The sequence below is a fragment of the Zunongwangia atlantica 22II14-10F7 genome (assembly GCF_002094855.1).
GTDB classification, from domain to species: Bacteria; Bacteroidota; Bacteroidia; order Flavobacteriales; family Flavobacteriaceae; genus Zunongwangia; species Zunongwangia atlantica.
In genome coordinates, this window is record NZ_ARYN01000001.1 from 461,372 (window position 1) to 519,042 (window position 57,671).

The window sequence follows — 57,671 nt, forward strand, 5'->3', positions numbered from 1 at the left end:
TAAGCAAGGATTTAACTCGGTATTCATGATGCTTGATTCTGGAGCTCGTGGATCTAAAGAGCAGATTCGTCAGCTTACTGGTATGCGTGGTCTTATGGCGAAACCTAAGAAATCGAACTCTGGTGGAGGTGAAATTATCGAAAACCCAATTCTTTCTAACTTTAAAGAAGGTCTTTCGATTCTTGAATACTTTATCTCTACTCACGGTGCTCGTAAAGGTCTTGCGGATACCGCACTTAAAACTGCCGATGCGGGTTACTTAACTCGTCGTTTGGTAGATGTTTCTCAGGATGTGATCGTAAACGAAGAAGACTGTGGAACATTAAGAGGTGTAGAAGTTAGACCACTTAAAAAGAACGAAGAGATCGTAGAATCTCTTGGAGAAAGAATATTAGGACGTATTTCCTTAAATGATGTTTATAACCCAACTTCAGATGAATTGATTGTTGAAGCTGGAGCAGAGATCACCGAGGAAATCGTTGAAATGATAGAAAAAGCACCAATCGAAAGTGTAGAGGTGCGTTCACCACTTACCTGTGAGGCGAAGAAAGGTATTTGTGTTAACTGTTACGGTCGTAACCTTGCCACAAATAAGCTTGTTCAGAGAGGTGAAGCTGTAGGTGTTGTAGCTGCTCAGTCTATTGGGGAGCCTGGTACACAGCTTACGCTACGTACCTTCCACGTAGGAGGTATTGCAGGAAACATTTCAGAAGAAAACAAACTTATCACTAAGTTTGATGGTATTGCTGAAATTGATGATTTAAAAGTTGTAAAAGGAGAAGCACCAGATGGTAGTACTTCTGATATTGTAATTTCTCGTACTGCAGAAATTAAGATTAAAGACAAGAAAACAGGAGTTGTTTTAAGTACAAACAACATTCCTTACGGTTCTGAAATCTTTATTGAAGATGGTGTAGAAATTGCAAAAGGTACTACAGTATGTCAGTGGGATCCATATAACGGTGTGATTATTTCTGAATTTGCAGGTAAGATCAAATACGAAAACGTAGAACAAGGTGTTACTTATCAGGTAGAGATCGATGAGCAAACAGGATTCCAGGAAAAAGTAATTTCTGAATCTCGTAACAAAAAGCTTATCCCAACCTTGCATATTCTAGGTAAGAAAGACGAAGTAATTCGTTCTTATAACTTACCGGTAGGTGCTCACCTTATGGTAGATAACGCTGAGAAAATTGGAGTTGGTAAGATCTTAGTGAAGATTCCTCGTAAATCATCTAAAGCGGGTGATATTACCGGTGGTCTTCCAAGGGTAACAGAGCTTTTCGAAGCACGTAACCCATCTAACCCAGCTGTAGTTTCAGAAATTGATGGTGTTGTTTCGTTTGGTAAGATTAAACGTGGTAACCGTGAAATTATCGTTGAGTCTAAATTAGGAGAGGTTAAGAAGTACTTAGTTAAACTTTCTAACCAGATCTTAGTTCAGGAAAATGATTACGTTCGTGCAGGTATGCCACTTTCTGATGGATCTATTACTCCAGAAGATATCCTTAATATTAAAGGGCCAAATGCAGTACAGCAGTATCTTGTAAACGAAGTACAGGAAGTATATCGACTACAAGGGGTGAAGATTAATGATAAGCACTTTGAGGTTGTTGTACGCCAGATGATGCGTAAAGTAAGAATTGTTGATCCAGGAGATACTATTTTCTTAGAAAATCAATTAGTTCATAAATCAGACTTTATCGAAGAAAACGATAAGATCTTTGGAATGAAAGTAATTGAGGATGCTGGTGATTCAGAAAACCTAAAACCAGGACAAATTGTTTCTCTAAGAGAGCTAAGAGATGAAAATTCTCAGCTTCGAAGAGAAGATAAGAACCTGGCTTCAGCAAGAGACGTTGTTGCAGCAACTGCAACTCCGGTTCTTCAGGGTATTACAAGAGCATCACTTCAAACCAAGTCATTTATCTCTGCTGCATCCTTCCAGGAAACTACTAAGGTATTGAACGAAGCTGCTGTAAGCGGTAAGATCGATTCTTTAGAAGGACTTAAGGAAAATGTAATTGTAGGACATAGAATCCCTGCAGGTACAGGTATGCGTAAGTACGATAGTATTATTGTTGGTTCTAAAGAAGAATTCGACGAAATGCTAGAGAAAAAGCAGGAAGTTAATTATAACTAATAACGTAGTTCTTAATAAAGGACATACGTGATAAATAGCAAAATCCCGTCTTGATAAAATCAACGACGGGATTTTTTGTATTTTTAAAGAAATAATTAGATCGGGAATTGTTGAAAATCGATATTTTGAACCATTATTTTTTCTTAAAAATTAAGCCTCTCGATAATTGAAAAAAAAACATTTAAAGATGAGTGAAGAAAAGAAGCCAAAACAAGGCCAGATTAATATTGAATTAGATGAAGCTGTTGCTGAAGGAACCTATTCTAATCTTGCTATAATAAATCATTCTATCTCAGAATTTGTGGTAGATTTTGTGAATATTATGCCAGGAAAACCTAAAAGCAAGGTGAAAAGCAGAATTATTCTTACGCCACAACATGCAAAACGCTTTTTAAAAGCATTAGCCGATAATGTAGAGCGTTTTGAGAAGCAACACGGTGAAATAAAAGATTACGAAAAATCACCAATTCCAATGAATTTTGGTCCAACAGGGCAAGCTTAAAAGAAGTCCTGAAATCATACAATATTAGCCTTCAGATTCGATGAATTTGGAGGCTTTTTTTTGAGATTAAGATTGGTACTCTCTTTGATATTAATTTGAAAATTATCAAATATGAAAAGAGCAGTACTTTGTGTGATGTTAGCAATGTCATTTTCTTGTTCAAAAAGGAGTAGTCAATTTACTCAGCTTAAAGAAGAACTTCATCATGTTAAATTAGAAAATAGGAGATTACAACAAGAATTAGATTCGGTTAAGAAACAACATCTAGAGCCATTTAAAATGTATGAAGAAATCTTAATGACAGAGAATGAGACTGCTCCAGATTCAATTATTTTGCAATATGAAAAATTAATTGAAAAATATCCAAACTCATATTGGGCACATGAATCTAAAAAGAGAAAAGAAAATGTTGAAGAAAGAAGGGATTTTTGGCAAAATGGAAAATGGGTTTTTCCTGATAATAGCAGTTCTAAAAATTCCTTAGTTATTCCACAGATAATTTCTTGTCCCGGTTGCTAAAATTGAAATTAGCGATATTATTTAATAGTTATACTGAACAGGATTATCAAAGCCGGCTATATTTAGCTGAATTTCATCATAATTTTCCAATTGAAGATTGGTAAGGTTAAATGAAATAGTTTTGGTGATGTAGGCTTCGCATAATTCGGGATTACTAAGTTTCATCCTGAGATTTCTTTGAGGAATAGAAGTTTCTAAAATTGTTTCAGAAGAAATTAATTCGGTTTCCCAATTTTCGCCATTACAACCGGAAGATCCAAACTGAATTTCTAAACAATCAGCATTGACTTCAATATTAAGAATGCTAAAATTATCGGTTTCAACCTGGTTATAACGATCATTATTGATAAGGGTGCATTCATCACAATTGTCAGAATCTATACATTCAATAATTTCTGTTTTATCATCATCAGAATTACAACTCAGCATTATTAAAAAGAACATCAAAAAACAGCTAATCTTAGGCATAAGTAATATTTAGATATTTTCTCTATGTTATAGATGTTTAAACTGCATTTTAGTTGCTTCTATTTATCAGCATATTTTTTGGTGAAAGAGCAAAAATCAAAAAGATTTCTTCAAAATCATTTATACTGACTAAAATATAACTTTGCCTGTTTCATTACTCTCGGCGCAAGAATCAATGTAGATATCATGGTAGGAATCGCCATTAATGCAAAGAAACCATCAATAAGATTCAGGATGATACTTTGTTCTGTAGTGGCGCCCAGCATAATACTAATAATGTAAAAATAGTTGTACCAATGCTTATGTTTTGCTCCAATTAGGAATGAAAGACATTTGGTTCCGTAGTAAGAATATGAAAACAGAGAAGAAACACTAAAAGCAGCAATACAAATTAGGAGCAAATAAGGTCCAAAAATTGGGATGGAATCTCCAAAAGCTTTAGCGGTTAAAACAACACCACTAGCTTCACTGGTTTGCCAAACGCCGCTAACTAAAATTGTAAGTGCAGTTAGCGTACAAACCACTATAGTATCGATAGCAGGACCAAGCATTGCTACCAGCCCTTCACGAATAGGCTGTGAGGTTTTACTAGCACCGTGAGCCATAGTTGCAGTACCAATACCAGCTTCGTTAGAAAATGCACCTCGACGAATCCCAAGTAAGATTAAACCACCTAATAATCCACCAAAAAGTGGATCTCCTTTATAGTTATTTGCTGCAAAAGCATCAGTGAAAATTAATGAAAAATACTGCGGAAGTTGTTCGAAATTGATAAACAAAATTGCTAAAACTGAAAAGAAGTAAAGCACTACCATCGCCGGAACAAGTTTGGAAACTGTTCGGCTAATTCGATATAAACCACCTAAAATAACTATGGAAGTGATAATGGTTAAGACAACTCCGATTGAAAAATTAGAAACGTTCCCGGTAGGAATTCCATTAGGTTCAAGTAAAATTGAATTGATCGCTTTGGTAAGCTGATTTACATTAAAAATAGGCAATGCACCAATAAGACCGGCAACACTAAAAAGTATGCTTAAAAACTTCCAATTTCGGCCTAAACCTTCAACAATAAAATACATTACACCACCCTGAATTTTCCCTTCAGAGTCTTTACCGCGGTACATGACTGCCAGCGTATTGGTGAAAAATTTGGTTGCCATTCCCACAACGGCGCTCACCCAAAGCCAGAAAACAGCACCCGGGCCACCCACGGCAATAGCGACAGCAACACCGGCAATATTTCCCATTCCAACCGTGCTGCTTAAAGCCGTAGCTAAAGCCTGAAAGTGATTTATTTCGCCCGGATCGTTAGGATCGTCATACTTTCCTTTTAAAAGATCGATAGAATGGCCTAAATATCGAAACGGAAGAAATTTAGAGTAGATCAATAAAAATATTCCACCACCAATTAATAAGATAACCAATGGTAACCCCCAAACGGCAGAGGCAAAATCTGCGACAAACTTGTCGATACTTTCCATAATTCAGCTTTATGCCGAAAATATAGTAAATAAACAGCTATTCTTGATTGTTTCAAGCTAAGTTTCGTCAATTCTCGCTATTATTTCAACCTTCAAACTTTAGGAAACTCAGTAATCAGTAAATTACCTTGGGCAAGCCCACATGGCATGCGTTGGAAACAAATTTTTAATTTCGAGGCAGGCCTAAGGGTATTATACCATTTGGAGGCGCCAATAAAAACTCTCCTGTTCTAATAATGTCAAAACAGGGGAGTTTTCTTTGAATTTTATAATAATCTTCAGCTTAAAATTCCGAAGTAAAATGGAATTTGATCGAAGGATATTTTTGCTGTGTCATTTGTAAAGAGAACTGAGAATCGGCTAAAAATACCAACTGCCCATGTTTGTCTTTGGCTAAAAATTTAGATTTTACGCGTTTAAAATCTTTAAATTCTTCGCTCTTTTCGTCTTCAGCCTCTACCCATGTAGCTTTATAAACATTTAAATTTTCGTAATTACACTTAGCACCATATTCATGCTCTAAACGATATTGAATCACTTCAAACTGAAGCGCACCTACCGTTCCTATTACTTTACGTCCATTAAATTCCAGAACAAAAAGCTGCGCAACACCTTCATCCATCAACTGGTCGATCCCTTTTTCTAATTGTTTAGATTTCATAGGATCGGCGTTATTGATATATCTAAAATGTTCTGGTGAGAAACTTGGGATTCCGCGGTAATTTAAATTCTCACCTTCAGTAAGCGTATCTCCAATTTTAAAGTTTCCGGTATCATGAAGTCCCACAATATCACCCGCATAAGACGTATCTACGATTTCTTTCTTTTCAGCAAAAAAGGCATTCGGACTAGAGAATTTCAGGTTTTTATTATGGCGAACATGTAAGTAGTTCTTGTTTCTTTCAAATTTTCCAGAAACGATCTTAACAAAAGCTAATCTATCACGGTGTTTAGGATCCATATTGGCATGGATCTTAAATACAAATCCGGTAAATTTATCTTCAGCAGGCTCAACTACTCGGATATCACTTTCTTTTGGTCTTGGTGGTGGCGCAATATCAATAAAACAATCTAAAAGCTCACGTACACCAAAATTATTTAAAGCCGAGCCAAAAAATACGGGTTGTAATCGACCTTCCAGGTAGGCTTTGTTATCAAATTCAGGATAAACACCCTGTGCAAGTTCTAATTCATCTCTAAGAGTATCTGCAGCTTTGTTACCTATAAGATCATCTAATTCAGATGAACTTAGGTCTGAAATTTCAACAGTATCTTCGATATCTTTTCTTGGGTCGCCTGTAAAAAGGTTTACGTTTTTCTCCCAAATATTGTAGATTCCTTTAAAGTCGTATCCCATCCCAATAGGGTAGGAAAGCGGAGTTACCGTTAAATTTAATTTTTGCTCAATTTCATCTAAAAGCTCAAAGGCATCTTTACCTTCACGATCCAGTTTGTTGATAAAAACGATCATTGGGATATTACGCATACGGCAAACTTCAACCAGTTTTTCAGTTTGTTCCTCGACCCCTTTTGCAACATCAATCACTACGATCACACTATCAACAGCGGTTAAAGTTCTAAAAGTATCTTCAGCAAAATCCTTGTGACCTGGCGTATCCAGAATATTAATTTTGATGTCCTTATATTCGAAGGCCAAAACCGAAGTCGCTACAGAAATCCCACGCTGGCGCTCAATTTCCATAAAGTCACTCGTCGCTCCTTTTTTAATTTTGTTTGATTTTACAGCACCCGCTTCCTGAATCGCCCCCCCAAAAAGAAGCAGTTTTTCTGTTAATGTGGTCTTACCCGCATCTGGGTGAGAAATGATACCAAATGTTCTTCTACGTCGTAATTCTTTCTGAAAAGTTTTCATCTACCGATATTTGAGGCGCAAAAATACTATTATTTTAAGGAATTTTAAACATGCGTTGTGCGTTCTATTTAAAGCCGAATCACTAATATTGAATTTTGGCCGCAAAAACACAGATTTTTAAGATAAGTACGATTTTGTACATTTGGAGCTCTAAATTTTATGATGGGAACAGATCAGGTAATATTAGTGAACGAAAAAGACGAGCAAATCGGCTTAATGGAAAAAATTGAAGCACATGAAAAAGCATTGCTGCATCGTGCATTTTCGGTTTTTGTATTTAATGAAAATGGAGAGCTTATGCTGCAACAACGAGCGCTTACCAAATATCATACACCGGGACTTTGGACCAATACCTGCTGTAGTCATCAACGCGAAGGAGAATCGAATATCGAGGCGGGTAAACGCAGATTGATGGAAGAAATGGGATTTTCTACAGAACTTAAGGACACCATTTCTTTTATTTATAAAGCGCCTTTTGATAATGGTTTAACAGAACATGAATACGATCATATTTTAGTGGGGCACTACGATGAAGATCCAAATCCAAACCCAGACGAAGTGAATGCCTGGAAATGGGTGAGCCTAGAGGAAGTGAAAGAAGATATGAAAGTGAATCCAGATGTTTATACCGAGTGGTTTAAGATCATATTTGATAAATATTATAACCATATTTCGTAATGAGGTTAACCGTACATAGAAAAGCTCATTTTAATGCCGCACACCGACTTTTTAAAAAGGAGTGGAGCGACGAGAAGAATTTCGAAATCTTTGGAAAATGCAGTAACCCAAATTTTCATGGACATAATTACGAGCTTATTGTGGCGGTAACAGGAGAGATAGATCCAGAAACCGGTTTTGTAATGGACCTTAAACGATTAAAGGATCTAATTTATACTGAAGTTGAAACACCTTTTGATCACAAAAATCTGAATGTTGAGGTTGAAGAATTTAAAAGTTTAAATCCAACTGCAGAAAATATTGCCGTGGTGATTTGGAATAAATTACGCGATAAACTTAGAGCAAATTTAGAGCTTGAGGTAACGCTATACGAAACCCCTAGAAACTACGTTTCTTATAAAGGGGAATAAAAATTAATAGTTGCTTAAAATTTTTTCTGAAAAAGTGTTTTTATATTCAGAAAATGATTTAAATTCGCAGCCGAAATTATAAGCTATGGCAAGTAAAAGATTATTGAAGAGAGATGTGAATAATGTATTTGGTGACATCATCGAAGCAGCATATATTCACCAGGAAGCGAATCCAGAAGAGGATAAAGCAAAAACAGAAGCCATAGTTGATGAAGCTATTGCAGATTTTGACGAGCTAATCGTAAAGATCAATCAAAAGGATGTAGAGAATAAAGCTCAGCATTTTAAAGCAATAGAAAAAGAACTAGAAGCTAAAGCTGAAAAGCTTATTGAAAAAGTAAACGCTCTTTAATAAAAAAAGAGTAATGCCGATGTAGCTCAGCTGGCTAGAGCAGCTGATTTGTAATCAGCAGGTCGTGGGTTCGAGTCCCTCCATCGGCTCAAATAAAAAACTCCTTAGATTTTTCTAAGGAGTTTTTTATTTTATATACACTAGGAGTGTATCATTATAAATTTTAAGTCTAGAATCTAGTTTCTAAAATCTAAATTCTCACATCTAATTAATTAATGCAACACATTTAGCTCTAATAATTTGGATGTTTTTTTCTGAATTTCTCTAAATTCCTCTTTATTTTCTTCTGAAATTTTCCGGTTCCAAAATGGGATCATTTCATCTAATTTGGCTTTTACCGTTTCTTCTTTTAGTTTCTCTGGAAAAGCAATTTTGAGGACATCGATCATAATATGTACTGCGGTTGAAGCTCCTGGCGAAGCGCCTAATAGCGCTGTGATTTTGCCATCTTTAGAATGAACAACATCTGTCCCAAATTCTAGCGTTCCACCTTGTTCTTCATCTTTTTTAATGATCTGTACACGTTGGCCGGCAACTTTTAATTCCCATTCGTTCGATTTGGCATCCTTTACAAAAGTTCTAAGCTCATTCATTCGATCTTCATGATCCATTTTAATTTGCTCTAGCAAATATTTTGTAAGCGGAATGTTATGCCAGAAAACACCCCACATCGATGGGATATTGTCTAATTTTATCGATTTTGGTAGGTCTAGTAAAGAACCCTCTTTTAAAAATTTAGTGCTAAAACCTGCAAAAGGACCAAATAGTAATTGCTTTTTTCCATTAATGAAACGACTATCTAAATGCGGTGTAGACATTGGTGGTGCATCTGGACCAGCCTTACTGTAAACTTTTGCATGATGTTTTTCTATGACCTCCTGATTTTTACAAAATAGCCATTGGCCACTTACTGGAAATCCACCATAACCTTCTTTTTCATCGATCTCTACTTTTTGGAGTAGGGGAAGAGCACCACCACCGGCACCAATAAAAACATGTTCACTATCGTAGTAGGTTTTGTAATCGGTTTTGTTGTATTTTACTTCTATTAACCAATCATCCTTTCCATCGGGATCGATGTCAAGAACTTCATGGTCTAAAAGAATGGGTACATTAAACTCCTCTTGCAGGATTTTAAAAAATTGCTCCGTTAGATTTCCAAAATTAACTCCCGTTCCCAATTCCATTCTTGTGCCCGCCATAGGCTCACTCAGGTTTCTATCTTTTATAATTAGTGGAAACCACTTTTCTAGCTCTTCAGGTTTTTCAGAAAATTTCATTTCTTCGAACATGAAGCTTTTGCTCATTTCAGCATGTCTTTTTTTAAGGAAATCAACATTGTCCTGCCCGGTAACCCAACTATGATGCGGTAAAGAATGAATGAAGCTTTTAGGCTTTTTCAGCATATCTTTTTCTAGTAAATACGACCAAAACTGTTTGGATTGTTCGTATTGCTGAAAGATTTCTTTAGCTTTCGAAATATCGATACTGCCATTTTCTTGCTGCGGAGTATAATTTAGCTCGCAAAAAGCAGAATGTCCCGTACCCGAATTATTCCATGCTTCAGTACTTTCCTGGGCAACTTTTTTTAAACGTTCAAAAATAATAATATTGGCATCTGGATCTATAATCTTAGTCATAAGCGCTAAAGTTGCGCTCATAATTCCGCCGCCAACACAAATAAGATCGTACTTTTCTTTAGGGTTAGGTTTTGCAATCATATAAGGCCTTTTTCTCAAAGTTAAAGAAAACGACCTGCAAGCTATACTAAGGTTCTCTTAAAGCTTAGTATTGATTTTGTTGTTATTAGAAATAAAAAAAGCCGCTAAAATGCGGCTTTAATCTTTATAATTTCAGGAATTAAGAATTTGCTTCCTCACTTTCAGCTTCAACTTTTTCCTCTAGTTTTTCTTCTTCGCGACGTTCTTTTAAGAACTCTTTAAGCTGCTTGCCGTACTTCGATTTTTGTACGTTTTTTTCTAATGAATCGTAAATCGTATCAAGATACTTTATATTTGCATCAAACACTTCAGATAAAGCTAAATAAGGCGCTAATTCGATATCTTTATTGTTTAACGCAAAGTTTACGGTGTAAAGATATTTTCTCTTTAAAAGACGCTCGTAACGATTATCCAGCTCGATAAGTTTTTCTGCGTCTTCTGTTTTTTGAGCTTCAAAATTTTCCTTTATAATTTCAAGATTACTATCATTAAAACGGCTCATCATTTTACGATATTCCATCAATTTTTCCTGATTTTTAGAACCGGTGATTTTTGCATCAGTTTCAAATTTCTCTAAGGAAGTGTTGATAGTTACCTCTCCCTGATCTGCAAAGAAATCCAGGCGATCGTCAAATTCTGAATTATCAACTTTGTTTAAATACAAATACATCATTTGCGGGCTATCAATGTTGGCCTGCAATAAAAAATTAGAATCTCCATTAATCGTTAAAGAATCTACATTTACCAAAGAAGTATCTTCTATCATTTGAAGATAAAGCGTACCTTTTTTAAGTCCTTTAATGTTCCCCGAAACTTTTAAGTTGGTTTCTTTTTGTGAACAGGCAATTATAGAAAGAACTGTAAGTAAAAGTAAGCTAATTTTTTTCATTGTATTGTATTAGTTTTTCAGCAGCGCAAATATCTTATATTTTTCCATTTTTTTAACCAAAATTGAATAATTAAAATTAGGAATTCTTTAGATTTTAATATTTGATATAGCTAAGGTTTATTTTTTCTGAATTTTGTTCTTTTAATTTTCTACCCTCCTGCAGCCAATTGCATTAGGATGGTACATAAAATTGCTCCGTAAGTTCCCACAACATATCCAAATACCGCCAGCAATACGCCAACGGTTGCTAGCGATGGATGAAATGCTGCTGCCACAACAGGTGCAGATGCCGCTCCACCAACATTGGCCTGGCTTCCTACTGCAAGGAAAAAATAAGGCGCTTTTATCAATTTCGCGGTTACCAGTAAAATAATTACGTGAATCGCCATCCAAACGAGCCCTATTGCAATTAATCCAGGATTATCGAAAACGGCACCAAGATCCATTTTCATCCCAATTGTAGCTACCAGTACATAAATAAAAATACTTCCTACTTTACTGGCTCCAGCACCTTCATATTGTTTGAATTTAGTGAACGAAAGAATAATCCCAATAGCCGTAGCAATAGTGATCATCCAGAAAAATTCAGAAGAAAAAGAGGCCAACGAACTTTTCTTATCCTGAAAAACATCGAAAGTGCTAACCAGGAAACTTGAAATTTCATCGGCACCAAAATGTGCGATTCCTACTGCACCAAATGCTAAAGCAAGAATAATAATAAAATCGGGTAAGCTAGGGATACGTTTTACACTTTCTGTATATGCTGAAACTTTATTTTTTAATTCGGTTATGGCCGAGTTATCTGCCTGAAGCCATCTATCAATGCGGTCACTTTTACCCACACCTAATAAAACGATCGCCATCCAAAGGTTAGCTACTACAATATCTACTAATACCATCCCTCCATATTTTTCAGGATTATATTGATAGATCTCTAACATTGCTGCTTGGTTAGCACCACCACCAATCCAACTACCGGCAAGTGTAGATAAACCACGCCAGGTAGCATCGAATCCTGCGCCGCCAACAGTATCTGGAGATACGATAGAAATCAATAAAATGGCAATTGGTCCACCAATAATAATTCCTAACGTTGCGGCAAAGAACATGATAAGGGCTTTTGGCCCCAGGTTGAAAATCGCCTTTAGATCGATACTTAATGTCATTAAAACCAATGAAGCAGGTAACAAATATCGGCTGGCTACAAAATAGAGATTAGAGACAGATGAATCTATAAATCCGGCAGAATTTAAAATCGCGGGGATTAGATAGCACATCAATACACCGGGAACGATTTTATAGAATTTGGCCCAAAAGCCAGTTTTGATCGACGAGGTATAAAAAACAAAACCAAGCGAGATCATTAGCAATCCTAAAACAACTGCATCGTTAGTGAAAACCGGCATATCTTTCATGAAAATAAGATTTGCAGGCAAAATACAAATTATATTCTACCTGCCTAATTTTAGATTAATCGAGATTTATTAAGAAAATAACTCCTGAAGACATTGTGCAACACCATCTTCTTTACCATGACCGGTAATTTTTGTAGCTACATCTTTTACTTCCTGGCGAGCATTAGAAACCGCAACGCCCATACCTACACCGCCAACCATTGCTACATCATTATAATTGTCACCAAATGCGATGGTATCTTCAGTAGAAATTTTAAAGTGGTTTTCTAGTAAATATTCGATGGCAGAGAATTTAGAGATCTTTTTATTGGCGATCTCCAGATAATTTTTGTTGGAACGATAAAAGTGCAAATCTTCGCTGTAGTTTTTAGATAAAAACTGGCTTATTTTATCGATTTTCTCCTCGTCGCCCATCGCCATGATCTTATGCGGACCTTTATTTTCTGAAGTCCATTTTTTGATCACTTCAGCATTAGGTTTTATTTGTGGTGCTACTTTAGTGTTGTTTTCTTCGCGTTCTGCCCAAAAATCGGTTTGCGGAACGTACCACTCGTCATGATGATATAAACTCAAATGAACATTTAAATCATTTTCAGTATTAAAATCATGGATGCTTTTTAGCGTGTCTAGTGGAATTACCACCGAGCTAATTGCTTTGTCGTTTACCAATACCAATCCGCCATTATAAGCGATTATGGGTAATTCTCTAATATCAAGTTCCTCCTGTAAATGGAGCATTGCCTCTGGCATTCTAGCTGAAATTAGAACTACAGGAACCTGTTCTTTTACTTCTTTTATGGTTTTTATAGTGAGTGGGGAAAGTTCTCTTTCTTTATTTAAAAGTGTACCGTCGATGTCTGAAAAGACAATTTTATAGTTCATTAGTTTTCTTTGTTTTTATTTTTAGGATGTCTGTTCGCTTCTTTTAAACATTTGCTTAGCATCCACTCGATCTGCCCATTGGTACTTCGAAATTCATCTGAAGCCCATTTTTCAACAGCTTTTAGCATGTCTTCATCTACCCGTAATGCAAATGCCTTTTTCTTACCCATATTCTATAATTCCTGAATAAATTTTGTTAGCGCAGGAATCAATTTTGGATGCAAAACTAATTCTTCATCTTCATTTTTCCTGGTTTCGCCTTCAGATTTTAAAATATGGTTCATGTTTTCCAAAAGTAATAATTCGGCATCACTTACCACACTTTTTAAGTCTTCAGCATCTTTAGCATTTACCTGTACATCTTTTGTTCCGTTTACAATTAAGATGGGAATATCTAGTTTCTTAAGTTCTTCTTTTGGCTCATATTTATCCCATGATTTTAAAAATTGCTGAACCGAGGGTCTAAAAATGGCCATAAGAAAAGGATTAACTTTTTCGATCGTGTCTTTTTCCTGAAGTTCCTGAAAGTGAACTCTGGTAGTATCGCCAAATGCCTGGGATTGATTGCTTACCTGTTCAATGATTTTAATGCTCATTTTTTCCGAAGGTCCCGCAAGAGAAACAAATCCGGAAGCACCTTCTTGTGCTGTGATCATTCCTACCAAAGAACCCTGGCTATGCCCAATCACTACTATCTTTTTATATTTCAGGGAGTCTTTTAGATAATGTAGCCCGGTAATGGCATCCTCAATAAAATCATCAAAAGAAAGGTCAGATTCAGTTAATTTTAGTTCTTGTAATCTAAATATTCTTTTGTCGTACCTAAAGCTTGCAATATTATTTTCAGCTAAACCATGCGCCAGCATTTCCAGACTATGATTAGGTAACATAGGATTGCTTCCATCCCGATCGGTTGGGCCAGAACCCGCAATAATTAGCGCAGCGGTTTCGGTTTCTTCGGAAGGAAGGCATAGCGTGCCGAGAACATACTTATTAACTTCTATTTCTTTTTCCTGAAATTGAGCGAAGCAAAAATTAATGCTGAAAATCGATAATATGAATAGTAATTTTTTCATTCTTCTGAATTTTTAAAATATCGATTAATTACACGATCTGCGTTTTGGGTTTGTTGTGTGCCAATTAAAAAGAATTTGCCTTCTTTCGTTTTTAACTGAATTCCTTTATCGCCTTTTACATTATAAGCTTTATGTTTTCTGAAAATCCGAATTCCCCAACCTCCAAATTCACTAATCGGACGGTATTTCCTGGTATGAGCATTTTCTAATTCATTCCAGCGAAAGGATTTCTTTGTAAAACGAAACGGACTAAACCAAACCTTCACCCCAGATTTATCGATTTTGGTATGCATTTTTACCATAAAGATCCCTATACAAATAAAAAGACCAAGGGCCGCTCCTAGTAATTTACTTATCGATAGATTTTCTGAAAATCCTTGAAAAAGATCTAGATTTAAAAGAATCCAAATTCCTGAGATTGTGCAAATTACAATAAGCCACCATTGATTGAATCGTTGCTCTTCTTTAAATACTCGCATAATTAGTGATTCAGCGTTCCTGCATTTACCACAGGCGATGCATCTTTATCTCCACATAAAATTACCATTAGGTTACTAACCATTGCAGCACGGCGTTCTTCATCTAAATGCACGATCTCTTTTTTGCCTAATTCATCCAAAGCCATTTCAACCATACTTACCGCACCTTCTACGATTTTATGCCTGGCGGCAACAATTGCAGTAGCCTGTTGTCTTTTAAGCATCGCACTGGCAATTTCGTTGGCGTAGGCTAAATAACCAATCCTAGCTTCCAATACTTCGATCCCGGCAATTTCAAGGCGTTCTTCCAACTCTTTTTCTAAAGCATCACTTACTTCGTTCATACTGCTTCGCAGTGTGATATCTTCATCTAAACCTTCATCTGCAAAATTATCATAAGGATACATACTCGCCAGTTTTCTAACCGCAGCATCTGTTTGTACGATGACGAAATTTTCAAAATTATCAACATCAAAAGAAGCTTTGTAGGTATCGCGAACACGCCAAACTAAAATGGTACTTATCATCACAGGATTCCCTAATTTGTCATTCACTTTTAAGCGTTCACTATCAAAGTTTCTGGCACGAAGCGATATTTTCTTTTTGGTGTAAAAAGGGTTTGTCCAAAAAAGACCATTTTTCTTAACGGTTCCGCGATAATCTCCAAATAATAGAAGTACTCGGGATTCATTAGGATTAACCAGTAAAAAACCGGGCGCTAGAAAAAGAGCAATAAGAATACCTAAAATGAACCAGGCCATTTTAAATGCGATTAACCCGAAAATACTTCCGAAGAATAGAACAATGAAGACAAATAACATAAAATAGCCATTCGATGGCGATGAAGATTTTTCCTGTGTCATGATATAGTAGTTTTAATTGATATTAAATTGATATCATAAATATATTGAATTTAAAATTAACAGAATCGAGGTTTAACATTTAAATTACTTAAGCTTGGTTATATTTGCGCTAAAATTTATCTGGAATGAAGAAATTATTGATCGCACTTGTAGCCGTATTTATTAGTCAGTTTTCATTTGCAAATGATGCAGATTGGGGTAAAACAGGACACAGAACTACTGGCGAAATTGCGCAGGTACATCTGTCTAGAAAAGCACAAAAAGCTATCGATAAATTATTAGATGGGCATAGTTTGGCATTTGTAGCCAATCATGGAGACGATATTAAAAGTGATCCTGCTTATAGAAAATACAGCCCCTGGCATTATGTAAATATAGATCCAGAAGAAGAAGCTTACGATCCAGCCAAGGCCAGTGAAGATGGTGATGTTGTGTTGGGAATTAGAAAATGTGTTGAGGTTTTAAAGGATAAAAATTCAAGTAGAGAGGATAAACAATTTCATCTAAAAATGCTGGTTCATTTTGTGGGAGATCTTCATCAACCTTTTCATGTTGGTCATGCAGCCGACCTTGGTGGAAATAGAGTAGATGTAAAATGGTTTGGGAAAAAGACCAATATCCACAGTGTTTGGGATAGCAAAATGATCGATTCTTACCAGATGAGTTATACTGAACTTGCAGAGAATAGAGATGAATTAAGTAAATATCAGGTAAAGGCTGTTCAGGAAGGCGATTTGTTAGACTGGGTGGATGAAAGTAGACATCTGGCTGAAAAGTTATATAAGTCGGTTGAAGAAGACAATGATCTTGGTTACAAATACATGTACGAGTGGTTTCCTACGGTAAGACAGCAGTTGCAAAGAGGAGGTATTCGTTTAGCGAAAGTGCTTAATGATATTTATAACTAGTCCAAAATCTGCCTAAAGGTAAGATTGATTCTGGGAGCAACCTGTTTTTTGGTTTTAGGAAGCTGATGTTTCCAAAAATGTTGAGTTTCTCCAGCCATAATTAATAAACTTCCGGGAGCTAAGACAAATTTTTGTTTTAGCTCTTTTTTTGTTTTATGCTGAAGGTGAAACATACGTTCTCCACCTAAACTTATCGATGCGATGGTTGGATTTTCACCTAATTCTTTTTCATCATCGCTGTGCCAGCCCATACTATCTTGCCCATCTCGATACAAATTAGCGAGACAGACATTAAATGTCGATTTTGTAAAGTTTTCGAGATTATTTTTTAATTGCTGAAGCATTTCAGGAAACGGCTCGGGATTCATTATTATGGTGGAATAGGAATAAGACCTCTCTCCAAAAAGATGCGTTAATCGTGGTTGCATCATTTCTTTACCGAAGATTTTGATAGGCTCCTGTATCCAATTGGTTTCGGTATATAATTGCTGAAACAACTTTTCGGAGAATAGGGTATCCAGAAAATTGGCATTGTAAATTAAATGTGCTTGTGGAAGATAGATTTCTTCAGTCATTTTAATATTTCAAATAAAACCATGCCCACCAAATTAACAAAAACTGTAACGGAATTCGAAGAATCAATAGCCATTTTGGTAAGCCGGCTCCAGCTTCAGTAGAAGAAAGCATGTAAAAATGTACAGTAAAAAATAGAAGTAGCATGACGATTATTCCGTAGATCGCATAATTTTTAGTCGCCGCAAAGCAAACAGCGATCCCCAAAATAATTTCAGCAATACCACTTAGATATACCATGCTAAGATGTGCCGGGATATATGGAGGCATTATTTTTACATACATTTTTGGTTTAATAAAGTGATTTACACCGGCAATTACGTACATAATTCCCATCAAATAAAGATGCCAGGGATAGCCCATAATAATATTTTTAAAGGAAGATAACCTTATTAAGTTTAATATGAATACTTTTGCAACTAATTTTAGCTGCTTTGATACATTTTTTTGTGTAATTACCTTAAATAGAGTAATTTTCCACGCTGGATGGTGCTAAATATTTTCTTTGTTCGTGATACGCAAAATATTACTTTCTTCCCTTTTTTGTAACTTCTTTATCCTATCGTTAATCGCTCAGGATAAGCTTGTTAGTAAAGATAGCCTAGAGCACTTGCTAAATAATTCTATAGATTTATTTGCAGATTATAATTATCATGAAGGTATCCAAACTTCTATGGATCTTATTCAATTAGCAGATCTTGTTAAAGATGATTATTATTTATACCATGGGCACAATAATCTTGGTGTAGCCTACGAAGAACTAAAAGATACATTACGCGCAAAATCACATTACGAAAAGGCTTTAGAATATGCGAATGCCACAAAAAATGATACGCTTATCATGTGGGCATATAATAATATGGGTAATATCTTTTCTGAAACAAAAGACAATTATAAAAAGGGAATTTCTTATTATAATCGAGTAATCGATCTTGCTACTAAGTTGAATAATGAAGAAGAGTTAATTGCGCCAAATATTAATATTGCCTGGACGTATCTTGATAAAAATCAGCCTGAAAAAGCTAAGGAGTATTTAGATAACGCTAAAATTGTTCTTAAAAATCAAGATTTTGACTATCTGGATGCCGAGTTAGATATGCTTTACGGTAGATATTTTATGGAAAATAACCAGATAGATTCTGCCAAAGTTTATTTTGAAAGATCTACAAAAATTGTAAACAAGGATAGCCTGGCTTATGAAGGTGCTGAAACTTATAAGTGGTATGCTGAAATGCTTTTTAGAAATGGAGAATATAAAAAAGCATACGAAGCGCTTCAAGTTCAGCATGATTATGAGTCTGAAATTTTTGAGCATAGTAAAACAGCTCAAATTCAGGCTGCAAATGCCAGGTTTGATGTAAATGAATATCAAAAAAACCTGGAGCTTGCCAAGCAAGAGAAAAATTACCAGGAAAAAATTATTTCGAAATCTAACGAAAAGCTTATTTTACTAATCGTTGCTGCTATTGTCTTGTTTATTATTTTAATCTTCTTAAACCGAATAAATAGATCACGTAAAACTTTAATTGCAGAGTTACAGGATAAAAATAACGAACTAAGAAAATCGAAAGAAGAGACCGAAAGACTTTCTAATTTAAAAACTCAGTTTTTCTCTACCGTTAGTCACGAATTAAGAACACCATTATACGGAGTTATTGGTTTAACTTCTTTATTATTAGAGGATAAAAAGTTGCAAGACCACCAAAAAGATTTAAAATCCTTAAAATTCTCAGCAGATTATTTACTGGCTTTAATTAATGATGTACTTCAGATCAATAAAATGGAATCTAAAGAAGTACAATTAGAATGTATTTCTTTCAATTTGAGGGAGCTATTGCAAAGTATTATGCAAACGCTCGAATTTACCAGAATTCAAAATAAAAACACGATTCATCTTGAAATCGATGAAGATATCCCGCCATTTTTACTGGGAGATTCTGTTCGATTATCGCAGATCATGGTCAACCTGGTAGGAAACGCACTTAAGTTTACAGAGCGTGGAAATATTTGGATTCGTGCAAATGTAATCGATGCTTCAGAAGAATATTATAAAATTAATTTTGAAGTTGAGGACGATGGGATAGGAATCCCTGCAAGTAAACAAAAGGAAATCTTTGAAGAATTTTTACAGTTGAAACCTTCCAATTATAATTATCAGGGTACAGGTTTAGGACTGCCTATCGTAAAAAAGATGCTGAAATTATTCGATTCTGATATTTATTTGGAAAGTGAAGAGCAGGAAGGCTCTTGTTTTAGCTTTACGATTAATTTTAAGAAAGATCCAGATAAAGATGATGCTGCAGTAGCCACAATCGATGATTTAAAAGAAGATGTTGTAGAAAACTGGCAGGAACAATCAAAAAATAGAATTTTGATTGTTGATGATAACCGCATAAATCAGGTGGTAACAAAGCGTATTTTAGAACAGAAAAATTTTGTTTGTGAAATTGCAGAGGATGGGCACCAAGCTATTGAAAAAGTAAGAAATACAGCTTTCGATTTGGTTTTGATGGATGTAAATATGCCCGGAATTACAGGAATGGAAGCTACCAGAGAGATTAGAAAGTTTAATGAATATATCCCAATTGTTGCGCTAACCGCAGTAGAGGTTGAAGAATTTAGGGAAGAAATTCATAGCGCAGGGATGAATGATATTATCGTAAAACCTTACGATGTACAACAGTTTTATAGGGTAGTTTATAGAAATATTTTACCTATAGCATTATAATATTGTAGGTTTTTAGGCTTAATTTTTTAAGCTGGAAAATGATCTCTAAAACAGTTTGCTAAACTTTTTAAATTACTTATTTATTTCCTCAGCGTCATTTGCCGGCTTGAAAAAATCATCTTCAGGAGTTATAAACTTGATATTCGATATTTTTGCTTTACCAATTTCGTCTTCAATTCCATTTTCTTTAGACCAGTTATGAAATGTCCAGGTTGTTGCAAACGGAACTCCGTCTACCATTTTATAATCGTGATAATTAATAGCGTGTGGATTCGCTTCGGCAGTACTTATTTCTTTATTTAAGGTGACAATATAGGCTGCTGCAGCTAATTTTTGGTCTTCGGCCTGATAAATAATATACCAATCATCTGGTGCGTCACCTATATTTTGTCCAAAAGTTAGTTTAGCCGAATTTACCTTGCTGCGATCCATAATTCGCTGTTTTGGCATTTCCCAATTTGTACCATTATCGGTAAGTTTAAATGGTAATGCAAAAAAATATTGCCAGGTAAACATATCGAATCTTGCCCCATTATAATTTTTAGCTGCTGGAGAAATCCATGCGTTTTCACCATCGAAAGTTAGGGTAGAGCTATCCTTTTTAACAATTTTAATTTTTCCTGAATTGGTTAGCGTGGTGATCTTCGCATTTAGACGCTCGTTACCGCCAAATATCAAAGCGATATCAAATTGTACGGCTTTATGTTTTAAAAACTCATCCTTTTTATGTGTATTTTCAATAGCAATGGGGAATTGCATTGCGGGAGAAGTAGCACCATCACCAATTCCGCCATCGGGTTCTGTCATAATGTTCTCTTCTGAAGAGGTTGATTCCGAATTGTTTTTACAAGCGAATAGAACTAAAATTGTAGAAAATAGAAGTAGTTTTTTCATTGTCATGATTTTAAACTTAGTAGAGCTTTTCTGTTAAAACTTTCAGTATAAAGTAAAATATCTCGGGGAAAGCTCTTGAGGCATTCGTTAAACAAATTTTTAATTTTGAGGTAAGCCTTTGGGTATTATAATCTTTGGCGATGCCAATAAAAAAAGCGCCATTCTAAAATCGAATGACGCTTTGATATAAACTAATGATATGAAATTTTATTTCACCATATCGAAGCTACGCTTAATAAAAGCAGTTAGTTCTTCACCTTTAAGCAAGTTTTGTGAAAGTCTCGCAAGGTCTAATGATTGCTTAATTAAACGTTGCTGAGTTTCTTCATCTGCACTTAAAATTTGAGAAGTTAATGGGTGGTTGGTGTTTACCACAAGATTGTACATCTCTGGCATGTTACCCATTCCAAACATTCCGCCACCGCCGGTTTGCTGCATTTCTTTCATTCTACGCATAAATTCTGGCTGAGTGATCATAAGTGGAGCTGCAGTACTATCCATCGCTTCCATTTGGATGGTATAATTTTCTTTTGGTACTACTTTTTCAAAATCATCTTTTAATTTCTCTTTTTCATCATCAGATAATTTAGAGATTTTCTCTTCATCTGTTTTGATTAGATTATCTACATGATCTGAATCTACTCTGGTAAAAGTGATCTTTTCTTCAGAAGATTCTAGTTTTTGTAGCAAGTGAGAAATAATAGGCGAATCTAATAGCAATACTTTGTAACCTTTATCTTTCGCTGCTTGAATGTAGCTGTGTTGCTCATTTTGGTTAGATGCATAAAGAATTACAAGATTACCGTCTTTATCGGTTTGGTTCCCTTTGATAGCTTCTTTTAACTCTTCAAAAGTATAGTATTCATTATCGATGGTTGGGTATAAAGCAAACTTTTGCGCTTTATCATAAAACTTATCTTCAGTAAGCATACCGTATTCGATAACTACTTTAATATCGTTCCATTTTGCTTCAAAATCTTCACGATTATTGTTGAAAAGTGACTTTAATTTATCAGCAACTTTTCTGGTAATGTAGCTTGAAATTTTCTTTACCGCACCGTCTGCCTGAAGATAAGAACGAGATACGTTTAAAGGAATATCTGGAGAATCGATAACTCCGCGTAACATCGTTAAAAATTCAGGTACAATACCTTCAACATTATCGGTTACAAAAACCTGGTTTTGGTAAAGCTGAATTTTATCACGCTGGATGTTCATATCCTGAGACATCTTTGGGAAATAAAGAATCCCGGTAAGATTAAAAGGATAATCTACATTTAGGTGAATGTGGAATAAAGGTTCCTCGAATTGCATTGGATACAATTCACGGTAAAAATCTTTATAATCCTGATCTTCCAGATCTGTAGGCTGTTTTGTCCATGCAGGATCTGGATTGTTAATGATGTTATCTACTGTCTTAGTTTCTGGCTTTGCATCTTCTGGAGCATCGTCTGGAAGCGGAAGTGTTTCTTCTTTAGTTCCAAAGCGAATTGGGATTGGCATAAACTTATTATACTTCACCAATAGCTCTTCGATTCTATTTTCTTCTAAGAACTCTTCGTCATCCTCATTTACATGAAGAATAATTTCTGTTCCGCGTTCTTGTTTATCAGAATCTTCTAAAGTAAACTCGGTTGTACCAGAACACGTCCAGTGTGCAGCAGGTTCATCTTTGTAAGATTTGGTAATAATTTCAACTTTATGGGCTACCATAAAGGCAGAATAAAAACCAAGCCCAAAATGACCAATAATTCCGCTGTCTTTGGCAGAATCTTTATATTTCTCAAGGAATTCTTCTGCACCAGAAAAAGCTACTTCGTTAATGTACTTTTCAACTTCTTCTTTGGTCATCCCAATACCCTGATCGATCACGTGGATTTTCTTATTGTCTTTATCCACTTTAATGTCGATCACAGGATTCCCATATTCAACATCGGTTTCACCAATATTAGTAAGGTGCTTTAATTTTAAAGTTGCATCTGTTGCATTAGAAATTAACTCTCTTAGGAAAATTTCGTGGTCGCTATAAAGGAATTTCTTTATTAGCGGGAAAATGTTATCTACAGATACATTAATCTTTCCAGTTGCCATATATTTTTAGTTTTTATTATCGAATTCATTTTCCTTTTAACCAAAAAAAATACCATTACGGTTTTGCTGTCAACTTGGCATAAGACTTGTAAATATTATATCACAAAAACGTCTAATTGTTTGAACTTCAAATTTGAGCAAATAGATTTTTAACAAACATTTTGTTTAACTAATTAAGTTTTAGATTAAACAATTATTATATTTGGATAAGAGAAAAAGAAATTATGGCGACGACAAAGAAAACAACCACAACAAAAAAGAAATTAGATTCAGATAAACTAATAAGTCTGTACATGGATTATGTTCTGGAAAACGAACATGCTCCAAAAACGGTATATAAATTCTGTAAAGAGAATAAAATAGGTGAAGAAGAATTTTATAATTTCTACGGAAGTTTTGAAGGTTTAGAGAAAGGAATTTGGGAGAAGTTTTACCTGAATACGGTAAATGTTATCGAGAAGAGTCCGGAATATCCAAGCTTCACTAATCGTGAAAAAATGCTAACGTTCTATTATACTTTTTTCGAAGTGCTTACCGCAAATAGAAGTTATGTATTATTTACACTGAAAAAGGATCCAACACCAATAAAAAATCTTGAGCAATTAAAAGGGCTGCGTAAAAATGTGAAGTCTTTTGCAAAAGGCCTGGTAGAAGATGGAAACAAAGAAAAAACACTAAAATTTTTACAGCAACCTGAAGAAATTTTTTCTGAAGCTGCATGGATTCAACTCTTGTTTTTGTTAAAGTTTTGGATGGATGATAACTCGGCACAATTTGAAAGTACAGATGTAGCTATCGAAAAGTCTGTAAATACCGTTTTCGATGTTTTTGATAATACACCACTAGAGCGTGTGGTAGATTTCGGAAAATTTCTATATAAAGAAAGAATGGCAAAGTAAGCCATTAAAAAAATTGCTATGAAAAGGCCGAAAGGCAAAAAGAAAAATTAGATGAAATCGATAGATAAAATCCCTACCGGCAAAATTGGCCGAACCAGCAAACTGGTGCAAACCGGGGCTAAAATTGGTGGGAATTATTTAAAATATTATAGCAAAAAAGCTTTTAACAAAGAGCTTACTCGAGACGATTTAGATCGCGATAATGCCAGTGATATTTATGATGGTTTAAAAAGTTTGAAAGGTAGTGCACTTAAGGTTGCACAAATGCTTTCTATGGAGAAAAGCTTGCTGCCAAGTGCCTATGTAGAGAAATTTAGTTTGGCTCAGTTTAGCGTTCCGCCTTTATCTGCTCCCTTGGTTAGAAAAACCTTCAAAAAATATAATGGGAATTACCCTGAAGAATTATACGACGAATTTACATCGCAATCTGTAAATGCTGCGAGTATAGGCCAGGTGCATCGTGCTACTAAAGATGGGAAAAAACTTGCTGTGAAAATCCAATATCCTGGTGTGGCAGATAGTATAAGTTCAGACTTAGCAATGGTAAAACCAATTGCGACTAGAATGTTTAATCTTCAGGGCAAAGATTCAGAAAAATATTTTAAAGAGGTAGAAGGTAAGCTTTTAGAGGAAACAGATTATGTTTTAGAAGTTAAGCAAAGTAAAGCGATTTCAGAAGCATGTAAACACATCCCTAATCTGAAATTTCCGCAGTATTACGAAGATCTTTCCAGCGAGAGAATCATCACGATGGACTGGATGGATGGCCAACATTTAAGCGAGTTTGTTAAAGAAAATAAAGATCAGGAAAAAGCAAATAAGGTAGGGCAGGCTCTTTGGGATTTTTATATGTTCCAAATGCATGGTTTAAAAGAAGTACATGCAGATCCTCATCCTGGGAATTTTCTTGTAGATAAGGCCGGAAAATTAATAGCAATCGATTTTGGTTGTATTAAAAAAGTGCCAGATGATTTTTATGTACCTTATTTCGAATTAGCTAAAAAGGAGAATATTAATAATCCTGAATTTTTCAACGAGAAATTATATGAGCTTGAAATATTAAGGGAAGACGATACCGAAACCGAGATTCGATATTTTTCGGCATTATTTCTTGAAATGCTGAATTTATTTACGAGTCCGTTTCATTCAGAAACTTTCGATTTTTCAGATGAAGAGTTTTGGGATTCAATTACAAAACTTAGTGAAAAATATAGCAAGGACGAAGAGTTAAGAAAGATGAACGGGAATCGCGGAAGCAAGCATTTCCTTTATATCAACAGAACTTTCTTCGGACTTTATAACTTATTACATGATCTGGAAGCTAAAGTAGAGATTAATAGATTCCGTGATTACTTATAGTGTAATATTTTGATTTATTGGTTAGGTTGAAAAGCGCAATTTCATTCTTCGAAATTGCGCTTTTCTTATAAAAAAAGCCTTCTGAAAATCTTCAGGAGGCTTTTAAAATTATTGCCAGTTTTATCTAATCTTGGATTTCTTCCTTAGTGGCTTTTACATCGGTTTTTGGTTTATTCTTTACATATTTTTCTAACCATTCATCTTGCTCCCAAAGAACATGTAAAACAGATTCTTTCGCACTATAACCATGACTCTCTTTTGGTAGCATTACCAATCTGGCAGTAGCGCCAAGACCTTTAAGGGCGTTAAAATAGCGCTCACTTTGCATAGGATAGGTGCCTGAATTATTATCGGCTTCTCCATGAATTAACAAAAGCGGAGTTTTCATTTTATCGGCGTGCATAAATGGCGACATAGTATAATAAACTTCTGGTGCTTCCCAGTAATTTCGCTCTTCACTTTGAAAACCAAAAGGCGTTAAAGTTCTATTGTAAGCTCCGCTTCGAGCTATTCCGGCAGCAAATAAATCTGAATGTGATAATAGGTTGGCCACCATAAAAGCACCGTAGCTATGTCCACCAACCGCAACACGATCTGGATCGATAAAGCCCATCTTATCTACAGCATCAATAGCCGCAGCCGCATTGTCTACCAATTGCTTCCTAAAAGTATCGTTTGGTTGCTCGTCACCTTCGCCAATAATTGGAAATGCAGCATCGTCTAAAACGGCATAACCTCTATTTACCCAATAAATAGGAGATCCGTAGTAAGGATAGGTAAAGTCGTTAGCATTGCTTGTATTTTGTGAAGCCGAATTTTTATCCTTGTATTCACGAGGATATGCCCACATGATCATAGGTAACTTTTCAGGATTTTCTTTATCGTAGCCAGCAGGTAAATAAAGTGTCCCATTCAATTCTAATCCATCTTCGCGTTTGTAGGTGATTACTTCTTTGCTTACTTCCTCTAAACTTTTAAAAGGATTCTCGAAGCTGGTAATTTGTTGAAGCCCAATTCTCTTTTTAAGATTTCTTATGTAGTAATTTGGATACTCTGTAGAAGCTTCAATCCTTACCAGAATTTCTCCTTTGTCCATATCTATGGCCTCTACAATGGTTTCTTTTTTATCTTCAAAAGCAGATTGGTATAGTCTGTCTGTTTTTCCAGTGGATAAATCAATCTTATCTATAAATGGATACTGTCCTTTTTCAGAAAATCCGTCACCAATTAAATAAGCATCTTTACTATCAAGTTCTAAAACATATCTTCCGTAGTCATTTTTATGGGTTACAAAACTTCCTGGGTCACTGTAAACGTCCTGATAATTTCTATCAAAAAGAATTTTAGGATCTTTATTATTACCTGATGGATTTATAACATACGTTTTTCTATTTCTTGTATTCCACCAGTAATCCATGGCAATAGCGGTTTTATCGTCACCCCACATAATGCCGCTGTAGCGATTTATGGTTTTAAGGAAAGCTTTCCCTTCCCCTTTAAAAGGCGCTTCTAGCATAAAAACCTGGTCGCGATAATCTACTTCAACTTCAGGATCGCCACCATCTAAAGCCATGGCATAAACTAAGGTCGCTGGTTTATCTGCTCGCCAGTTTAAACTTCTTCGACCTTGCTGAGTAGACATAAAACCTTGTGGTAAATCTTCTAAAAGCGGTACGTCATTTACCATATTTACCAGGCTGGCATCGTTTTTATAAACATTGGTTTCTGTAGGGAATCTATAATAAGGCACCAGGTAAGAAAATGGTTTTTTAATATGGCTAATCATAACATATTCGCCATCTGGAGAAAAGCTAATATCATCATACATCTTTGCTTCCATCCATTCAGATTTATTTCCATCTAAATCTACTTTAACTAAAGACGAGCGTGCTAATTGTTCAAAGTTGTACTCGTCGTTAGGATCTTTAAGTAAATCCTGGTACGTTCTATTTTGCGCTTCTTTACCATCGCTAACGCTAACAGTTGGTCCTGTTGGTACAGCCAAAGATTCGTCTATAAGATCTTTACGGTCTTCGGGCAACATTTTAATTAATACTGCTTCACTATCTTTAAACCAATTAATGGTATTTCCCATATTGGCATTTAAAGTAGCATCAGTTAATTTTTTAGCTGTTGCAGATGCAATGTCTATAACCCATAATTCTACTCCGGTTTCAGTAGTTTGGGTAAAAGCAAGTTTCTTTTCGTCTGGAGACCAGCTAAGATTGGCAAGTCTCGGATTTTCTGGCAAACCTTTTACATCTGTAGGATTTTCAGCTTTTACAGGTTTAATTTTAATATCTGTAAAGTAACTGGCACGGCTACTAATATTGGTTACCGGGTTAATACGTAAACCACCAAGGCGTAATTCTTTTTCGCTTAATTCAGCAATTGTTTTGTACTGGTCACGATAAAGAAACAGCATTAAATCTCCTTTGCTGTTAATATAAGTTCCTGGTGCTAATGGTACATCTACTAAATCCAGAATAGGTTTTGGTGGTTTTTGATAAGTAAGATTTTCTTGTGCTGTACTGCTAAAAATAGAAGCGGCAAGACATAGAAAACAAAGGATGATTTGTTTTTTCATGGATAAGTTTTTAGAAGTTTTGTGTAACTAAGATAAGATATTCTGTAAAATGTTAATCTTTACTATATTGCAAGTCTAAGAATTTGGATATTTACTAAATTTAAGACAGAATTTTTCAATAATTTAAAAATAAACTGAATGTATCAGTCTAAAATTGCCGGATTAGGAAAATATGTACCAGAGAACGTGATAACCAACGATGATTTGTCTAAAATCATGGATACCAATGATGCATGGATACAGGAACGTACCGGTATAAAAGAAAGACGACATATTAAAAAAGGTGATGGCAATACAACAGCAAGCATGGGTGCTAAAGCTGCAAAAATTGCCCTAGAAAGAGCAAATATTAGTAAAGACGATATCGATCTGATTGTATTTGCGACTCTTAGTCCAGATTATTATTTCCCTGGATGCGGAGTGCAGATTCAGGAAATGCTAGAGATACATACCTGCCCTGCTTTAGATATTCGTAACCAGTGTAGTGGTTTTATCTATGGTTTAAGTGTTGCAGACCAGTTTATAAAAACAGGAATGTATAAAAATGTATTGCTAATTGGAAGTGAAAACCATAGCGGCGGCTTAGATTTTACAACACGTGGGCGCTCTGTTTCGGTTATTTTTGGAGATGGGGCAGGAGCAGCGGTATTAACCAGAAGCGATCATAATGGTCAGGGAGTTCTATCTACTCATTTACATTCTGAAGGGAAGCATGCTTTAGAATTATCCTTAAAAGGGCCAAGTACCAATCATTGGGTTCCAGAAATTATTGCTGAAAATAAAGCGGCAGGAGATGAAAGCCAACTAGAAGATATTCCTTACTATCCTTATATGAACGGCCAATTTGTATTTAAAAATGCCGTGGTTCGTTTTTCTGAAGTTATTATGGAAGGATTAAAAGCAAACGGAATGGACGTAAGTGATGTCGATATGCTAATTCCGCATCAGGCAAATCTTAGAATTTCGCAATTCATTCAGCAGAAATTTAAATTAAGAGACGATCAGGTATATAATAATATTCAGAAATATGGAAATACAACCGCAGCGTCGATTCCTATTGCGTTAACTGAAGCCTGGGAAGATGGGAAGGTAAAAGAGGGTGATACAATTGTTCTTGCTGCTTTTGGTAGTGGGTTTACCTGGGCCAGTGCCGTGATCGAGTGGTAAAAAAATATATTGAAAATATAAAAAAGCGGCTAAAAGCCGCTTTTTTAATTTAATGCTTTTAATGTCTTAAAGAATTTATAGAGACAAACTACACCTGCTGCTATAAAACCAATAGCGATAGCAAATTGTAGTTCATATTTTTGATAGTTTTCGTATAAACTTATTACGCGATAAGTGCCGTATCCCAATGAAAAAATACCAACAGCTAGATATGCGTAATTTCGGCCTTTAGAAGGCAATTTTTCTTTACTCATGTTCAGCTACATCATTTGGGAATGTCGCTTTTACTATAGCGGCGGCTTCATCAAAATGACTTTTAATTACAAAAAGTTGAACCTGTCCTGGGATTCCACCACCAAATCCTGCTCTTAAACCAGATTCCATATCGTTTCTTACACGATTAGAAATTCCAGATTTATTAAATAATTCCTGTAAGTATTGGACGTTTACCTCGCTACCGGTGTAAACTCTTTCGTATGTTTCGTTAGTACTCATAATTTCAATTTAAGAATTCTAAAATACAAAGATTGGGTATTTTAAATGCCTTATTTAATTAGAGTTTAACGTTATTTCTTAGCATTTAAGCGTTGTAATATTTGCTGTCCCAAATCGATTCGCTAAAGTTTTTACCCTTTTTAAAGCCATAAAAAATAGCCAGACCGCCAATCCATTTAAATACAAAAAATAAGATCATTAAAAATTCAGTTGTACTTTGCTGTCCGCCGTGTGCAAATATTTCCTGCGGAATTAAATAAGTGATTGCCAAGCTTAGCAGAAACATAGAAAAGATAAAATTCTCTAATTGTTTAAAAGGCCACATTAATAATTTCCTGAAGGGGTGAAGATCATTCCCCCATTTATGTACCAAATAGTAATAATCGTTACCCATTGGAGCCATTAATAAAGGATCGTCTGCATTTTCTAATTTAAATAATCTGGCAGGAGCGATAATTCTAAAACCAGAAAGACTGGTGCTGTGATCGTTTTCGAGTTTTCGAATCGCCATAATGGCTTCAAAAGTAATCTCAGCTTTAAAATAAGAAGAGCTTAGAAAACGTAGTCGGTAATCAATACATATTTTTTGAATATCACTAATATGGAAAATTCGGTTAGATTCAAGAAGGTTGAAATTCAACGAATTCGAAGTACTTTTTTTATCGTTGTTTTCTAGCTTTTTCAGGATAGCTTCGTTTCTAAGCTCATTTTCGTTAAAAATAGCTTCAATTTCTTTCAGAAATAAATCCTCAGATTGTCGTTTGTTCCTGGATTTTAAAAGTTGCGTTTCAATGTTGGTTCGGGGAAAGTTCTTCATCATCAATCACTTTGCATATGCCTCTAAAATATGTAATATCAGTTTAAATACCAATCTCTTAGCTGTTAATTGATAGATTTGGCTGTTGCTTCTTCGCTTTATACGTTTCTAAATGCCTGTTAAAATTATGTCTAAACTATGCTAAATCATTTTGGATTGCGAGGCAAAGCTGCTAATATGCAATAAAAATTCCCATATTATGAAATTATTTAAATGGAGCGGACTTTTATCGATTTTGATTCTTTTTGCAAGTTGTGGCGGAAGTAAATCCACAGAAGTTGGCGAGAATCCAAAAGATCTTAAAAATTATTCGACTTATGCATTTTTGCCCAATAAGAATAAAATAACCACACCAGGTTATAATAATGAAGAAATTAATACTGAAATAGTAAAAACCATAAACGAAAATATGGACGATGAAGGTTATCGATATGTAGACGATCAGCCTCAGGTGTTAATTTATGTTCACACAATGTTTGATGATAAAGTTGAGGTTAATGCAGATCCTGTATATACCAGTTATTCGTATTATCGCCCAGATTTTTATATTGGTGATTATTACAGGCCTTTTATTTACAAGGATTATTATACCATTCAGCGAATTACCGGTGATAATATTCAGCAGGTGCCTTATTCATCCAGATCTATTGTGATTGATTTTATAAACCGAAAAAACAACAAGATCATTTGGAGGGGAACAACCAATGAAGTTGAGATCGACGATCGCAGAACAGAGCGCGATGTTAGAAAATATATCGATCAGATATTTAAACAATTTCCGTAATCATGATAATGAATACTGAAAAAAATAAAGGCTGAAATTCGATAATTTCAGCCTTTATTTTTATAAAATTTTTTCTTCGGAATTTATCGTAGTTCCGCTTTCAATTCGTTTTCGAAACGGTACTGAAGTTTATTCATAATCTTATCGATTTGCTTATCAGTCATCGTTTTGTTTTCATCCTGAAAAGTAAAACTTACCGCATAACTCTTTTTGCCTTCCGGAAGATTATCACCCTGGTACACATCAAAAAGATTTACTTCTTTAAGTAATTTCTTTTCAGTTTGTGTAGCAATAGTTTCAATTTCAGCATACGAAATCGCTTCATCTAAAAGTAAAGCGAAATCACGTCGTACTGCCGGATATTTAGGGATGTCAACAAATTTATTAGATTGGGTTTTAGCAATTTCGATTACTGCATCCCAATTAAAATCTGCAAATAAAACTTCCTGATCGATATCAAAATGCTTCAGGATCGATTTTTTTATTACTCCGAATTCTACCAACTTCGCTTTTGCAGAACTTAGCATTAAACCTTCAGCAAAAATATCAGATTTAGATGCTCCAGATTTCAGGTTTTTAATTCCTAATCTTTGGAAAACTGCCTCAATCACTCCTTTTAAATAAAAGAAAGTTCCTTTTTGTGCAGCTGCATTCCAGCTTTCAGTAGATCTATCACCGCTCACAAATATCGATAAGTGCTTGTTCTCTACACGACCGCTAACGTAGCTGTGATAGGTTTTACCAAATTCGAAAAGTTTGAGATCTCTTCTTTTTCGATTTAAATTATATCGAATACTTTCTAAACCACTAAAAAGCATCGATTGTCTCATTACTGAAAGATCGCCACTAAGCGGATTCAGCATTTCAACATTGTATTCACTTTTTAACTGCTCGGTAAGTTCTATATGCGATGGCGAGGTTAAAGAATTTGCCATCGTTTCATAGAATCCCTGCCCAACTAGTTGATTAGCGATTATATTTTGAAGTTTATAATCTTCGAATTTCGATGAAATAGAAACCGAAGCGTTAAATTTTTCGTTGAATTTTATATTGTTGTAACCGTAAACTCTAAGGATCTCTTCGATAACATCAGATTCTCGCTGAACGTCTACACGATAAGAAGGAATGGTTAATCCCATCCCGGTTTCGGTAACATTGTTCACTCGAATTTCTAATGAAGCTAAGATCGATTTGATGGTTTCTTCTTCAAGATTCTCACCGATTAGTTTGTTTACTTTATCGAAGGTTAAGAATACCTGGAAATCTTCGATTTTCTTAGGATAAAGATCGTCGATATCGCTGGTAATTTCTCCGCCGGCCAACTCAGTAATTAAAAGAGCGGCACGTTTTAAAGCATATTCTGTAATGCTAGGATCGATGCCACGTTCAAACCTAAAAGAAGCATCGGTATTTAAACCATGTCTTTTAGCAGTTTTACGAACGTTAACCGGATTAAAATATGCACTTTCTAAGAAAACCTGACTGGTATTTTTTGAAACACCGCTATGTAAGCCACCAAAAACTCCGGCAATACATAGTGGTTTTTCTTTATCACAAATCATTAAATCTTCTTCGTGAAGTTCTCTTTCAACTTCGTCTAAAGTGGTAAATTTTGTGCCGGCTTCTACCGTTTTTACATGAATTTCGTGACCTGCAATTTTTGATGCATCAAACGCGTGTAGCGGTTGCCCAAGCTCGTGCATTACATAATTTGTAACGTCTACTATATTGTTTTTAGGTGAAAGACCAATTGCTTTAAGACGGTTTTGTAACCATTTTGGAGATTCACCAACTTTTACATCGCTAAGGGTAATTCCGCAATAACGTGGAGCTAAAGAGGAGTCTTCCACAAAAATAGGAATTCTTAGGCTACGATTATCTACATGAAAATTACTAATAGAAGGAGTAATAAGCTCTAAAGTTTTGCTGGTTTGCTGGTAACCTGCTTTTAGGTCTCTGGCTACACCCCAGTGGCTCATGGCATCGGCGCGGTTTGGCGTTAATCCAATTTCAAAAACCTTATCATTTTCAACCTCAAAAATTTCAGCAACAGGTGTTCCCGGGATAAGATCTGCATCCATCACCATAATTCCTTCGTGGCTGCTACCAACTCCAATTTCCTTTTCAGAACAAATCATTCCAAAGCTGCTTTCGCCTCTTATCTTTCCTTTTTTGATTTGCCATTCTTCACCTTTTTCATCGTAAAGAACAGTTCCTATTGTGGCAACCGGAACTTTTTGTCCCGCAGCAATATTTGGCGCACCACAAACTATTTGTACTTCTTCACCATTACCAATATTTACTTTAGTAATGTTAAGTTTATCTGCATTTGGGTGTTTCTCGCAACTTAGTACGTGGCCAACCACAATACCTTCTAAACCACCTTTTACACTTTGGAAACTCTGAATTCCTTCAACCTCTAAACCAAGATCGGTTAGTAATTCGCCGGTTTTTTCGGCATCTTCAGGAAGTTTTATAAATTGTTTTAACCAGTTGTATGAAATCTTCATCTAAGTAATTTTACAATCTACAAAGATAGTATTACCAATTATTTTGGCATAATCTAAGGTTTGTAAAATTCACACAGATTTTTAGAAGTTTTCCAGAATTAAGAAATATAATTCCAGATGTTTTGATGCTTGGCCAGTTGGCCGTATGTAAAGCGTAAAACTTTGTTCTTTTCTAACGCAAGTTTTGGATCTTCTTTTAGCACTTTTTGAGCTACATAACGAGCTGTTTTTAATAGGTCATTATCTTTCACAATATCTGCAATTTTAAGATTAAGCACACCGCTTTGCTGTGTTCCCATAATATCCCCAGGACCGCGGAGTTTTAGATCGACTTCGGCAATTTGGAAACCATCGTTGGTCGCCGTCATAGTTTCTAATCTTGTTTTGCTATCGTTAGATAATTTATGGCCGGTCATTAAAATACAATAACTCTGCTCGGCGCCACGTCCCACTCGACCGCGTAACTGGTGTAATTGCGAGAGTCCGAATCGTTCTGCACTTTCTATAACCATTACACTGGCATTGGGAACATTTACCCCTACTTCGATTACGGTTGTTGCGACCATGATTTCGGTTTTACCTTCAGCAAAACGTTGCATTTCGTAATCTTTATCTTCAGGTTTCATTTGGCCATGTACTATCGAGATCTGAAAATCTGGGAATTCCCTGGCGATACTTTCATACCCGTCCATCAAATCCTTATAATCCATTTTTTCAGATTCCTGAATCAATGGGTAAACCACATAAACCTGCCTGCCTTTATCAATTTCTTCTTTTAGAAATCTAAAAACTTTTAAGCGATTGCTATCAAAGCGATGCACCGTTCTAATTGGCTTTCTTCCCGGTGGTAATTCGTCGATAACAGAAATATCCAGATCTCCATATAAACTCATCGCCAGAGTACGCGGAATAGGAGTTGCAGTCATTACCAAAATATGAGGCGGGATTTTATTTTTTCGCCATAATTTTGCCCGTTGTGCTACACCAAAGCGATGTTGCTCATCGATAATTGCTAAGCCAAGATTGTTGAATTTTACCTTATCTTCTAAAAGTGCGTGCGTACCAATTAGAATGTCAATCTCACCATTTTCAAGTTTTTCGTGCAGTTCACGACGATGCGCTTTTTTAGAAGAACCCGTAAGCAAATAAATAGAAAGATCCATTTTTTCGCATAATTCCACCAATCCCTGGTAATGTTGAATCGCTAAAATCTCTGTTGGCGCCATCAAACAGGCCTGAAAATCATTATCGATCGCAATTAGCATGCTCATTAAAGCTACAATGGTCTTTCCTGAACCTACATCACCCTGTAAAAGACGATTCATTTGCGCACCGGTTCCAAGATCTGCCCTAATTTCTTTGATTACTCTTTTCTGCGCACCGGTAAGATCGAATGGCAGATGATTTTTATAAAATCTGCTGAAATTTTCACCAATTTCGGCAAAAACAAAGCCTTTTATTTTTTGTTTTCTCAGCTGATTTTTCAGCAATAATTGTAACTGGATATAAAAAAGCTCTTCAAATTTTAAACGAAACTGAGCTTTTGCGAGCAACTCGGCATTCTTAGGAAAATGAATGTTGAAGAGTGCTTCAGCTTTCGAGATTAGTCGAAATTCATTCTTAATTTCTTCGCTTAGCGTATCAAAAAATCGCGCCTGGGTTTCCGTAAAAAGCTGTTGCAGCATTTTATTTACCACACGATTGGTAATCCCTTTTTTCTGTAATAATTCCGTAGAAGGATAAATGGGTTGCATGGCTGCACGAAGCTGCTTTTTAAAATCGGCAAGCGTATCCATTTCGGGATGTGGCATACTGAATAGGCCATTAAACCAGTTGGTTTTTCCAAAAACTACGTATGGCGTATTTAATTTAAGGTTTTCACGAATCCATTTATGGCCTCTAAACCAAACCAGTTCCATACGGCCGGTTTCATCTACAAAATCTGCAACCAGGCGTTTTCCCCGTTTTTGCTCTACGGTTTTAATATTCACTATTTTACCCACCACCTGCACTTCAGCCGAGTTTCGTTGTAATTCGGCAATTTTATAAAAGCGGGTTTTATCGAGATAGCGATTAGGGAAAAAATTCACCAGATCCTGGTAAGTGTGAATTCCCAATTCTTTCCGTAGCACATCGGCACGATTGGGGCCAACGCCCTTTAAATAATCGATCGGAGTTTGTAGAATATTAGGATTCATAAAAACGAAGATATTAAAATGCCTAATTTTAGAATTATTTCAGGCACATTTTATGCTATTTCTTTTTTGCTGGAGCTGATCATTATTGAAAGATTGACTTTAAAAAGAAGCCTCTGGCATTAAATTTTGTAATTTGGCAGTACCAAACGACAGTTTCTAATAATGAAGAAAATATTCTTTTCCCTTATATTTTTAAATGCGTTTTTAACCCAAGCGCAATCTATCACTCCACAAAATCAAATCGAATTTGTAGATTTTAAAAAAGTGAATGCTGAGGTAAGTATTTATCCTGAATTGGCCAAAATCGATGGTAACGTTAATTATTCTTTTGATGTTCTAAAAGAGGTAGATTCCTTTTTTGTTGATACTGAAGATATGACTTTTGAAAAAGTTATGCTGAATAGAAAGGAAACCAATTTTCGTTTAGCTGAAGATAAGATCTGGATCAAAAAGAAACTGACTCCCTCTGAAGAGAATACGCTTCAGTTGCAGTATTCTGGCTCACCAAAACAAACTATGTATTTTATTAATTGGGATAAAGAAACTTCCGAAGAAATAAGTAAACAGGTTTGGACGCAGGGGCAGGGACGTTATACTTCGCATTGGTTACCAAGTTTTGACGATGTGCGGGAAAAAGCGATTTTCAATTTAACGATCAATTTCAAAAAGGATTATCAGGTAATCGCTAACGGAAAGCTTGAAAATGAAAGAATGCTAAATGATTCGATCAAACAATGGTCGTTCAGTATGAAAGATCCTATGAGTAGCTATTTGGTGGCGATCGCAGCAGGAGATTATAAGAGCAAAGAATTACAAAGTGCTGGTGGCGTACCAATTTCGCTTTATTACGAAACAAAAGATGAAAATTTAGTTGAACCTACATATCGATATTCGAAGAAAATATTCGACTTTTTAGTAGAGGAAATCGGTGTCGATTTTCCGTGGCAAAATTACAAACAAATCCCTGTAGAAGATTTTCTTTATGGCGGGATGGAAAATACCGGAACCACGATTTTTTCTGAATCTATGCTTACCGATAGCATAGGTTTTAAAGATCGAAACTATGTAAATGTAAATGCTCACGAACTCGCACACCAATGGTTTGGTGATCTGGTAACCGAAGCCGATGGTAAGCATCACTGGTTACAGGAAGGATTTGCAACGTATTACGCTTTATTGGCCGAAAAGCAGATTTTTGGTGAAGATTATTATTACTGGAAATTGTATGAAACTGCCGAGCAACTGAAGAAATTGAGCGATCGTGGTGACGGTGAAGCCTTATTAAATCCTAAGGCCAGTTCACTTACATTCTACCAAAAAGGAGCCTGGGCGTTACATATTTTGCGAGAGCAATTAGGTGATGAAACTTTTAAAAGCGGAATAAAAAACTACCTGAAATTATACAGTTTTGGTAATGTTTCTACAGAGGATTTTTTAAAAGAGATGGAAAATGTTAGTGGGCAGGATCTATCGCAATTTCGAAAAGACTGGTTAGAACAATCGGCTTTTAAAGCTAATGCAGCATTAAATTCCTTAGAGAAATCTTCTTTTATACGTCGATATTTAGATGTTGCGGCAGTTAGAGAGCAAAGTGTAGGAATAAAATATAATGTCTTGAATGGCGCTTTAGATTTTCCTGTAAATGATTATGTAGGCCAGGAGGCAGTGATCCAGTTGCAGGGAAATACCGCGCAAGAAGCTATCGATTTATATAAAAAGGCCTTTGCAACCGGGAATGTTTTTGTTCGCCAGGCTATTGCATCGAGTATGAAAGAAATTCCGCAGCCTTTAAAATCTGAATTTGAAGATTTATTAAATGATGATTCTTACTTAACAAAGGAATATGCGCTATTGACCTTGTGGACAAACTTTCCCCAAGAACGTTCCAAATATTTAACCAAAACCAGGAATATCCATGGTTTTTACGATAAGAATGTGCGAATGTTGTGGCTTACTTTAAATTTGGTGACACCCGAGTTTGATGCAGGTAACAGTCAGACGAATTATGCTGAGCTTTCTGGATATACCCAAACAAAATATCCATGCGAAATTCGACAAAATGCGTTTAGTTATTTGTTTCAGATCGATGCATTTTCAGACCAGAATTTAAAAGATCTAATGCAGGGAACGCAGCATCATACCTATCGTTTCAGGGATTTTTGCAGGCAATTGCTTAAGGAGCTGCTAACCTATGATAAGTATTTGGAAAAAATTCAGAATATATCAAGTTCTTTTTCAAAGAAAGAATGGGATTATTTTCAATCTCAACTCAAATAGTTAATTTTTAATGAAGGCATTAGTGATTTCTGGAGGTGGTAGTAAAGGCGCATTTGGCGGTGGCGTTGCCCAGTATTTGATCGAAGAGATGAAGCGAGATTACGATCTTTATGTAGGTACCTCTACCGGGAGTTTGCTAATTTCTCATTTGGCATTGCAAAAAGTAGAGAAGATTCGGCAGGTATATACATCGGTAAACGAATCGAGTATTTTTAATAATCGTCCTTTTTTGATTAAGCACAAGCATGGTTACGACCAGATAAGCATTAATCACTTCAGTGTAATTCGTAATTTTCTTCAGGGGAAAAAAACCTTTGGTGAAAGCAAGAATCTTAAAAAACTGATTTTAAATACCTTTTCTGAAGAAGAATTTCAGCAATTAAAAGCTTCAGAAAAAGATATTCTGGTAACGGTTTCTAATTTATCTCTAAATGAAGTGGAGTATAAATCGATCAAAGATTTCGATTATCAGGATTTTATAGACTGGATCTGGATTTCATGTAATTACACGCCATTTATGAGTCTGGTGCAAAAAGAAGGTTGCGAATATGCCGATGGTGGTTTTGGATCGATGGTACCAATTGAGGAAGCGGTAAAACGTGGCGCCACAGAAATTGATGCGATCATTTTAAAAACTGAGGTGAGCCATTTAAACCGAATGCCTTCTAAGAATGTTTTTGGCTTAATTACCAATCTTTTTAATTTTATAACAGATAGGGTTGAAAATCAAAATATTAGAATTGGGAAATTTGCGGCGGCAAATAAAGATGTAATTATCAATTTTTATTACACACCCACAGTTTTAACAACCAATTCCCTTATTTTTGAAGAAGAGAAGATGAAGCGGTGGTGGAAAAGCGGATTCAATTACGCTAAACTGAAGAGTGAAGAATTAAACCAAATCGAAGTTTAATGCGAGCATTGGTAATTTCGGGCGGCGGTAGTAAAGGAGCATTTGCAGGCGGAGTAGCCCAATATTTAATGGAAGCTGAGAAGAAGAAATACGATCTTTTTCTGGGAACTTCTACCGGAAGTTTATTGATTCCGCATCTGGCCGAAGGTAATATTTCTAAGGTTTACGATCTCTACACAAATGTGAACCAGCGTAAGATCTTTAGTTTAAATCCGTTTATCGTTAAGAAGAAAGAAGGCAGGGAGTATGTAACCATCAACTACTTTAATATGTTCTGGCAGTTTCTTAAAAAGAAACGCACTTTTGGTGAAAGCAAGAACCTTTTAAGACATATTCGGCGTAATTTTTCAGAAGAAAATTTTAGAAATCTTCGAAATAAAGTTGGTGACGTAGTAGTAACTGTTTCTAATTTATCTAAAAACCGGGTAGAATATAAATCGATCCACGAATGTTCTTACGATGATTTTTGCGAGTGGATCTGGATTTCCTGTAATTATATTCCGTTTATGAGCCTGGCCAATAAAAACGGATTTGAATATGCCGATGGTGGTTTAGGTTGCGTTGTGCCTATTCGAGAGGCTATAAAACGTGGCGCTACAGAGGTAGATGCTATTATTTTAGAGGCTGAAAACATGGAATATAACAAGGTGTTGGGTAAGAATCCATTTAGTTTGATGCTGAATTTATACAGTTTTGTTTTAGACCAGGTTGAATATCATGATGTAATCGAAGGAAAACTAGCCGCGCTGAATAAAAACGTAAAACTGAATATCTTCTACACGCCAACAAAACTGACCGAAAATTCACTTGTTTTCAATAAAAAATTAATGACCGATTGGTGGAAGCAGGGCTATGATTACGCCGCTAACAAAGTAAAAGAAGACAAAGAAGCTGCAAAAAAGGCCAAAGCTGAGGTTTAGTGGAAATTAGATTTTAGAAAAGAGAATGGAGACCGCTTCGCTGATAGAAAATGGATAATTTGATAATGCGAAAATGAGGTAATTTCGAAATGAGATTTCTCGACTCGTATCTCGCCTCCCTGCCGGGAAGGCAGGCTCGAAATGACAAGTGGTTTGAGGCTAACTGAAGGATAAAGCAACTAAAACAAACTTGCAATTAAACTTTTTAAGTAATCCCAGTTACTGAAAAGAATGTAAAAAACTAAAAAGCTCAATCCTAGAACTACAATATTTGTTTTTTCATTTGATTTTTGAGTTTCAGTAGTCTTTTTCATAATTCTGAACTATGGAATTTAAATCTAATTTCGGAATATCGATTCTTATATTGTTTCTTTCTACTTATTTGAAGTTCAATTATATAAAGTATAAAAGCTTTCAAAAATAAAAGATCAAATTTTAAGATTTAAAGATCAATATTCAAGCTGATTGCTAATTGCTGAAAGCTAGCGGCTAAAAAACTGTAAACTGTGCACCGTTAACTGTAAACTAGTTAAACAATCTCCTTAACCTCATTTTTAACGAACGTTAGTGCTGCCACGGTTGGTGCATCTTCATCCATTAAAACCGTGAGTACTTTTTCCTGAAGCATGGCTGCATTTTCAACAGTGTTATCTGCTGCGGTTTGTCTTATAAGTGATATTGTAGCATTTTTGGCTGTTTTTATATAATTCCAGCATTCATTTGAAACATATATCTGCTGCGCTAAATTATGCTCAAATTCTTGATCTATTGCCGCCACCAGTGTATTGGAATACTGAATTTTATCTGAACTATTAGGCTTTATTCTTACCAGTAAACTTCCTGGGGAAATACGTTCCAAAAATAAGGTCATGCGTTCGTAAGCCTGGAGTTTAAGAGGAAGTGCTGTTTTTTGATTTTCCTGATGTAGTAAAAATCGGCGTCTTCGATTCTCATTTTCAGAAAAGGTTTTAAAAAAGTAGAAAGCTACTGCGGCAACAATGATAGCCGGTAAAATATTATAAAGGATTTGCAATAAATCTAGATCGCTCATGCTGGTTTATTCTAAAAAAACGAAAGGTACTTTTTCTAAGTTAAACGTCAAAGTTAACGAAAAAGTACCTTTAAATTTATTTTAGAATTCTGCTTTTAAATGGCTAAAATGAGCTGTTGAATTAAATTCAGCATGACAAGAAATCCCTTAAAGTTATTTATTGCGGTGGATTAAGATAATCTAAAGCCAATTGGGTCATAGCCTTAACGCCTAGGATCAATCCGCTTTCGTCGATAAAGAAATCGGGCGTATGATGTGGTGCCGGTTCTTCGCTATCCAAAGGTTGTCCGCCTAAAAAGAAATATAAACCCGGTACTTCTTCCTGAAAATAAGAGAAATCTTCACCGCCAGTAGTTGCTTTAACCAATTCTACATGATCTTCTCCGGCCACTTTTTGAAGGCTTGGTAACATTTGGTTAGTTAATTCAACATCGTTATACGTAACCGCGGTATTATTTTGGATTTCAATAGTTGCTTCACCACCGTAGGCTTCAGCAAGTTTAGGAACCATATTTTTCATTCGGCTTAAGATCTTTTCGCGCATTTTAGGCTCTAATGTTCTTACTGTTCCTATCATTTCGGCACTTTCAGGAATAATATTAAAACGCACACCACTGGTAATTTTTCCAACGGTGATCACTGCCGCGGCATCGATCAATTTAGAATCCCGACTAATAATCGTTTGTAAACCATCGATAATTTTTGCTGAAATAAGAATAGGATCTGTGCCACTCCAAGGCTGCGAACCATGTGTTTGTTTTCCTTTTACATTGATCACAAAACGTTCTACCGCCGCCATTGTACCTTCAGGTTTGTAACGAATGGTGCCAACGGGAGTTTCAGAATTAATATGTAAACCAAAGATCGCATCTACATCGGGACTTTTTAAAACTCCTTCTTTGATCATTAATTTTGCGCCACCTTCTTCACCCGGTGGTGGACCTTCTTCAGCTGGTTGAAAAATGAATTTTATAGTACCATGAATCTTGTCTTTGTTTTGCGCTAAAACTTCAGCAGCACCCATCAATATTGCGGTATGCGTATCGTGACCGCAGGCATGCATCACTCCGGTTTGCGAGCCAAGAAATTCGGTAGTTACTTCAGATTTAAAAGGAAGATCATTTCTTTCGGTAACCGGTAAAGCATCAATATCTGCACGTAAAGCCACAACTTTACCTGGATGGTCGCCTTTCAGTAAAGCTACAACTCCGGTTTTTGCGACTTCGGTTTCGACTTCAAAACCTAAGTTCTTTAAATGCTTGGCAATTTTTTCAGCAGTTTCAAATTCGCGATTAGAAAGTTCAGGATGTTCATGGAAATCTCTTCGCCATTCGATCACTTTTTCTTCTACAGCAGCGATGTCTTCTTCAAGATCTGCATCCATTTGCTGTCCGTAGATAAAAGGGGAAAATAATAAGAGGGATAGATAGTAAATTTTCTTCATTGAAATTCGTTAAAAGGGGTTGTTGTTTTTAGTTAAAAAGTAGTTCTCTTAAAAATACTAAAAAATATATACAATTGCAGCTTAGTACATCGCTGTTTAAAAGTATTAACAGGCTGAGTTTAGAAATTGATTCATTTTGGTTAAATTCACGCTTTTAAAATTTGAAGGAAATTGGAAGCTTATTTAGCCGAATTAAATGATGCCCAAAGGGCACCAACATTGCAGATTGATGGTCCTATGATCGTAATTGCGGGAGCCGGTTCTGGTAAAACCCGTGTGCTTACGTATAGGATCGCATACATGATGAGTAAAGGGATTGATGCCTTTAATATTCTTGCGTTAACTTTTACCAACAAAGCGGCAAGAGAAATGCAGCATCGTATTTCGCAGATCGTAGGTAGAAGTGAAGCTAAAAACCTGTGGATGGGAACATTCCACTCGGTTTTTGCCAAGATTCTACGTTTTGAGGCCGATAAATTAGGCTACCCTTCTAATTTTACGATTTATGATACGCAGGATTCACAAAGTGTGATTAGGGCGATCATTAAGGATATGCAGCTGGATAAAGATGTTTATAAATATAAGCAGGTATATAGCCGAATTTCGTCTTACAAAAACAGTCTGATCACTGTAAAAGCCTATTTCAATAATCCTGAATTAATGGAGGCCGATGCGATGAGCAAAAAGCCAAGAATGGGAGAAATTTATAAGGAATATGTACAGCGTTGTTTTAAAGCTGGCGCAATGGATTTTGATGATCTATTGCTGAAAACCAATGAGCTTTTAAACCGTTTTCCTGAAGTGCTTCAGAAATATCAAAATCGTTTTCGATATATTTTGGTGGATGAGTACCAGGATACCAATCACTCGCAATATTTGATCGTAAAAGCATTGTCTGATAAATTTCAGAATATCTGTGTGGTTGGTGACGATGCGCAGAGTATTTACGCTTTCCGTGGTGCGAACATTAATAATATCCTGAATTTCCAGAAAGACTATGAAGGCGTAGAAATGTACCGCCTGGAACAAAATTATCGTTCTACCGGAAACATTGTAAATGCAGCCAACTCGATAATCGATAAAAACCAGACCAAATTAGATAAAGTAGTTTGGACGGCAAACGACGATGGGCCAAAGATCGTGGTAAACCGATTACTTACAGATGGTGAAGAAGGACGATTTGTAGCCAGTTCGATCTTTGAGAATAAGATGCAAAATCAAATGGCTAATGGAGATTTTGCTATTTTGTACCGAACCAATGCGCAGAGTAGGGCAATGGAGGATGCGCTTAGGAAGAAGGATATTCCATACCGAATTTATGGAGGTTTGTCTTTCTATCAGCGTAAAGAGATTAAAGATGTGCTGTCCTATTTGCGATTATTGATCAACCCAAAAGACGAAGAAGCTTTAAAGCGTGTGATCAATTATCCTGCACGTGGGATTGGAGCCACAACGATGGACAGGCTAAGTATCGCTGCCAATAAATATGGAAAATCGATCTTCGAAGTTTTAGAAAATCTGGATCATTTACCAGAACTTAAGATCACAAAAAGTACACGTACCAAGCTGGACAATTTTGTAAATATGATCAAACATTTTACAATCTTGGCTCAGAATGCCGATGCGTTTACTGTTGCAGATACGGTGACCAAAAAAACCGGACTCGTACAGGAGCTTAAAAAAGATGGTACTCCAGAAGGTATTGCAAGAATCGAGAATATTGAAGAGCTTTTAAACGGTATTAAGGATTTTGTTGAAGAGCAAAAAGAACTTGCCGATGCCAATGGATCTATAGCTGAATTTTTAGAAGATGTCGCGCTAGCTACAGATCTTGATAAAGATACCGAGGATGAAGATCGCGTTGCTTTAATGACGATTCACCTGGCGAAAGGATTGGAGTTTCCTTACGTGTATATTGTTGGAATGGAAGAAGATCTTTTTCCTTCAGCAATGAGTATGAATACCAGATCTGAGCTTGAAGAAGAACGCCGCTTATTTTATGTTGCAGTAACTCGAGCTGAAAAACAGGCTTTCTTAACTTATACGCAAAGCAGATATCGTTGGGGAAAACTGGTAGATGCAGAGCCTAGCCGATTTATAGAAGAAATAGACGATAAGTTTTTGGATTATATGATTCCGCAGGATGATTATAAATACAAACCGCTTATCAATACTGATATTTTTGGAGATGAAGTTGATAAATCTAAACTTCGACAAACAAAACCAAAAGCAGGAACGCCACCACCGGCTCATAAACCTACTGAAGAACAACTTAGAAAATTACGAAAACTGAGACCGGCAGCTTCAGAACCTGCAAAAGCCTCGAATGCAATTCAGCTTGAAGTTGGAAACGAAGTCGAGCACATGCGTTTTGGAAAAGGAAAAGTTTTAGGGATTGAAGGTGTAGGTCAGGATAAAAAGGCCGAAATTAATTTTGAAAATGGCGGAATTAAAAAGCTATTGCTAAGATTTGCGAAATTGAAGCTACTTTCTTAATGCACATTCTAAAATTCGAGGAAACCGTAAACCACTAGTAATTACAAGGTTTTGGAGTTAAACTTGTGTTATTCAGGGCCGCAAAATGCGGCTTTCTTTTTATCTTCAAAAGAAAAAGATGATTCAGAAAGGAAGTAACGTAAAATGGAATTGGGGAAATGGAACTGCTGAAGGTAAAGTAACCGAAACTTATACTGAAGAGGTTACTAAAACCATAGACGGTAGTAAGATTACCCGAAAAGGAGAACAGGGAAATAAAGCCTTGTTTATCGAACAGGAAGATGGTAGCAAAGTCCTGAAACTAGAGAAAGAAGTTGAAAAAGCTGATTAAAAATGGCAGAAATTATTCGTATTTATAACGAAAATCCGAATCCGCGTGAAATCACTAAAGTCGTAAAAACTTTGCGTAGCGGCGGGCTAGTAATTTATCCAACCGATACGGTTTATGGTTTAGGTTGTGATATTACCAATAACTCGGCTTTAGAAAAGATCGCCCAGATTAAAGGGGTGAAATTGGAAAAAGCGAACTTCAGTTTTATTTGTCATGATTTGAGTAATCTTTCAGATTATGTGAAGCAAATAGATACTGCGACATTCAAAATTCTGAAGAGATGTTTACCCGGTCCTTATACCTTTATTTTGCCGGGAAATAATAATTTACCAACAGTATTTAAGAAAAAGAAAACCGTTGGGATAAGAGTGCCAGATAACAATATTTGTCGAGCAATCGTAGAAGAACTGGGAAACCCAATCGTTTCGACTTCTATTAGAGATGAAGATGAGGTGATAGAATATACTACAGATCCAGAGTTAATTCAGGAAAAATGGGATAACCTGGTAGATATTGTAATTGATGGGGGATATGGAGATAATACTCCTAGTACGGTGATCGATCTAACTTCAGAAGAACCTGAAGTGCTAAGAGAAGGAAAAGGAAGTTTAGAAATTATGTAAAACTGTAGCGTTTTAAAAATTAAAAATCCTCGGTTATCCGGGGATTTTTTATGTTCTAAAATGAGGAATGTATAAAAAAAGCCTCGCAATTGCGAGGCTTTTCGGATATATAAGATATCTTATTTTCTTAGTTTGAAGCTTTAGAAGCTTGCTCCATACCTTCTTCGATCATTCCGTAGAATTGATCTAGTTTAGGAAGAACTACGATTCTTGTTCTTCTGTTTCTAGCACGACCATCAGCAGTTTCGTTAGAAGCAACTGGCATGTAGTAAGATCTACCTGCAGCTGTCATACGCTTAGGATCTACATCAAATTCGTCTTGTAAAATTCTAACTACAGAAGTAGCTCTCTTTACAGAAAGATCCCAGTTATCCTGGAACATAGAAGTAGAGATAGATTTGTCATCTGTATGACCTTCTACCATAAACTCGATGTCTGGCTTGTTTTTAATTACAGTAGCAACTTTTCCTAAAACTTCTTTAGCTTTATTAGTTACGTTGTAACGACCACTGTCAAATAATAATTTATCTGAAATAGAAACGTAAACAACACCTTTTTCAACATTGATTTCGATGTCTTCGTCGTTCATGTTTCCAATAGCTCCTTTTAAACTTGTAACTAAAGCTAAAGTAACAGAGTCTTTTTTGTTGATTGCATCTCTCATGCTCTTAATAGCAAGATCTTTTTCTTTGATGCTCTCTAATGAACGCTCTAAGTTCTCAGCTTCTTTCTTAGAAAGAGTAGCAAGATCACCAACGTTGTTTAATAACGCAGCGTTTGTATTGTTAAGAACTTTAATTCTTTCAGTCATTTCGTCTTTATCCTCTAGACAAGCATTTAATTTTACAGTGGCGGTATTAAGCTGGTCTTGAGTTTCTTTTTGTTTTGCTTCTAGTTCAGCATATTTCTTATTAGAAACACATGAAGAAAGCAGGATAGCCGCAGAGGCTGATAAAAGCATGATTTTTTTCATAACTTAATTGTAATTATTGTTAATGTTAGATTTTCCAAAAGTATCAAAAAAATATAAAGCTTAAAAGTAGTATTAACAATACTTTAGGCAGGCTTTATAATAATTTTTTATATGTCGTTTTTTTCAATGCAAAATATTCAAAAACGATAGATTTTATGTCAAAGTATTCAATTTTAGATGTTTTTTCAATTCTTTTTTTATTCATTTTTGAAAAATTGGCGTAAAAACTGCTATGCGCTTTTAACACCGCCAAAAAATGACCAAAATTACCCTGAAATAGGAATTTTAGCCCCGCAATGCCATCTAAAACCATTCTTTGCAACACAATTTTACGCATTTTTTCTTTAGGAAGGTTCTTTACGAGCATAAAAAGGCTATTTCTGAAATTAAAATAGGTCTTTTTAGGGTTCATTTTGTCTAAAGTTGCCCCTCCAACGTGATAAACGCAAGATTTTGCGGTGTATTTTATATGATAGCCAAGATTTTTTATTCTCCAACATAGATCAATTTCTTCCTGATGGGCGAAAAAATCTTCGTCGAAACCGCCAAGTTCCTTAAAAACAGAGTTTTTAATCGCTAAACAAGCGCCTGTGGCCCAAAATATCTCAATTTCGTCATTATACTGGCCTCTATCTTCTTCAATAGTTTCAAAAATCCTGCCGCGGCAGTAAGGAAAGCCAAATTTATCAATAAATCCGCCTGCTGCACCGGCATATTCAAAATAAGATTTGTTCTTAAAATCCAAAATTTTTGGTTGTACCGCAGCGGTTTTAGAATCTTTGCTAAAAACCTCGAATATCGGCTTTAGCCAGTCTTTGGTAACTTCAATATCGCTATTTAAAAGAATTAAGATTTCTTCGGAAAGATGCTTCAGTGCATCATTGTAGCCTTTAGCATAACCACCGTTTTCTTTATTCTGAATGATCTTAATTTCAGGATAATTATTCCGCAGAAAATCTATCGAATCGTCACTTGAAGCATTATCGGCAACATAAATATTAGCTTCCTTAGAAAATTGAGTTACCGAAGGTAGAAATTGCTCTAGCAACGCCTTCCCATTCCAATTTAAAATAACAACTGCTACTGTCATTTATGCCAATTTATAAGCGGGGATTTCTGGTAAAAATTCGTATTCACCAGCTTCGTAATTCATTTTACAGTAATAATGGGATAATCCATTGGTGACCATTAAAAAATCTGCATCTAAGGTCATGTTGTACTGCGCGATTTGATCGAATACGTTTTGGGTGATTTTAATATGTGGCGCTTTACATTCTACAATTAAATGAATGCTGCCATCGCTATTATAAACCACTATGTCGTATCGCTTTGTTAATTTGCCTAGTTTCAGTTGTTTTTCAACATTAATAAGGCTTTTGGGAAATTCTTTTTCCTGAATTAAGAATTGTGTGCAATGTTGTCGCACCCATTCTTCAGGAGTAAGAATGATAAATTTTTTCCGGAGTTCGTCGAAAACAGCTATTTTATTTTGACTATTTTTGAACCTGAAATTATATTTTGGAAAATTAAGGTCGATCATAGACCTCAAAAATACTAAAGAATACAACAACCAAAAGCCTTTAAGGATAAAACTAATTTCAGCCTAAAAGATTCTTTTTCTGCATGGACGACGCAAAGCAAATTGTGACCGATATTAAAAATGGAAAAATTGCTCCTATCTATCTTTTGATGGGGGAAGAACCTTATTTTGTTGACAAGGTGGCCGATTATATCGAGGATCATTTACTGCACGAAGACGAAAAAGGCTTTAACCAGATCATTATGTATGGTCGCGATACCAATGTAGATGAGATCGTTGGAAATGCCAAGCGTTATCCTATGATGGCAGAGCGGCAGGTGGTGATCGTAAAAGAAGCTCAGGATCTTGCCAGAACTATCGATAAACTGAGTGATTATGCTGAAAACCCGCAACCAACAACGGTTTTGGTGCTTTGCTATAAGCATAAAACGCTGGATAAGCGTAAAAAGGTTTATAAAACGATAAAGAAAAGCGGCGTTATTCTAGACAGCAAAAAGCTGTATGAGAATCAGGTTTCAGATTGGATTGTTCGGAATTTAAAATCGAGAGGGCTGGGAATTTCTCCAAAAGCTTCGCAAATGCTGGTAGAATTTTTAGGCACAGATTTAGGGAAGATCGATAATGAGTTACAGAAACTTCAATTGGTTTGTGAAAAAGGCACTGAAGTTACGCCAGAGCTTATCGAACAAAATATAGGAATTAGTAAAGATTTCAACAATTTTGAGTTACGTAAAGCCGTAGGTTTAAAAGACGAGGTAAAAGCACATCGCATTATCAATTATTTTTCGCAAAATCCAAAGGACAATCCGCTTGTAGTAACGATATCGCTTTTATTCTCTTATTTCTCGCAGTTGCTACAATATCATGGTTTACCCGATAAATCGAAAATGAATGTAGCAAAACAGCTAAAAGTAAATCCATATTTTGTGAACGATTACACCGTAGCTGCCAGAAATTATCCTATGAAAAAAGTGAGTTACGCGATTAATGTTTTGCAGGAAGCCGATGTAAAAAGTAAAGGAGTTGGAGCGGTAAATTTATCTTCTGGAGATCTTTTAAAGGAAGTTTTGGTTAAAATAATGCGTTAAATGAAAAAAATTAATTCCTGGGTAAATGCTGCCCGATTACGAACTTTACCTTTATCAATTTCAGGAATTTTAGTGGGCAGTACCATTGCAGCTCAGCAAGGATATTTCAGTTTGGGGATTTTCTCTTTGGCACTTGCTACAACTTTAGGGCTTCAGGTGTTATCTAATTTTGCAAACGATTATGGAGACGGCGTAAAAGGAACCGATAACGACGAACGTATTGGGCCGCAACGTGCCATTCAAAGTGGATTGATAACGCATTCAGAAATGAAAAGTGGGATTATCCTAACTTCAATAATTACTTTTATCCTGGCGATTTGTCTTATCTATGCTTCTTTTGGAAGTGAGAATTTTTTATATAGCCTTGTTTTTATTGGCTTAGGTGTAGCATCTATAATTGCAGCTATAAAATATACAGTGGGAAATTCGGCTTATGGTTATCGCGGATTAGGAGATATTTTTGTTTTTATTTTCTTCGGAATAGTAGCCGTTTTTGGATCTTTCTTTCTTTATGTAAATGATTTAGATTGGGCGGTGTTAATGCCGGCAGCAGCTATAGGATTTTTAAGTGCAGGAGTGCTTAATCTTAATAATATGCGCGACAGAGTGCCTGATGAAAAATCTGGAAAAATAACATTAGCCGTAAAATTAGGGGAGAAAGGAGCCAAAGCTTATCATTACTTTTTAATTATTGGAGCAATCTTACTTATGGCGGTTTACTCGGCTTTGGTTTTTGAAGCTTGGGATGATATTGTGTTTTATATTGCTTTTATTCCGCTTGTGCTTCACTTAAAACGAGTAATGCAAAATGAGTCTCCGGCTTTACTGGATCCAGAGTTAAAAGTGTTGGCCTTATCTACTTTTGCACTATCACTTTTGTTTGGTTTAGGTCAGGTTTTTTAAACCGAAGTTTAACAAAATTATAGAATTCTAAATTCTTATTCTGCTGGCATCAATTAGTATTTTAGGTGCAACTCAAATAAAATTGTTATGGAACTTACATTTTACGGTCAAAACTGTCTTGGCCTTACAATCGGAGATATTAATATTTTGGTAGATCCTTTTATTTCAGGAAACGAACAAGCAAAAGATAAAGTCAATTTAAAAGATATTAAAGCAGATTATATTTTAGTGACACACGCGCATCAGGATCATGTCTTAGATGTAGAAACTGTGGCTAAAAATACAGATGCGGTGATCGTTAGTAATGCTGAAATTGCTTCTTACTACGAAAATAAAGGATTTACGGTACATCCAATGAATCACGGTGGAAGTTGGCAATTTGAATTCGGGAAAGTGAAATATGTACAGGCATGGCATAGTAGTACATTTCCAGATGGTGCTTCTGGTGGAGTGCCAGGAGGTTTTGTAATTCAATCCGGAGAAAAGAATTTATATATCGCTGGAGATACTGCTTTAAGTATGGATATGAAATTAATTCCGCTATTTACAAAACTTGATCTGGCGGTATTACCAATTGGTGATAATTTTACCATGGGGCCAGATGAAGCTGTAATTGCAAGTGATTTTATAGAATGTGACCGAATTTTAGGTTGTCATTACGATACTTTTGGTTATATCGAAATCGATCATGCTGAAGCTAAAAAGAAATTCGCCGATAAAGGAAAAGAATTATTATTACTCGATATAGGAGAGAAATTAAGTGTTTAATTTTAAAGAATATTGGAATATTAGATTATTAGTAGATTAGAATGTTAGATTTTTAGATATGCATAAATTTAAAGACTTACGGGTATGGCAGCAAAGCCGGTTGTTTTGTAAGTCTGTTTATTTAGCTACTAAAAACTTTCCTGAGGATGAGCGTTATGGGTTAATCTCGCAAATGAGAAGAGCAGTAATATCAATTCCTTCGAATATTGCTGAAGGTGCCTCAAGAAAATCTAATAGAGATTTTTCCAGATTTTTAGAGATTGCATTAGGTTCATGTTATGAGTTAGAAACTCAATTAATCATTGCAAACGATCTTAGTTTTTTAGATTTGAAGAAATTTGAAGAACTTTCGAGTAAATTGGATGAGATTATAAAAATGACTTCAAAACTTAGAACCACATTAAACTCTTAATCAGAAATTAAAATTCATTCAAAATTCTAACATTTATGGCCTTTTAGTTTACCAATAATCTAAAATACAAACAGACTAAATACTAAGCAGTTGCAAGCAACTTATAAACAACATATTTTAAATTTTAAACGCCCCAGCGGAACTTCGCGGGGCGTTCTTACTGTTAAGGAGACCTGGTTTATCAAAATCGAAGATGGTGATAATTTTGGTTACGGTGAATGCGGAATCTTACGTGGTTTAAGCATAGACGATCGTGCAGATTATGAAGAAAAGCTGAAATGGGCTTGTGAAAATATTCAATTGGGTAAAGATGCACTTTGGGAGCAATTAATGGAATTTCCAAGTATTCAGTTTGGAATCGAAATGGCTTTTAAATCTCTTGAGAATGAAAATGAATTCGAATTATTTCCTTCAGCATTCACAAAAGGAGAGGAGGCTATTGCGATAAACGGACTCATTTGGATGGGAGAGAAGGATTTTATGAAATCTCAGATTGAAGATAAATTAAAGTCGGGTTTCAACTGTATAAAAATGAAGATCGGAGCCATCGATTTTGATACTGAAATAGAATTACTGAAGTATATCCGGTCGCAATATTCCGCAGAAGAAATTGAACTCCGCGTTGATGCTAACGGTGCTTTCGATCCAAAGAATGCATTAGAAAAACTGAAGCATTTAAGTGAATTACAACTTCACAGTATCGAACAACCCATAAAGCAGGGAAATTGGGAAGAAATGGCAAGACTTTGCGCTGAAACTCCACTTCCCATTGCTTTAGACGAAGAGTTGATAGGTGTCTTTGATGTAACAAAGAAGAAAAAATTACTACAAACCATACAACCTCAATATTTGATATTTAAACCAAGTCTTATTGGTGGATTCAAAGGAACTCAGCAATGGATTGACGTTGCTGAAACGAATAATATTGGCTGGTGGAATACAAGTGCTTTAGAGAGCAATATTGGTTTAAATGCTATATCTCAATTCACCTACGAGAAAAAAGTAAAAATGCCGCAGGGATTGGGAACAGGAAGTTTGTACACCAATAATATGGAGAGTCCGTTAGAGGTTAAAAACGGACAAATTAGTTACAATCCTGGTCTAAACTGGGATTTTAAATTTTAAATAAACAAATGTATATAGAGCAGGCTTTTAAAAGCAAGAATAATGCGTGGCGATATGTTTTAGGAACAGTTGTTACGATCGTAGCAATGTTTGCAGGGCAAATTCCGTTAGCTGTTGCCGTTATTTTTAAACTTGGTGTAACGGCAGATTTTGGTACAATGGATGAAGCCACTATGATGAGTGCTTTAGATAGTAATCTCACCTTTTTCTTCCTTTTATTAAGTTTTGCCATTGGTTTAGGAGCACTTCTTTTCTTGGTTAAAAATTTACATAGACAGACGTTTACAGAATTAACCACGAGCCGAAAAAAGATCGATTGGGGGCGTTTTTGGTTCTCTTTTGGTTTGATCGTGATTTTAAATGTTACCTTAATTCTTGTTGATTATTTTTTTATAAGTCCACAGGATTATACCATCAATTTTAATCTGGTGCCATTTTTAATATTAGCAGGGATTTCTATTGTGATGGTTCCTTTACAAACCAGTTTTGAAGAGTATTTGTTTAGAGGATATTTGATGCAGGGAATTGGCATAAAAACCGGTTATCGTTGGATTCCTTTGGTAATAACTTCAGTTGTTTTTGGAGGCTTGCATTACTGGAATCCTGAAGTTACCCAAATGGGAGACATGGTTATGGTGACTTATATTGGCACTGGTTTTATGTTAGGGATTATGACGCTTATGGACGAAGGTTTAGAATTACCATTAGGTTTTCATGCAGCAAACAATATGGTTGCTGCCTTATTGGTAACAGCAGATTGGACGGCTTTTAATACAGAATCTATTTTTCGTGATGTTTCCAGCCCTGTTGCCGGTTGGGATGTATGGATAAGTGTTTTAGTGATTTATCCATTAATATTGTTAGTTTATGCCAAGAAATATAATTGGAGAAACTGGGGGGATCGGCTTTTTGGAAAAGTAGAAAAACCTGAAGTTATTGAAACTTATGGAGTAGCTGATATTGAAGATTTATCAGAAATTAGGGAAGATTACTAAAAATTAGCTATTTTTAAATTTATAATAGCAATTTGATAACTTAGATTAGTCAGATTTAAAACATATTTGGAGAGCAATATGGCAGACTACTATAAGGTTCCGGAGACGCATCCTCATTTTAAACTGAATAAGCAACACTTCAGTAACGCTGAGCTGCGACAGCATGCATTTCAATTTATAAAAGAAGGGGAAGCATTTGAGGAAGAAGTAGGCGATTTTATACTGGAATGGTTAAAGCCACAGGATTTTGTTAAAGTAAAAACTTCAGGATCTACAGGGAAACCAAAAACTATTCGGCTTAAGAAAGAATACATGGTCAATTCGGCCTTAGCCACCGCAAAATATTTTGATCTTCCAGAAAATACCACTGCATTATTATGTTTACCGGCCACCTATATCGCTGGTAAAATGATGATTATTCGTGCCATCGTCTGCGGTTGGCAGCTGGATCTTGTTCCGCCATCTTCCACACCTTTAGACCAGGTTTTTAAGATTTATGACTTTTGCGCCATGACGCCTTTTCAACTAGATAATTCGGTTGCACGATTACATTTGGTCAAAAAACTAATCGTTGGTGGAGGAGCTATGTCACTTAGATTGCAGAAAATGGTAAAAGAGGTGAATACCAAAGTTTATGAAACTTATGGAATGACAGAGACGATCACTCATATTGCTGCAAGACGAATTAATCCTACCAAGAAAAAGAAACAATCCAGGCCTTTTAAGGTGCTTCCAAATATTAATATTAGCAAAGACGATCGTGGTTGCTTAGTGATTAAAGCACCAAATCTTTCAGATGAGATGATCGTTACCAACGATGTTGTTGATATTCTAACCTATAAAAAGTTTCGTTGGAAAGGCCGTATCGATAATGTGATTAATAGCGGCGGTGTAAAATTACATCCTGAAGAAATTGAAAAAAAACTGGGTAAAATTATCGATTCTCGCTTTTTTATAACCTCGATTCCAGATGATGCTTTGGGAGATAAACTGGTGCTGTTTATTGAAGCCCCTTTTTCTGAAGAAGGTTTAGCTGAAATGAAAGAAAGGATATCCACTCTAAAATCTTTGGAAAAATTTGAGCACCCAAAAAAGATCTATTTTGTTGAAAAATTCGAGGAAACTTCCAGCGGAAAAATTCATAGGGATAATACACTAAAAAGCAGGGTAAATTAACCCTCAGAAAATCAATTTTCAAAAATGACGAATAAGGAAATTGCCGTACTCTTTTTGAAAACGGTAGGAATGGGTGCTGTGGATAAAGGATTTTCTGCTTTTGTAAGTTCAGATTTTATACATCATAATCAATACTTTAAAGGTGATCGACAATCTTTGATCGATGCTATGAAGCAGGATCATCAAAACAATCCCAATCAGGCAATTACTCCGCAGCAGGTTTTTGCAGATAAAGATAAGATAGTGGTACATTCTTTAGTTGAGAAAGTAGATATGCAAATTGCCGTTGTACACATTTTTAGATTTTCTGAAGACAAAATTGTAGAGCTTTGGGATTTAGGACAGGTCATCGAAGAGAATTCCCCAAATCAACATGGTCTATTTTGAGTAGTTATTTAACAAGTTCAAAATTTGATTATTCTAAAATGTAAAGTATTTTTGTCATTTAGACTTAAATTCTTTACAAATGGAAAGTTCAGATATCAAATTACTTCCGCATAAATTTAAAATAGTAGGATATGTTTTATTAACGATTTCAATACTATTTTTTGGAATTGCGGTTACAGAAATTATTTCCGTAGAAAAAAAGATTACAAAGAATATATTTTTTGATCTGATCCTAATTGCTTTTTTAATATTGGCGCTTTCAAAAGAAAAAATAGAAGATGAACGAAGTATGAAATTAAGATTGGTTGCTTTTGCTGCTACTTTTTTATACGGAGTCCTATTTGCTGTTGTGAGTCCGTTTGTAAGTATTTTATTTCACGGAAGTTTTGAAACCGATATCAATGCCAGTCAGTTACTTTTTACCATGTTTTTATGGTATTTTGGTGTTTTCTACTTTATGAAAAAGTTCAATTAATGAAGAATTCTATTAAAGTTGAACGCGCCAAAAAGGATATGACTCAGGAGGATTTAGCGAAATTGCTCGGTGTTTCCCGGCAAACGGTAAATTCTATGGAAAAAAATAGATACGCTCCTTCTACAATTTTGGCTTTAAAGCTTTCCGCGATTTTTAAATGTTCGGTTAATGAAATTTTTCAGCTGGAAGAAACAGATTAGCAATTTTTCGTCAAAATGACTTTTTTTAGATGAAAAGCGTTAGATTTATAAAAAAATCAATCAACCATGCTACATCAAATATTTGCCATTGGTGCCCCGCAAATCATTCTCATCTTAATTACTTGTTTATTTGCGCTATTATTCCCTTTGTTGGCGATAATCGATATTGTAAGAAACGATTTTAAAGGAAACGATAAGATCGTTTGGTTACTTGTTGTGATCTTTTTCAGTTTTTTTGGGACTTTACTATATTTTATAATGGGTAGGAAACAGCGACTAACATAAAACCTAAAAAATAAAGCCTGAAATTCGATAATTTCAGGCTTTATTTTTTGAGCTTTAAAGTTTTATGATTCAAACTTTATATTTACATAAAACTCTAAATCGTTAAGTTTTATAGCATCTTCACTAGAAACTTTTTTGTCTAGTTTTTTCCACTCCATTGTTGGTTTTAAACGGGTTTCTTTTCCGTCGATAAAAACATCTACCGGCATATTAAAACCTTCTACATCTGCTCGCCAGCGAAAGGCGAAAGTTTTTCCTTCTTTTTTAAATTGTAACTCCGGAATTCTGGTATGTCTTAAGTACTGATCAAAAACCGGTTTTAAATCTGTTTTGATTGGTTTATCGAAGAAGTCTTCAACCGTTTTTGTGTCGATGATCTTGTGTTTATAAGTCGCGGTGTAATCTCTAAAAGTATCCCACCAAAGTTCGTCATCGTCATAAATGCTTCTGATGGTGTTCAATAAATTAGATCCTTTAAAATACATATCGCCAGAACCTTCAGCATTAACTCCGTAATCTCCAATAATCGTTGCTCTATTTTGGATATTTGCACGTTGTCCCTTAATATATTTTAATGCCGCTTCTTTTCCCCAACCACATTCGGTATAAATAGCTTCAGTATAAGTGGTGAAACCTTCGTGAATCCACATGTCAGCAATATCTTTGGCGGTGATGCTGTTCCCATACCATTCGTGTCCAGATTCGTGAATAATGATATAATCCCATTTTAAACCAACACCGGTTCCAGAAAGATCATTTCCTAAATAGCCTTTCATGTATTTATTTCCGTAGGCAACAGCACTTTGGTGCTCCATACCTAAATACGGAGTTTCCACCAATTTATATCCATCTTCTACAAAAGGATAAGGTCCCATTTTCTCGTAAAAACAAGTCATCATATCCTGAACTTCTTCAAAGTGTTTTTTTGCTTTTTCAAGATTGTAAGGAAGTACGTAATAATCTAAAGTTAGATCTTGAAATTTATCTGAAAAATGCTCGTAGTTAGCGATGTTGATCATAACATCGTAATTATTAATTGGGTTTACGGTTTCCCAACTCCACTCGGTATAACCATTTCCAAGATCTTTTTTACCAATCATTCTACCGTTAGAAACATTCATTAATCCGTTTGGTACTGCAATATCTAACTGAACACTTTCTGGCTCATCACTTTGGTGATCTTTATTAGGATACCAAAGGCTGGCGCCAGTTCCCTGTACGGCAACACCAACCCAGGGATTTCCCTGCTCGTCTTGCGTCCAAACAAAACCACCATCCCATGGCGCGTTTTTGGCAACTGTTGGATGACCCGAGTAGAAAAATTCTAAAGAATCTGTGGTGTTTTTAGCCAAAGCTTCTTCAAATTCAATAAAAACAGCATTGTATTTACGGTTATATTGAAGGTTTTTTCCGTGGAAAACGATCGAATCGATATCCATGTTTTCGAATAAATCGATTTGTATTACCGGTAATTCCTCTTCGGTTTTAAAAGTGATAATATTGCTGCCGCCAATAAATTTTTCTG

General features: G+C 35.6%; 56 protein-coding genes and 1 tRNA gene (2 of these 57 running past the window's edge). 30 read left to right on the plus strand and 27 right to left on the minus strand.

Annotation, left to right across the window (positions count from 1 at the left end):
- The 3 genes from rpoC to IIF7_RS01970 all read left to right on the plus strand — a co-directional run.
- Positions 1-2,143, plus strand: the 3' end of a protein-coding gene (rpoC, locus tag IIF7_RS01960) for a DNA-directed RNA polymerase subunit beta' (protein ID WP_084839969.1). 2,159 nt of this gene lie to the left of the window's left edge; 2,143 of the gene's 4,302 nt are visible here — the last part of the coding sequence; its start codon lies off the left edge, out of view; its stop codon occupies positions 2,141-2,143.
- A gap of 187 nt (positions 2,144-2,330) precedes the next feature.
- Positions 2,331-2,645 (plus strand): DUF3467 domain-containing protein, encoded by a 315-nt coding sequence (locus IIF7_RS01965; RefSeq protein WP_084839970.1) that lies wholly within the window; start codon positions 2,331-2,333, stop codon positions 2,643-2,645.
- A gap of 111 nt (positions 2,646-2,756) precedes the next feature.
- A complete protein-coding gene (locus tag IIF7_RS01970) occupies positions 2,757-3,164 on the plus strand; it encodes a hypothetical protein (protein ID WP_084839971.1) in 408 nt (135 codons plus the stop codon).
- Between the two features lie 21 nt (positions 3,165-3,185).
- Here IIF7_RS01970 and IIF7_RS01975 read toward each other — a convergent pair whose 3' ends face one another.
- The 3 genes from IIF7_RS01975 to IIF7_RS01985 all read right to left on the minus strand — a co-directional run bounded on the left by IIF7_RS01975 (position 3,186) and on the right by IIF7_RS01985 (position 6,989).
- Positions 3,186-3,632, minus strand: a complete 447-nt coding sequence (locus IIF7_RS01975) for a hypothetical protein (protein ID WP_084839972.1) — start codon at positions 3,630-3,632, stop codon at positions 3,186-3,188.
- Between the two features lie 116 nt (positions 3,633-3,748).
- Entirely contained in the window at positions 3,749-5,116 is a 1,368-nt protein-coding gene (locus tag IIF7_RS01980) for an alanine/glycine:cation symporter family protein (protein WP_084839973.1), read from the minus strand.
- 283 nt (positions 5,117-5,399) lie between these two features.
- Entirely contained in the window at positions 5,400-6,989 is a 1,590-nt protein-coding gene (locus IIF7_RS01985) for a peptide chain release factor 3 (RefSeq protein WP_084839974.1), read from the minus strand.
- Between the two features lie 162 nt (positions 6,990-7,151).
- On the opposite strand from IIF7_RS01985, the gene idi reads away from it, so the two are divergent.
- The 4 genes from idi to IIF7_RS02005 all read left to right on the plus strand — a co-directional run bounded on the left by idi (position 7,152) and on the right by IIF7_RS02005 (position 8,518).
- Positions 7,152-7,667 (plus strand): isopentenyl-diphosphate Delta-isomerase, encoded by a 516-nt coding sequence (idi, locus tag IIF7_RS01990; RefSeq protein WP_084839975.1) that lies wholly within the window; start codon positions 7,152-7,154, stop codon positions 7,665-7,667.
- A complete protein-coding gene (locus IIF7_RS01995) occupies positions 7,667-8,077 on the plus strand; it encodes a 6-pyruvoyl trahydropterin synthase family protein (protein WP_084839976.1) in 411 nt (136 codons plus the stop codon). Before idi ends, IIF7_RS01995 begins: the two co-directional genes overlap by 1 nt.
- A gap of 85 nt (positions 8,078-8,162) precedes the next feature.
- Positions 8,163-8,429: a hypothetical protein gene (locus IIF7_RS02000; RefSeq protein WP_084839977.1), complete on the plus strand. Its 267-nt coding sequence runs from the start codon at positions 8,163-8,165 to the stop codon at positions 8,427-8,429.
- Positions 8,430-8,444: 15 nt separating this feature from the next.
- Positions 8,445-8,518: transfer RNA gene (locus IIF7_RS02005), tRNA-Thr, on the plus strand.
- A 123-nt stretch (positions 8,519-8,641) separates the two neighbouring features.
- Here the strand turns inward: IIF7_RS02005 and mqo are convergent.
- The 8 genes from mqo to IIF7_RS02045 all read right to left on the minus strand — a co-directional run bounded on the left by mqo (position 8,642) and on the right by IIF7_RS02045 (position 15,754).
- A complete protein-coding gene (gene mqo, locus IIF7_RS02010; RefSeq protein WP_084839978.1) occupies positions 8,642-10,150 on the minus strand; it encodes a malate dehydrogenase (quinone) in 1,509 nt (502 codons plus the stop codon).
- Positions 10,151-10,289: 139 nt separating this feature from the next.
- Positions 10,290-11,039, minus strand: coding sequence for a DUF4369 domain-containing protein (locus IIF7_RS02015; RefSeq protein ID WP_084839979.1), 750 nt, complete (start codon positions 11,037-11,039; stop codon positions 10,290-10,292).
- A gap of 149 nt (positions 11,040-11,188) precedes the next feature.
- Complete coding sequence (locus IIF7_RS02020; RefSeq protein ID WP_084839980.1) at positions 11,189-12,454, minus strand: DUF819 family protein; 1,266 nt, start codon at positions 12,452-12,454, stop codon at positions 11,189-11,191.
- 69 nt (positions 12,455-12,523) lie between these two features.
- Complete coding sequence (locus IIF7_RS02025) at positions 12,524-13,336, minus strand: Cof-type HAD-IIB family hydrolase (RefSeq protein WP_084839981.1); 813 nt, start codon at positions 13,334-13,336, stop codon at positions 12,524-12,526.
- The gene (locus IIF7_RS02030; protein ID WP_084839982.1) at positions 13,336-13,506 is read right to left on the minus strand and encodes an Arc family DNA binding domain-containing protein; all 171 of its coding nucleotides are present in this window, start codon (positions 13,504-13,506) and stop codon (positions 13,336-13,338) included. The genes IIF7_RS02025 and IIF7_RS02030 overlap by 1 nt, the downstream gene beginning before the upstream one ends.
- Before the next feature lie 3 nt (positions 13,507-13,509).
- Positions 13,510-14,412 carry an alpha/beta hydrolase gene (locus tag IIF7_RS02035; protein WP_084839983.1) on the minus strand — a complete coding sequence of 301 codons (903 nt, stop codon included), beginning with the start codon at positions 14,410-14,412 and terminating at the stop codon, positions 13,510-13,512.
- Positions 14,409-14,891, minus strand: coding sequence for a hypothetical protein (locus IIF7_RS02040; protein ID WP_084839984.1), 483 nt, complete (start codon positions 14,889-14,891; stop codon positions 14,409-14,411). The genes IIF7_RS02035 and IIF7_RS02040 overlap by 4 nt, the downstream gene beginning before the upstream one ends.
- 2 nt (positions 14,892-14,893) lie before the next feature.
- Complete coding sequence (locus tag IIF7_RS02045) at positions 14,894-15,754, minus strand: SPFH domain-containing protein (RefSeq protein WP_084839985.1); 861 nt, start codon at positions 15,752-15,754, stop codon at positions 14,894-14,896.
- Positions 15,755-15,879: 125 nt separating this feature from the next.
- On the opposite strand from IIF7_RS02045, the gene IIF7_RS02050 reads away from it, so the two are divergent.
- Positions 15,880-16,662 carry a S1/P1 nuclease gene (locus IIF7_RS02050; RefSeq protein WP_084839986.1) on the plus strand — a complete coding sequence of 261 codons (783 nt, stop codon included), beginning with the start codon at positions 15,880-15,882 and terminating at the stop codon, positions 16,660-16,662.
- Here the strand turns inward: IIF7_RS02050 and IIF7_RS02055 are convergent.
- Together IIF7_RS02055 and IIF7_RS02060 are read right to left on the minus strand one after the other, a co-directional pair.
- On the minus strand, positions 16,659-17,237 hold the full coding sequence (locus tag IIF7_RS02055; RefSeq protein ID WP_084839987.1) for an alpha-ketoglutarate-dependent dioxygenase AlkB family protein: 579 nt from the start codon (positions 17,235-17,237) through the stop codon (positions 16,659-16,661). The genes IIF7_RS02050 and IIF7_RS02055 overlap by 4 nt on opposite strands.
- 1 nt (position 17,238) lies before the next feature.
- Positions 17,239-17,598, minus strand: coding sequence for a DoxX family protein (locus IIF7_RS02060; protein ID WP_084839988.1), 360 nt, complete (start codon positions 17,596-17,598; stop codon positions 17,239-17,241).
- A gap of 148 nt (positions 17,599-17,746) precedes the next feature.
- Here IIF7_RS02060 and IIF7_RS02065 point away from each other — a divergent pair, with 148 nt between their 5' ends.
- Positions 17,747-19,963: a tetratricopeptide repeat-containing hybrid sensor histidine kinase/response regulator gene (locus tag IIF7_RS02065; RefSeq protein WP_245801480.1), complete on the plus strand. Its 2,217-nt coding sequence runs from the start codon at positions 17,747-17,749 to the stop codon at positions 19,961-19,963.
- Positions 19,964-20,035: 72 nt separating this feature from the next.
- On the opposite strand, the gene IIF7_RS02070 is transcribed toward IIF7_RS02065, so the two are convergent.
- Both IIF7_RS02070 and htpG read right to left on the minus strand, forming a co-directional pair.
- Positions 20,036-20,857, minus strand: a complete 822-nt coding sequence (locus tag IIF7_RS02070; RefSeq protein WP_245801481.1) for a hypothetical protein — start codon at positions 20,855-20,857, stop codon at positions 20,036-20,038.
- 207 nt (positions 20,858-21,064) lie between these two features.
- Positions 21,065-22,948 (minus strand): molecular chaperone HtpG, encoded by a 1,884-nt coding sequence (gene htpG / locus IIF7_RS02075; protein ID WP_084839991.1) that lies wholly within the window; start codon positions 22,946-22,948, stop codon positions 21,065-21,067.
- Between the two features lie 224 nt (positions 22,949-23,172).
- Between htpG and IIF7_RS02080 the strand changes: the two genes are divergently transcribed.
- Together IIF7_RS02080 and IIF7_RS02085 are read left to right on the plus strand one after the other, a co-directional pair.
- Complete coding sequence (locus IIF7_RS02080) at positions 23,173-23,847, plus strand: TetR family transcriptional regulator C-terminal domain-containing protein (protein ID WP_084839992.1); 675 nt, start codon at positions 23,173-23,175, stop codon at positions 23,845-23,847.
- Between the two features lie 51 nt (positions 23,848-23,898).
- Positions 23,899-25,206 (plus strand): ABC1 kinase family protein, encoded by a 1,308-nt coding sequence (locus tag IIF7_RS02085; protein ID WP_084839993.1) that lies wholly within the window; start codon positions 23,899-23,901, stop codon positions 25,204-25,206.
- A 124-nt stretch (positions 25,207-25,330) separates the two neighbouring features.
- Here IIF7_RS02085 and IIF7_RS02090 read toward each other — a convergent pair whose 3' ends face one another.
- On the minus strand, positions 25,331-27,793 hold the full coding sequence (locus tag IIF7_RS02090) for an alpha/beta hydrolase family protein (RefSeq protein WP_084839994.1): 2,463 nt from the start codon (positions 27,791-27,793) through the stop codon (positions 25,331-25,333).
- Positions 27,794-27,931: 138 nt separating this feature from the next.
- Between IIF7_RS02090 and IIF7_RS02095 the strand changes: the two genes are divergently transcribed.
- Positions 27,932-28,960 carry a 3-oxoacyl-ACP synthase III family protein gene (locus tag IIF7_RS02095; RefSeq protein ID WP_084839995.1) on the plus strand — a complete coding sequence of 343 codons (1,029 nt, stop codon included), beginning with the start codon at positions 27,932-27,934 and terminating at the stop codon, positions 28,958-28,960.
- Positions 28,961-29,004: 44 nt separating this feature from the next.
- On the opposite strand, the gene IIF7_RS02100 is transcribed toward IIF7_RS02095, so the two are convergent.
- The 3 genes from IIF7_RS02100 to IIF7_RS02110 form a co-directional block, all read right to left on the minus strand.
- A complete protein-coding gene (locus IIF7_RS02100; RefSeq protein ID WP_084839996.1) occupies positions 29,005-29,214 on the minus strand; it encodes a hypothetical protein in 210 nt (69 codons plus the stop codon).
- Complete coding sequence (locus tag IIF7_RS02105) at positions 29,207-29,455, minus strand: putative signal transducing protein (RefSeq protein WP_084839997.1); 249 nt, start codon at positions 29,453-29,455, stop codon at positions 29,207-29,209. Before IIF7_RS02105 ends, IIF7_RS02100 begins: the two co-directional genes overlap by 8 nt.
- Before the next feature lie 85 nt (positions 29,456-29,540).
- Positions 29,541-30,275: a hypothetical protein gene (locus tag IIF7_RS02110; RefSeq protein WP_084839998.1), complete on the minus strand. Its 735-nt coding sequence runs from the start codon at positions 30,273-30,275 to the stop codon at positions 29,541-29,543.
- A 196-nt stretch (positions 30,276-30,471) separates the two neighbouring features.
- Here IIF7_RS02110 and IIF7_RS02115 point away from each other — a divergent pair, with 196 nt between their 5' ends.
- Positions 30,472-31,056 carry a DUF4136 domain-containing protein gene (locus IIF7_RS02115; protein ID WP_084839999.1) on the plus strand — a complete coding sequence of 195 codons (585 nt, stop codon included), beginning with the start codon at positions 30,472-30,474 and terminating at the stop codon, positions 31,054-31,056.
- An 83-nt stretch (positions 31,057-31,139) separates the two neighbouring features.
- On the opposite strand, the gene pheT is transcribed toward IIF7_RS02115, so the two are convergent.
- Entirely contained in the window at positions 31,140-33,566 is a 2,427-nt protein-coding gene (pheT, locus tag IIF7_RS02120) for a phenylalanine--tRNA ligase subunit beta (protein WP_084840000.1), read from the minus strand.
- Between the two features lie 98 nt (positions 33,567-33,664).
- Positions 33,665-35,764 carry an ATP-dependent DNA helicase RecG gene (gene recG, locus IIF7_RS02125; protein WP_084840001.1) on the minus strand — a complete coding sequence of 700 codons (2,100 nt, stop codon included), beginning with the start codon at positions 35,762-35,764 and terminating at the stop codon, positions 33,665-33,667.
- A gap of 162 nt (positions 35,765-35,926) precedes the next feature.
- On the opposite strand from recG, the gene IIF7_RS02130 reads away from it, so the two are divergent.
- The 3 genes from IIF7_RS02130 to IIF7_RS02140 are packed head-to-tail and all read left to right on the plus strand — an operon-like array spanning position 35,927 to position 39,874.
- A complete protein-coding gene (locus IIF7_RS02130) occupies positions 35,927-38,041 on the plus strand; it encodes a M1 family metallopeptidase (RefSeq protein WP_084840002.1) in 2,115 nt (704 codons plus the stop codon).
- A gap of 10 nt (positions 38,042-38,051) precedes the next feature.
- On the plus strand, positions 38,052-38,954 hold the full coding sequence (locus tag IIF7_RS02135; protein ID WP_084840003.1) for a patatin-like phospholipase family protein: 903 nt from the start codon (positions 38,052-38,054) through the stop codon (positions 38,952-38,954).
- Entirely contained in the window at positions 38,954-39,874 is a 921-nt protein-coding gene (locus IIF7_RS02140) for a patatin-like phospholipase family protein (RefSeq protein WP_084840004.1), read from the plus strand. The genes IIF7_RS02135 and IIF7_RS02140 overlap by 1 nt, the downstream gene beginning before the upstream one ends.
- A 529-nt stretch (positions 39,875-40,403) precedes the next feature.
- Here IIF7_RS02140 and IIF7_RS02145 read toward each other — a convergent pair.
- Positions 40,404-40,925 (minus strand): DUF7935 family protein, encoded by a 522-nt coding sequence (locus IIF7_RS02145; protein WP_084840005.1) that lies wholly within the window; start codon positions 40,923-40,925, stop codon positions 40,404-40,406.
- Between the two features lie 157 nt (positions 40,926-41,082).
- Positions 41,083-42,369, minus strand: coding sequence for an amidohydrolase (locus IIF7_RS02150; protein WP_084840006.1), 1,287 nt, complete (start codon positions 42,367-42,369; stop codon positions 41,083-41,085).
- A 171-nt stretch (positions 42,370-42,540) separates the two neighbouring features.
- On the opposite strand from IIF7_RS02150, the gene IIF7_RS02155 reads away from it, so the two are divergent.
- The 3 genes from IIF7_RS02155 (at position 42,541) to IIF7_RS02165 (ending at position 45,819) form a co-directional block, all read left to right on the plus strand.
- The gene (locus IIF7_RS02155; protein WP_084840007.1) at positions 42,541-44,865 is read left to right on the plus strand and encodes an ATP-dependent helicase; all 2,325 of its coding nucleotides are present in this window, start codon (positions 42,541-42,543) and stop codon (positions 44,863-44,865) included.
- Between the two features lie 118 nt (positions 44,866-44,983).
- On the plus strand, positions 44,984-45,196 hold the full coding sequence (locus IIF7_RS02160) for a hypervirulence associated TUDOR domain-containing protein (protein WP_084840067.1): 213 nt from the start codon (positions 44,984-44,986) through the stop codon (positions 45,194-45,196).
- 2 nt (positions 45,197-45,198) lie between these two features.
- Positions 45,199-45,819, plus strand: a complete 621-nt coding sequence (locus IIF7_RS02165; protein ID WP_084840008.1) for an L-threonylcarbamoyladenylate synthase — start codon at positions 45,199-45,201, stop codon at positions 45,817-45,819.
- A gap of 127 nt (positions 45,820-45,946) precedes the next feature.
- Here the strand turns inward: IIF7_RS02165 and IIF7_RS02170 are convergent, their stop codons facing one another.
- The 3 genes from IIF7_RS02170 to IIF7_RS02180 all read right to left on the minus strand — a co-directional run bounded on the left by IIF7_RS02170 (position 45,947) and on the right by IIF7_RS02180 (position 48,332).
- Complete coding sequence (locus tag IIF7_RS02170) at positions 45,947-46,792, minus strand: OmpA/MotB family protein (RefSeq protein ID WP_084840009.1); 846 nt, start codon at positions 46,790-46,792, stop codon at positions 45,947-45,949.
- Between the two features lie 94 nt (positions 46,793-46,886).
- The gene (locus tag IIF7_RS02175) at positions 46,887-47,882 is read right to left on the minus strand and encodes a glycosyltransferase family 2 protein (protein ID WP_084840010.1); all 996 of its coding nucleotides are present in this window, start codon (positions 47,880-47,882) and stop codon (positions 46,887-46,889) included.
- Positions 47,883-48,332 carry a type I restriction enzyme HsdR N-terminal domain-containing protein gene (locus IIF7_RS02180; RefSeq protein ID WP_084840068.1) on the minus strand — a complete coding sequence of 150 codons (450 nt, stop codon included), beginning with the start codon at positions 48,330-48,332 and terminating at the stop codon, positions 47,883-47,885.
- 83 nt (positions 48,333-48,415) lie between these two features.
- Between IIF7_RS02180 and holA the strand changes: the two genes are divergently transcribed.
- The 11 genes from holA (at position 48,416) to IIF7_RS02235 (ending at position 56,146) form a co-directional block, all read left to right on the plus strand.
- On the plus strand, positions 48,416-49,420 hold the full coding sequence (gene holA, locus IIF7_RS02185; RefSeq protein WP_084840011.1) for a DNA polymerase III subunit delta: 1,005 nt from the start codon (positions 48,416-48,418) through the stop codon (positions 49,418-49,420).
- Complete coding sequence (menA, locus tag IIF7_RS02190; RefSeq protein ID WP_084840012.1) at positions 49,421-50,323, plus strand: 1,4-dihydroxy-2-naphthoate octaprenyltransferase; 903 nt, start codon at positions 49,421-49,423, stop codon at positions 50,321-50,323.
- An 87-nt stretch (positions 50,324-50,410) separates the two neighbouring features.
- Positions 50,411-51,091: a metal-dependent hydrolase gene (locus tag IIF7_RS02195; RefSeq protein ID WP_084840013.1), complete on the plus strand. Its 681-nt coding sequence runs from the start codon at positions 50,411-50,413 to the stop codon at positions 51,089-51,091.
- Between the two features lie 58 nt (positions 51,092-51,149).
- The gene (locus IIF7_RS02200) at positions 51,150-51,503 is read left to right on the plus strand and encodes a four helix bundle protein (protein ID WP_084840014.1); all 354 of its coding nucleotides are present in this window, start codon (positions 51,150-51,152) and stop codon (positions 51,501-51,503) included.
- A 90-nt stretch (positions 51,504-51,593) separates the two neighbouring features.
- The gene (locus tag IIF7_RS02205; RefSeq protein ID WP_084840015.1) at positions 51,594-52,628 is read left to right on the plus strand and encodes an o-succinylbenzoate synthase; all 1,035 of its coding nucleotides are present in this window, start codon (positions 51,594-51,596) and stop codon (positions 52,626-52,628) included.
- A gap of 8 nt (positions 52,629-52,636) precedes the next feature.
- On the plus strand, positions 52,637-53,623 hold the full coding sequence (locus IIF7_RS02210; protein ID WP_084840016.1) for a CPBP family intramembrane glutamic endopeptidase: 987 nt from the start codon (positions 52,637-52,639) through the stop codon (positions 53,621-53,623).
- A 78-nt stretch (positions 53,624-53,701) separates the two neighbouring features.
- Complete coding sequence (locus IIF7_RS02215; protein WP_084840017.1) at positions 53,702-54,799, plus strand: AMP-binding protein; 1,098 nt, start codon at positions 53,702-53,704, stop codon at positions 54,797-54,799.
- 24 nt (positions 54,800-54,823) lie between these two features.
- The gene (locus IIF7_RS02220; protein WP_084840018.1) at positions 54,824-55,186 is read left to right on the plus strand and encodes a nuclear transport factor 2 family protein; all 363 of its coding nucleotides are present in this window, start codon (positions 54,824-54,826) and stop codon (positions 55,184-55,186) included.
- Positions 55,187-55,265: 79 nt separating this feature from the next.
- The gene (locus IIF7_RS02225; RefSeq protein ID WP_084840019.1) at positions 55,266-55,661 is read left to right on the plus strand and encodes a hypothetical protein; all 396 of its coding nucleotides are present in this window, start codon (positions 55,266-55,268) and stop codon (positions 55,659-55,661) included.
- Positions 55,661-55,861, plus strand: coding sequence for a helix-turn-helix transcriptional regulator (locus IIF7_RS02230; RefSeq protein ID WP_084840020.1), 201 nt, complete (start codon positions 55,661-55,663; stop codon positions 55,859-55,861). Before IIF7_RS02225 ends, IIF7_RS02230 begins: the two co-directional genes overlap by 1 nt.
- Before the next feature lie 66 nt (positions 55,862-55,927).
- On the plus strand, positions 55,928-56,146 hold the full coding sequence (locus tag IIF7_RS02235; protein ID WP_084840021.1) for a PLD nuclease N-terminal domain-containing protein: 219 nt from the start codon (positions 55,928-55,930) through the stop codon (positions 56,144-56,146).
- 62 nt (positions 56,147-56,208) lie between these two features.
- Here the strand turns inward: IIF7_RS02235 and IIF7_RS02240 are convergent, their stop codons facing one another.
- On the minus strand, positions 56,209-57,671 hold the 3' portion of the coding sequence (locus tag IIF7_RS02240; protein WP_084840022.1) for a M1 family metallopeptidase. Its footprint extends 172 nt past the window's final position; the window shows 1,463 of its 1,635 coding nt (coding positions 173-1,635); the start codon falls outside the window, past its right edge; it ends in the stop codon at positions 56,209-56,211.

What these genes read in the sequence shown, in the direction of transcription:
- IIF7_RS02140 (WP_084840004.1), top strand. Translation starts at nt 38,954, where the DNA reads ATGCGAGCATTGGTAATTTCGGGCGGCGGTAGTAAAGGAGCATTTGCA.
- IIF7_RS02000 (WP_084839977.1), top strand. Translation starts at nt 8,163, where the DNA reads ATGGCAAGTAAAAGATTATTGAAGAGAGATGTGAATAATGTATTTGGT.
- IIF7_RS02220 (WP_084840018.1), top strand. Translation starts at nt 54,824, where the DNA reads ATGACGAATAAGGAAATTGCCGTACTCTTTTTGAAAACGGTAGGAATG.
- IIF7_RS02170 (WP_084840009.1), bottom strand. Translation starts at nt 46,792, where the DNA reads ATGAAAAAAATCATGCTTTTATCAGCCTCTGCGGCTATCCTGCTTTCT.
- IIF7_RS02060 (WP_084839988.1), bottom strand. Translation starts at nt 17,598, where the DNA reads ATGGGCTATCCCTGGCATCTTTATTTGATGGGAATTATGTACGTAATT.
- IIF7_RS02215 (WP_084840017.1), top strand. Translation starts at nt 53,702, where the DNA reads ATGGCAGACTACTATAAGGTTCCGGAGACGCATCCTCATTTTAAACTG.
- htpG (WP_084839991.1), bottom strand. Translation starts at nt 22,948, where the DNA reads ATGGCAACTGGAAAGATTAATGTATCTGTAGATAACATTTTCCCGCTA.
- IIF7_RS02100 (WP_084839996.1), bottom strand. Translation starts at nt 29,214, where the DNA reads ATGAGTAAAGAAAAATTGCCTTCTAAAGGCCGAAATTACGCATATCTA.
- idi (WP_084839975.1), top strand. Translation starts at nt 7,152, where the DNA reads ATGGGAACAGATCAGGTAATATTAGTGAACGAAAAAGACGAGCAAATC.
- IIF7_RS02200 (WP_084840014.1), top strand. Translation starts at nt 51,150, where the DNA reads ATGCATAAATTTAAAGACTTACGGGTATGGCAGCAAAGCCGGTTGTTT.
- IIF7_RS02035 (WP_084839983.1), bottom strand. Translation starts at nt 14,412, where the DNA reads ATGAAAAAATTACTATTCATATTATCGATTTTCAGCATTAATTTTTGC.
- IIF7_RS02115 (WP_084839999.1), top strand. Translation starts at nt 30,472, where the DNA reads ATGAAATTATTTAAATGGAGCGGACTTTTATCGATTTTGATTCTTTTT.
- IIF7_RS01985 (WP_084839974.1), bottom strand. Translation starts at nt 6,989, where the DNA reads ATGAAAACTTTTCAGAAAGAATTACGACGTAGAAGAACATTTGGTATC.
- IIF7_RS02095 (WP_084839995.1), top strand. Translation starts at nt 27,932, where the DNA reads ATGTATCAGTCTAAAATTGCCGGATTAGGAAAATATGTACCAGAGAAC.
- IIF7_RS02085 (WP_084839993.1), top strand. Translation starts at nt 23,899, where the DNA reads ATGAAATCGATAGATAAAATCCCTACCGGCAAAATTGGCCGAACCAGC.
- IIF7_RS02160 (WP_084840067.1), top strand. Translation starts at nt 44,984, where the DNA reads ATGATTCAGAAAGGAAGTAACGTAAAATGGAATTGGGGAAATGGAACT.
- pheT (WP_084840000.1), bottom strand. Translation starts at nt 33,566, where the DNA reads ATGAAGATTTCATACAACTGGTTAAAACAATTTATAAAACTTCCTGAA.
- IIF7_RS02020 (WP_084839980.1), bottom strand. Translation starts at nt 12,454, where the DNA reads ATGAAAGATATGCCGGTTTTCACTAACGATGCAGTTGTTTTAGGATTG.
- IIF7_RS02090 (WP_084839994.1), bottom strand. Translation starts at nt 27,793, where the DNA reads ATGAAAAAACAAATCATCCTTTGTTTTCTATGTCTTGCCGCTTCTATT.
- IIF7_RS01980 (WP_084839973.1), bottom strand. Translation starts at nt 5,116, where the DNA reads ATGGAAAGTATCGACAAGTTTGTCGCAGATTTTGCCTCTGCCGTTTGG.
- IIF7_RS02055 (WP_084839987.1), bottom strand. Translation starts at nt 17,237, where the DNA reads ATGACTGAAGAAATCTATCTTCCACAAGCACATTTAATTTACAATGCC.
- IIF7_RS02070 (WP_245801481.1), bottom strand. Translation starts at nt 20,857, where the DNA reads ATGAAAAAACTACTTCTATTTTCTACAATTTTAGTTCTATTCGCTTGT.
- IIF7_RS02135 (WP_084840003.1), top strand. Translation starts at nt 38,052, where the DNA reads ATGAAGGCATTAGTGATTTCTGGAGGTGGTAGTAAAGGCGCATTTGGC.
- IIF7_RS02105 (WP_084839997.1), bottom strand. Translation starts at nt 29,455, where the DNA reads ATGAGTACTAACGAAACATACGAAAGAGTTTACACCGGTAGCGAGGTA.
- IIF7_RS02040 (WP_084839984.1), bottom strand. Translation starts at nt 14,891, where the DNA reads ATGCGAGTATTTAAAGAAGAGCAACGATTCAATCAATGGTGGCTTATT.
- IIF7_RS02180 (WP_084840068.1), bottom strand. Translation starts at nt 48,332, where the DNA reads ATGATCGACCTTAATTTTCCAAAATATAATTTCAGGTTCAAAAATAGT.
- IIF7_RS02015 (WP_084839979.1), bottom strand. Translation starts at nt 11,039, where the DNA reads ATGAAAAAAATTAGCTTACTTTTACTTACAGTTCTTTCTATAATTGCC.
- IIF7_RS02210 (WP_084840016.1), top strand. Translation starts at nt 52,637, where the DNA reads ATGTATATAGAGCAGGCTTTTAAAAGCAAGAATAATGCGTGGCGATAT.
- IIF7_RS01995 (WP_084839976.1), top strand. Translation starts at nt 7,667, where the DNA reads ATGAGGTTAACCGTACATAGAAAAGCTCATTTTAATGCCGCACACCGA.
- IIF7_RS02050 (WP_084839986.1), top strand. Translation starts at nt 15,880, where the DNA reads ATGAAGAAATTATTGATCGCACTTGTAGCCGTATTTATTAGTCAGTTT.
- holA (WP_084840011.1), top strand. Translation starts at nt 48,416, where the DNA reads ATGGACGACGCAAAGCAAATTGTGACCGATATTAAAAATGGAAAAATT.
- IIF7_RS02150 (WP_084840006.1), bottom strand. Translation starts at nt 42,369, where the DNA reads ATGAAGAAAATTTACTATCTATCCCTCTTATTATTTTCCCCTTTTATC.
- IIF7_RS02080 (WP_084839992.1), top strand. Translation starts at nt 23,173, where the DNA reads ATGGCGACGACAAAGAAAACAACCACAACAAAAAAGAAATTAGATTCA.
- IIF7_RS02130 (WP_084840002.1), top strand. Translation starts at nt 35,927, where the DNA reads ATGAAGAAAATATTCTTTTCCCTTATATTTTTAAATGCGTTTTTAACC.
- IIF7_RS02175 (WP_084840010.1), bottom strand. Translation starts at nt 47,882, where the DNA reads ATGACAGTAGCAGTTGTTATTTTAAATTGGAATGGGAAGGCGTTGCTA.
- menA (WP_084840012.1), top strand. Translation starts at nt 49,421, where the DNA reads ATGAAAAAAATTAATTCCTGGGTAAATGCTGCCCGATTACGAACTTTA.
- IIF7_RS01970 (WP_084839971.1), top strand. Translation starts at nt 2,757, where the DNA reads ATGAAAAGAGCAGTACTTTGTGTGATGTTAGCAATGTCATTTTCTTGT.
- IIF7_RS02045 (WP_084839985.1), bottom strand. Translation starts at nt 15,754, where the DNA reads ATGACACAGGAAAAATCTTCATCGCCATCGAATGGCTATTTTATGTTA.
- IIF7_RS02025 (WP_084839981.1), bottom strand. Translation starts at nt 13,336, where the DNA reads ATGAACTATAAAATTGTCTTTTCAGACATCGACGGTACACTTTTAAAT.
- recG (WP_084840001.1), bottom strand. Translation starts at nt 35,764, where the DNA reads ATGAATCCTAATATTCTACAAACTCCGATCGATTATTTAAAGGGCGTT.
- IIF7_RS02225 (WP_084840019.1), top strand. Translation starts at nt 55,266, where the DNA reads ATGGAAAGTTCAGATATCAAATTACTTCCGCATAAATTTAAAATAGTA.
- IIF7_RS02230 (WP_084840020.1), top strand. Translation starts at nt 55,661, where the DNA reads ATGAAGAATTCTATTAAAGTTGAACGCGCCAAAAAGGATATGACTCAG.
- IIF7_RS01965 (WP_084839970.1), top strand. Translation starts at nt 2,331, where the DNA reads ATGAGTGAAGAAAAGAAGCCAAAACAAGGCCAGATTAATATTGAATTA.
- IIF7_RS02030 (WP_084839982.1), bottom strand. Translation starts at nt 13,506, where the DNA reads ATGGGTAAGAAAAAGGCATTTGCATTACGGGTAGATGAAGACATGCTA.
- IIF7_RS01975 (WP_084839972.1), bottom strand. Translation starts at nt 3,632, where the DNA reads ATGCCTAAGATTAGCTGTTTTTTGATGTTCTTTTTAATAATGCTGAGT.
- IIF7_RS02145 (WP_084840005.1), bottom strand. Translation starts at nt 40,925, where the DNA reads ATGAGCGATCTAGATTTATTGCAAATCCTTTATAATATTTTACCGGCT.
- mqo (WP_084839978.1), bottom strand. Translation starts at nt 10,150, where the DNA reads ATGATTGCAAAACCTAACCCTAAAGAAAAGTACGATCTTATTTGTGTT.
- IIF7_RS02195 (WP_084840013.1), top strand. Translation starts at nt 50,411, where the DNA reads ATGGAACTTACATTTTACGGTCAAAACTGTCTTGGCCTTACAATCGGA.
- IIF7_RS02165 (WP_084840008.1), top strand. Translation starts at nt 45,199, where the DNA reads ATGGCAGAAATTATTCGTATTTATAACGAAAATCCGAATCCGCGTGAA.
- IIF7_RS02235 (WP_084840021.1), top strand. Translation starts at nt 55,928, where the DNA reads ATGCTACATCAAATATTTGCCATTGGTGCCCCGCAAATCATTCTCATC.
- IIF7_RS02110 (WP_084839998.1), bottom strand. Translation starts at nt 30,275, where the DNA reads ATGATGAAGAACTTTCCCCGAACCAACATTGAAACGCAACTTTTAAAA.